The sequence below is a fragment of the Nocardioides bizhenqiangii genome, assembly GCF_034661235.1.
GTDB classification, from domain to species: domain Bacteria; phylum Actinomycetota; class Actinomycetes; order Propionibacteriales; family Nocardioidaceae; genus Nocardioides; species Nocardioides bizhenqiangii.
Genome location: NZ_CP141059.1, coordinates 4,399,792 through 4,454,510 on the forward strand (window position 1 = coordinate 4,399,792; position 54,719 = coordinate 4,454,510).

At 71.0% G+C, this 54,719-nt stretch carries 57 protein-coding genes (2 of these 57 only partly in view); 25 read left to right on the top strand and 32 right to left on the bottom strand.

Annotated elements, in window-relative coordinates:
• The 5 genes from SHK19_RS21315 to SHK19_RS21335 all read right to left on the bottom strand — a co-directional run.
• Positions 1 to 760, bottom strand: the 5' portion of a protein-coding gene (locus SHK19_RS21315; RefSeq protein ID WP_322937404.1) for a DUF2332 domain-containing protein. Its footprint begins 227 nt before the window's first position; only the first 760 of its 987 coding nucleotides appear in the window; its start codon is at positions 758 to 760; its stop codon lies off the left edge, out of view.
• A gap of 19 nt (positions 761 to 779) precedes the next feature.
• A complete protein-coding gene (locus SHK19_RS21320; protein ID WP_322454385.1) occupies positions 780 to 2,234 on the bottom strand; it encodes an NAD-dependent succinate-semialdehyde dehydrogenase in 1,455 nt (484 codons plus the stop codon).
• Between the two features lie 336 nt (positions 2,235 to 2,570).
• Positions 2,571 to 4,478, bottom strand: a complete 1,908-nt coding sequence (locus tag SHK19_RS21325; protein WP_322937405.1) for a penicillin-binding transpeptidase domain-containing protein — start codon at positions 4,476 to 4,478, stop codon at positions 2,571 to 2,573.
• 45 nt (positions 4,479 to 4,523) lie between these two features.
• The gene (locus SHK19_RS21330; protein WP_322454383.1) at positions 4,524 to 5,372 is read right to left on the bottom strand and encodes an SGNH/GDSL hydrolase family protein; all 849 of its coding nucleotides are present in this window, start codon (positions 5,370 to 5,372) and stop codon (positions 4,524 to 4,526) included.
• 62 nt (positions 5,373 to 5,434) lie between these two features.
• Positions 5,435 to 5,902, bottom strand: a complete 468-nt coding sequence (locus SHK19_RS21335; RefSeq protein ID WP_322454382.1) for a MerR family transcriptional regulator — start codon at positions 5,900 to 5,902, stop codon at positions 5,435 to 5,437.
• A 58-nt stretch (positions 5,903 to 5,960) separates the two neighbouring features.
• On the opposite strand from SHK19_RS21335, the gene SHK19_RS21340 reads away from it, so the two are divergent.
• From SHK19_RS21340 to SHK19_RS21350, 3 genes are all read left to right on the top strand, one after another.
• Positions 5,961 to 6,896 (top strand): NAD(P)/FAD-dependent oxidoreductase, encoded by a 936-nt coding sequence (locus tag SHK19_RS21340; protein WP_322937406.1) that lies wholly within the window; start codon positions 5,961 to 5,963, stop codon positions 6,894 to 6,896.
• Positions 6,897 to 6,976: 80 nt separating this feature from the next.
• Positions 6,977 to 7,384 (top strand): hypothetical protein, encoded by a 408-nt coding sequence (locus SHK19_RS21345; RefSeq protein ID WP_322937407.1) that lies wholly within the window; start codon positions 6,977 to 6,979, stop codon positions 7,382 to 7,384.
• 9 nt (positions 7,385 to 7,393) lie between these two features.
• Complete coding sequence (locus SHK19_RS21350; protein WP_322937408.1) at positions 7,394 to 8,116, top strand: TetR family transcriptional regulator; 723 nt, start codon at positions 7,394 to 7,396, stop codon at positions 8,114 to 8,116.
• Positions 8,117 to 8,308: 192 nt separating this feature from the next.
• Here the strand turns inward: SHK19_RS21350 and SHK19_RS21355 are convergent, their stop codons facing one another.
• Positions 8,309 to 8,902 carry an aggregation-promoting factor C-terminal-like domain-containing protein gene (locus tag SHK19_RS21355; RefSeq protein ID WP_322454378.1) on the bottom strand — a complete coding sequence of 198 codons (594 nt, stop codon included), beginning with the start codon at positions 8,900 to 8,902 and terminating at the stop codon, positions 8,309 to 8,311.
• A gap of 159 nt (positions 8,903 to 9,061) precedes the next feature.
• On the opposite strand from SHK19_RS21355, the gene SHK19_RS21360 reads away from it, so the two are divergent.
• Positions 9,062 to 9,661, top strand: a complete 600-nt coding sequence (locus tag SHK19_RS21360) for a hypothetical protein (RefSeq protein ID WP_322454377.1) — start codon at positions 9,062 to 9,064, stop codon at positions 9,659 to 9,661.
• A 156-nt stretch (positions 9,662 to 9,817) separates the two neighbouring features.
• Here SHK19_RS21360 and SHK19_RS21365 read toward each other — a convergent pair whose 3' ends face one another.
• Positions 9,818 to 11,530 carry a DEAD/DEAH box helicase gene (locus SHK19_RS21365; RefSeq protein WP_322454376.1) on the bottom strand — a complete coding sequence of 571 codons (1,713 nt, stop codon included), beginning with the start codon at positions 11,528 to 11,530 and terminating at the stop codon, positions 9,818 to 9,820.
• 170 nt (positions 11,531 to 11,700) lie between these two features.
• On the opposite strand from SHK19_RS21365, the gene SHK19_RS21370 reads away from it, so the two are divergent.
• Positions 11,701 to 12,504: an SDR family NAD(P)-dependent oxidoreductase gene (locus SHK19_RS21370; protein WP_322454375.1), complete on the top strand. Its 804-nt coding sequence runs from the start codon at positions 11,701 to 11,703 to the stop codon at positions 12,502 to 12,504.
• Between the two features lie 4 nt (positions 12,505 to 12,508).
• Here the strand turns inward: SHK19_RS21370 and glmS are convergent, their stop codons facing one another.
• The gene (gene glmS / locus SHK19_RS21375) at positions 12,509 to 14,347 is read right to left on the bottom strand and encodes a glutamine--fructose-6-phosphate transaminase (isomerizing) (RefSeq protein ID WP_322937409.1); all 1,839 of its coding nucleotides are present in this window, start codon (positions 14,345 to 14,347) and stop codon (positions 12,509 to 12,511) included.
• A 13-nt stretch (positions 14,348 to 14,360) separates the two neighbouring features.
• Entirely contained in the window at positions 14,361 to 14,624 is a 264-nt protein-coding gene (locus tag SHK19_RS21380) for a hypothetical protein (protein ID WP_322937410.1), read from the bottom strand.
• A 166-nt stretch (positions 14,625 to 14,790) separates the two neighbouring features.
• Between SHK19_RS21380 and SHK19_RS21385 the strand changes: the two genes are divergently transcribed.
• The 6 genes from SHK19_RS21385 to SHK19_RS21410 all read left to right on the top strand — a co-directional run bounded on the left by SHK19_RS21385 (position 14,791) and on the right by SHK19_RS21410 (position 20,719).
• Positions 14,791 to 15,960 (top strand): glycosyltransferase family 2 protein, encoded by a 1,170-nt coding sequence (locus SHK19_RS21385; protein ID WP_322454372.1) that lies wholly within the window; start codon positions 14,791 to 14,793, stop codon positions 15,958 to 15,960.
• A 111-nt stretch (positions 15,961 to 16,071) separates the two neighbouring features.
• On the top strand, positions 16,072 to 16,236 hold the full coding sequence (locus SHK19_RS21390; RefSeq protein ID WP_322454371.1) for a hypothetical protein: 165 nt from the start codon (positions 16,072 to 16,074) through the stop codon (positions 16,234 to 16,236).
• A 206-nt stretch (positions 16,237 to 16,442) separates the two neighbouring features.
• The gene (locus SHK19_RS21395) at positions 16,443 to 17,003 is read left to right on the top strand and encodes a YceI family protein (RefSeq protein ID WP_322454370.1); all 561 of its coding nucleotides are present in this window, start codon (positions 16,443 to 16,445) and stop codon (positions 17,001 to 17,003) included.
• A 57-nt stretch (positions 17,004 to 17,060) separates the two neighbouring features.
• Positions 17,061 to 17,975 carry a GNAT family N-acetyltransferase gene (locus tag SHK19_RS21400; RefSeq protein WP_322937411.1) on the top strand — a complete coding sequence of 305 codons (915 nt, stop codon included), beginning with the start codon at positions 17,061 to 17,063 and terminating at the stop codon, positions 17,973 to 17,975.
• A 102-nt stretch (positions 17,976 to 18,077) separates the two neighbouring features.
• Positions 18,078 to 19,607 (top strand): BspA family leucine-rich repeat surface protein, encoded by a 1,530-nt coding sequence (locus SHK19_RS21405; RefSeq protein WP_322454368.1) that lies wholly within the window; start codon positions 18,078 to 18,080, stop codon positions 19,605 to 19,607.
• A 32-nt stretch (positions 19,608 to 19,639) separates the two neighbouring features.
• Positions 19,640 to 20,719: a serine/threonine-protein kinase gene (locus tag SHK19_RS21410; RefSeq protein WP_322937412.1), complete on the top strand. Its 1,080-nt coding sequence runs from the start codon at positions 19,640 to 19,642 to the stop codon at positions 20,717 to 20,719.
• Here the strand turns inward: SHK19_RS21410 and SHK19_RS21415 are convergent.
• From SHK19_RS21415 to SHK19_RS21440, 6 genes are all read right to left on the bottom strand, one after another.
• On the bottom strand, positions 20,694 to 22,067 hold the full coding sequence (locus tag SHK19_RS21415; protein ID WP_322454366.1) for a hypothetical protein: 1,374 nt from the start codon (positions 22,065 to 22,067) through the stop codon (positions 20,694 to 20,696). The genes SHK19_RS21410 and SHK19_RS21415 overlap by 26 nt on opposite strands.
• Before the next feature lie 38 nt (positions 22,068 to 22,105).
• Positions 22,106 to 22,804 (bottom strand): PadR family transcriptional regulator, encoded by a 699-nt coding sequence (locus SHK19_RS21420; protein WP_322454365.1) that lies wholly within the window; start codon positions 22,802 to 22,804, stop codon positions 22,106 to 22,108.
• Between the two features lie 101 nt (positions 22,805 to 22,905).
• A complete protein-coding gene (locus SHK19_RS21425) occupies positions 22,906 to 23,319 on the bottom strand; it encodes a hypothetical protein (protein ID WP_322454364.1) in 414 nt (137 codons plus the stop codon).
• A 59-nt stretch (positions 23,320 to 23,378) separates the two neighbouring features.
• Positions 23,379 to 25,349: a M3 family metallopeptidase gene (locus tag SHK19_RS21430; RefSeq protein WP_322454363.1), complete on the bottom strand. Its 1,971-nt coding sequence runs from the start codon at positions 25,347 to 25,349 to the stop codon at positions 23,379 to 23,381.
• Positions 25,350 to 25,379: 30 nt separating this feature from the next.
• Positions 25,380 to 26,648 carry an RNA polymerase sigma factor gene (locus SHK19_RS21435; protein WP_405030441.1) on the bottom strand — a complete coding sequence of 423 codons (1,269 nt, stop codon included), beginning with the start codon at positions 26,646 to 26,648 and terminating at the stop codon, positions 25,380 to 25,382.
• A gap of 7 nt (positions 26,649 to 26,655) precedes the next feature.
• Positions 26,656 to 27,018 carry a YciI family protein gene (locus SHK19_RS21440; RefSeq protein ID WP_322454362.1) on the bottom strand — a complete coding sequence of 121 codons (363 nt, stop codon included), beginning with the start codon at positions 27,016 to 27,018 and terminating at the stop codon, positions 26,656 to 26,658.
• Positions 27,019 to 27,221: 203 nt separating this feature from the next.
• Here SHK19_RS21440 and SHK19_RS21445 point away from each other — a divergent pair, with 203 nt between their 5' ends.
• Together SHK19_RS21445 and SHK19_RS21450 are read left to right on the top strand one after the other, a co-directional pair.
• Positions 27,222 to 27,878 (top strand): SDR family oxidoreductase, encoded by a 657-nt coding sequence (locus SHK19_RS21445; protein WP_322454361.1) that lies wholly within the window; start codon positions 27,222 to 27,224, stop codon positions 27,876 to 27,878.
• Positions 27,875 to 29,185: an MFS transporter gene (locus SHK19_RS21450; RefSeq protein ID WP_322454360.1), complete on the top strand. Its 1,311-nt coding sequence runs from the start codon at positions 27,875 to 27,877 to the stop codon at positions 29,183 to 29,185. The genes SHK19_RS21445 and SHK19_RS21450 overlap by 4 nt, the downstream gene beginning before the upstream one ends.
• On the opposite strand, the gene SHK19_RS21455 is transcribed toward SHK19_RS21450, so the two are convergent.
• Together SHK19_RS21455 and SHK19_RS21460 are read right to left on the bottom strand one after the other, a co-directional pair.
• Positions 29,182 to 29,478 carry a DUF1905 domain-containing protein gene (locus SHK19_RS21455; protein WP_322937413.1) on the bottom strand — a complete coding sequence of 99 codons (297 nt, stop codon included), beginning with the start codon at positions 29,476 to 29,478 and terminating at the stop codon, positions 29,182 to 29,184. The two genes, SHK19_RS21450 and SHK19_RS21455, sit on opposite strands and share 4 nt — an antisense overlap.
• 43 nt (positions 29,479 to 29,521) lie before the next feature.
• Entirely contained in the window at positions 29,522 to 30,766 is a 1,245-nt protein-coding gene (locus tag SHK19_RS21460; RefSeq protein WP_322454358.1) for a cytochrome P450, read from the bottom strand.
• Between the two features lie 132 nt (positions 30,767 to 30,898).
• Here SHK19_RS21460 and SHK19_RS21465 point away from each other — a divergent pair, with 132 nt between their 5' ends.
• Positions 30,899 to 31,879: an ATP-binding cassette domain-containing protein gene (locus tag SHK19_RS21465; protein WP_322454509.1), complete on the top strand. Its 981-nt coding sequence runs from the start codon at positions 30,899 to 30,901 to the stop codon at positions 31,877 to 31,879.
• Complete coding sequence (locus SHK19_RS21470; protein ID WP_322454357.1) at positions 31,876 to 32,682, top strand: ABC transporter permease; 807 nt, start codon at positions 31,876 to 31,878, stop codon at positions 32,680 to 32,682. The genes SHK19_RS21465 and SHK19_RS21470 overlap by 4 nt, the downstream gene beginning before the upstream one ends.
• 9 nt (positions 32,683 to 32,691) lie before the next feature.
• On the opposite strand, the gene SHK19_RS21475 is transcribed toward SHK19_RS21470, so the two are convergent.
• Complete coding sequence (locus tag SHK19_RS21475) at positions 32,692 to 33,999, bottom strand: cytochrome P450 (RefSeq protein WP_322454356.1); 1,308 nt, start codon at positions 33,997 to 33,999, stop codon at positions 32,692 to 32,694.
• A 99-nt stretch (positions 34,000 to 34,098) separates the two neighbouring features.
• Here SHK19_RS21475 and SHK19_RS21480 point away from each other — a divergent pair, with 99 nt between their 5' ends.
• Complete coding sequence (locus SHK19_RS21480; RefSeq protein ID WP_322454508.1) at positions 34,099 to 34,854, top strand: HAD family hydrolase; 756 nt, start codon at positions 34,099 to 34,101, stop codon at positions 34,852 to 34,854.
• Positions 34,851 to 37,376, top strand: coding sequence for a glycoside hydrolase family 65 protein (locus tag SHK19_RS21485; protein WP_322454355.1), 2,526 nt, complete (start codon positions 34,851 to 34,853; stop codon positions 37,374 to 37,376). The genes SHK19_RS21480 and SHK19_RS21485 overlap by 4 nt, the downstream gene beginning before the upstream one ends.
• A gap of 9 nt (positions 37,377 to 37,385) precedes the next feature.
• On the opposite strand, the gene SHK19_RS21490 is transcribed toward SHK19_RS21485, so the two are convergent.
• From SHK19_RS21490 to SHK19_RS21505, 4 genes are read right to left on the bottom strand one after another with little or no spacing between them, the layout of a single operon-like run.
• Entirely contained in the window at positions 37,386 to 37,856 is a 471-nt protein-coding gene (locus tag SHK19_RS21490) for a carboxymuconolactone decarboxylase family protein (RefSeq protein WP_322454354.1), read from the bottom strand.
• Between the two features lie 9 nt (positions 37,857 to 37,865).
• On the bottom strand, positions 37,866 to 38,540 hold the full coding sequence (locus tag SHK19_RS21495) for a lysoplasmalogenase (RefSeq protein WP_322454353.1): 675 nt from the start codon (positions 38,538 to 38,540) through the stop codon (positions 37,866 to 37,868).
• Between the two features lie 34 nt (positions 38,541 to 38,574).
• Positions 38,575 to 39,531 (bottom strand): succinylglutamate desuccinylase/aspartoacylase family protein, encoded by a 957-nt coding sequence (locus tag SHK19_RS21500; protein ID WP_322937414.1) that lies wholly within the window; start codon positions 39,529 to 39,531, stop codon positions 38,575 to 38,577.
• A complete protein-coding gene (locus SHK19_RS21505) occupies positions 39,531 to 39,980 on the bottom strand; it encodes an ATP-dependent zinc protease family protein (RefSeq protein ID WP_405030442.1) in 450 nt (149 codons plus the stop codon). The genes SHK19_RS21500 and SHK19_RS21505 overlap by 1 nt, the downstream gene beginning before the upstream one ends.
• A gap of 95 nt (positions 39,981 to 40,075) precedes the next feature.
• On the opposite strand from SHK19_RS21505, the gene rimK reads away from it, so the two are divergent.
• The 7 genes from rimK (at position 40,076) to SHK19_RS21540 (ending at position 45,088) form a co-directional block, all read left to right on the top strand.
• The gene (gene rimK, locus SHK19_RS21510) at positions 40,076 to 41,302 is read left to right on the top strand and encodes a 30S ribosomal protein S6--L-glutamate ligase (RefSeq protein ID WP_322937416.1); all 1,227 of its coding nucleotides are present in this window, start codon (positions 40,076 to 40,078) and stop codon (positions 41,300 to 41,302) included.
• A gap of 70 nt (positions 41,303 to 41,372) precedes the next feature.
• Positions 41,373 to 42,605, top strand: coding sequence for an MFS transporter (locus SHK19_RS21515; protein ID WP_322937417.1), 1,233 nt, complete (start codon positions 41,373 to 41,375; stop codon positions 42,603 to 42,605).
• A gap of 70 nt (positions 42,606 to 42,675) precedes the next feature.
• On the top strand, positions 42,676 to 42,954 hold the full coding sequence (locus SHK19_RS21520) for an AbrB/MazE/SpoVT family DNA-binding domain-containing protein (protein ID WP_322937418.1): 279 nt from the start codon (positions 42,676 to 42,678) through the stop codon (positions 42,952 to 42,954).
• Positions 42,951 to 43,361, top strand: a complete 411-nt coding sequence (locus SHK19_RS21525; RefSeq protein ID WP_322937419.1) for a PIN domain-containing protein — start codon at positions 42,951 to 42,953, stop codon at positions 43,359 to 43,361. Before SHK19_RS21520 ends, SHK19_RS21525 begins: the two co-directional genes overlap by 4 nt.
• A gap of 37 nt (positions 43,362 to 43,398) precedes the next feature.
• Entirely contained in the window at positions 43,399 to 44,181 is a 783-nt protein-coding gene (locus SHK19_RS21530; RefSeq protein WP_322937420.1) for a glycoside hydrolase family 25 protein, read from the top strand.
• Positions 44,182 to 44,237: 56 nt separating this feature from the next.
• Complete coding sequence (gene trxA / locus SHK19_RS21535; RefSeq protein ID WP_322454345.1) at positions 44,238 to 44,579, top strand: thioredoxin; 342 nt, start codon at positions 44,238 to 44,240, stop codon at positions 44,577 to 44,579.
• Between the two features lie 242 nt (positions 44,580 to 44,821).
• Positions 44,822 to 45,088 (top strand): SHOCT domain-containing protein, encoded by a 267-nt coding sequence (locus SHK19_RS21540; RefSeq protein WP_322454344.1) that lies wholly within the window; start codon positions 44,822 to 44,824, stop codon positions 45,086 to 45,088.
• A 94-nt stretch (positions 45,089 to 45,182) separates the two neighbouring features.
• On the opposite strand, the gene SHK19_RS21545 is transcribed toward SHK19_RS21540, so the two are convergent.
• The 10 genes from SHK19_RS21545 to SHK19_RS21590 all read right to left on the bottom strand — a co-directional run bounded on the left by SHK19_RS21545 (position 45,183) and on the right by SHK19_RS21590 (position 53,587).
• A complete protein-coding gene (locus SHK19_RS21545) occupies positions 45,183 to 45,575 on the bottom strand; it encodes a hypothetical protein (RefSeq protein WP_322454343.1) in 393 nt (130 codons plus the stop codon).
• Between the two features lie 67 nt (positions 45,576 to 45,642).
• Positions 45,643 to 45,789, bottom strand: coding sequence for a hypothetical protein (locus tag SHK19_RS21550; protein WP_322454342.1), 147 nt, complete (start codon positions 45,787 to 45,789; stop codon positions 45,643 to 45,645).
• Positions 45,790 to 45,793: 4 nt separating this feature from the next.
• Positions 45,794 to 46,645, bottom strand: a complete 852-nt coding sequence (locus SHK19_RS21555; RefSeq protein ID WP_322454341.1) for a class I SAM-dependent methyltransferase — start codon at positions 46,643 to 46,645, stop codon at positions 45,794 to 45,796.
• A gap of 91 nt (positions 46,646 to 46,736) precedes the next feature.
• The gene (locus SHK19_RS21560) at positions 46,737 to 49,937 is read right to left on the bottom strand and encodes a BTAD domain-containing putative transcriptional regulator (protein ID WP_322454340.1); all 3,201 of its coding nucleotides are present in this window, start codon (positions 49,935 to 49,937) and stop codon (positions 46,737 to 46,739) included.
• A gap of 160 nt (positions 49,938 to 50,097) precedes the next feature.
• On the bottom strand, positions 50,098 to 50,592 hold the full coding sequence (locus tag SHK19_RS21565) for a hypothetical protein (RefSeq protein WP_322937421.1): 495 nt from the start codon (positions 50,590 to 50,592) through the stop codon (positions 50,098 to 50,100).
• Positions 50,592 to 51,155: a hypothetical protein gene (locus SHK19_RS21570; protein ID WP_322937422.1), complete on the bottom strand. Its 564-nt coding sequence runs from the start codon at positions 51,153 to 51,155 to the stop codon at positions 50,592 to 50,594. Before SHK19_RS21570 ends, SHK19_RS21565 begins: the two co-directional genes overlap by 1 nt.
• A 17-nt stretch (positions 51,156 to 51,172) precedes the next feature.
• On the bottom strand, positions 51,173 to 51,646 hold the full coding sequence (locus SHK19_RS21575; protein WP_322937423.1) for a hypothetical protein: 474 nt from the start codon (positions 51,644 to 51,646) through the stop codon (positions 51,173 to 51,175).
• Positions 51,647 to 51,810: 164 nt separating this feature from the next.
• Positions 51,811 to 52,359 (bottom strand): GNAT family N-acetyltransferase, encoded by a 549-nt coding sequence (locus SHK19_RS21580; protein WP_322937424.1) that lies wholly within the window; start codon positions 52,357 to 52,359, stop codon positions 51,811 to 51,813.
• 265 nt (positions 52,360 to 52,624) lie between these two features.
• The gene (locus SHK19_RS21585; RefSeq protein ID WP_322454335.1) at positions 52,625 to 53,026 is read right to left on the bottom strand and encodes a hypothetical protein; all 402 of its coding nucleotides are present in this window, start codon (positions 53,024 to 53,026) and stop codon (positions 52,625 to 52,627) included.
• Positions 53,027 to 53,041: 15 nt separating this feature from the next.
• Positions 53,042 to 53,587, bottom strand: coding sequence for a GNAT family N-acetyltransferase (locus SHK19_RS21590; RefSeq protein ID WP_322937425.1), 546 nt, complete (start codon positions 53,585 to 53,587; stop codon positions 53,042 to 53,044).
• Positions 53,588 to 54,017: 430 nt separating this feature from the next.
• On the opposite strand from SHK19_RS21590, the gene SHK19_RS21595 reads away from it, so the two are divergent.
• Positions 54,018 to 54,719 carry the 5' portion of an HNH endonuclease signature motif containing protein gene (locus SHK19_RS21595; protein WP_322937426.1) on the top strand. The gene runs 543 nt beyond the window's last position, so the window shows 702 of its 1,245 coding nt (coding positions 1-702); the start codon lies at positions 54,018 to 54,020; the stop codon falls past the right edge of the window.

Consider the following 54,719-nt stretch of genomic DNA (forward strand, 5'->3'; position numbering starts at 1 on the left):
CAGAGTGGAACACCACCACCACGCCGTCCGGGCCGACGGCCTGACCTGCCTCGTCGACCAGCGCCGGCAGCAGCTCGACCAGGTCGCCCCGCCGGAGGTCCGGCGGGTCGGTGCGCGCCACCTCGATGGCGGTCGCGAGCTGGGCGCGGCGGTCCTCGTGCTCGGGCCAGACCAGGGTGAGCAGCCACGACATGTGGTCCTCGGACGTGACGTCGAGCGGGTTGAGGTCGATGCCCCCGCGCCAGCCGACCGTCGGCACCGCGTCCGGCAGCGGCGCCGGGCCGGTCACCTCGCAGTGCAGGGTCGGCGCCGCCGGTCCCGCGGTGCGGATGCCGTCGGCGGTCGACCACCGGTAGCCCCACCGGTCCGGGTAGAGGCACAGCCCGGCGCTGGCCCCGGCCTCGAGCAGCGCCACCGGCCGCCCGCCGGCCGCGTGCGCGATCGCCGGGAGCAGCGTCGCCATCCGGCCGGCCTCGTTGGTCTGGGTGGCACGGGCGAGGATCGTCGCCCGGATCCTCCCGTCGTCCGTGAGCAGCGCCTCCCGGAGGGCCTCGTACGGCGCCGGCGCGTCGAGCCCGTGCCACCGCGCGGCCGCGAACACCAGGTTCGGCTGCTGCTTCGGCTCCGGCAGGGTCGACAGCCACTCCTGGATCTCGCTGTCCGCGGCGACGCCGTAGGCCCACGACTGCAGGCAGGGCGAGTCCTCGGCGTACGAAGCGAACTCCTCGTACTTCTCGTTGATCGGCCCGTAGAGGCGCATGGCCCGGCAGCTCAGGCGCTCAGCCGGCCGGCAGCGCGACGTACGTCGTGTCGAGGTACTCCTCGATGCCCTCGAAGCCGCCCTCCCTGCCGAAGCCGCTGGCCTTGACCCCGCCGAACGGTGCGGCGGGGTTGGAGACCAGTCCGGAGTTGACGCCGACCATTCCGAACTCCAGCGACTCCGCCATCCGGATGGTGCGGGACAGGTCGCGGGTGAAGACGTACGCCGTCAGGCCGTACTCGGTCGCGTTGGCCCGCTCGACCGCCTCCTCCTCGCTCGCGAAGGTCGTGATCGGAGCGACCGGACCGAAGATCTCCTGGGTGTTGACGTCGGCGTCGGCCGGCACGTCGGCCAGGACCGTCGGGCTGAAGAAGAAGCCCGGCCCGTCCGGAGCGCTGCCGCCGGTCACGACCCGGGCCCCGGCCCCGACCGCCTGGTCGACGAGCGCACCGACGTCGGCGACCGCCTTGTCGTCGATGAGCGGACCCACGTCGACCCCGTCGTCCTGTCCGCGGCCGAGCCGGAGCGCGCCCATCCGCTTCCCCAGCTTCTCGGCGAACTCCTCGGCCACCGACTCCTCGACGAGGAACCGGTTCGCGGCCGTGCACGCCTCGCCCATGTTGCGCATCTTCGCGACCATCGCGCCGTCGACCGCCGCGTCGATGTCGGCGTCGCCGAACACGAGGAACGGGGCGTTGCCGCCGAGCTCCATGCTGACCCGCTGCAGCTGGTCGGCGGACTGCCGCACCAACACCTTGCCGACCGGGGTGGAGCCGGTGAAGCTCACCTTGCGCAGCCGCGGATCGGCCATCAGCGCCTCGCTCACCTCGCCGGAGCTGTGCGAGGTGAGCACGTTGAGCACACCGTCCGGCAGGCCGGCCTCCGCGAACAGGTCGGCGAGCAGCAGCATCGTGAGCGGCGTCTGGCTGGCGGGCTTCACGACCATGGTGCAGCCGGCCGCCACCGCCGGCCCGATCTTGCGGGTGCCCATCGCGAGCGGGAAGTTCCAGGGCGTGATGAACAGGCACGGCCCGACCGGCTTCTTCACGGTCAGCAGCCGGCTGCCTCCGGCCGGCGCATGCATCCAGCGCCCGTGGATCCGCACTGCCTCCTCGGAGAACCAGCGGAGGAACTCGCCGCCGTACGTCACCTCGCCGCGGGCCTCGGCCACGGTCTTGCCCATCTCCAGGCTCATCAGCAGCGCCAGGTCGTCGGCCCGGGCGTTGACCAGGTCGAACGCCCGGCGCAGGATCTCGCCGCGGTCGCGCGGCGCGGTCGCCGCCCACGCCGGCTGCGCGGCCACGGCAGAGTCGAGCGCGGCCTTTGCGTCGTCCACCGTGCCGTCCGCGACATCGGTGAGGACCGACCCGTCCGCGGGGTCGATCACGTCGAAGCGACCGCCCCCCGAAGCCGGGCGCCACTCGCCCCCGATGAAGAGCTGACGACGGTCGAGGTGCAGCGGTTCGGAGCTCATGGAGCCACTCTGGCACCGCCATCGAAACTTCGCCCGCCGAGCCCCGCCCGGCGCTGAAAATCTTCACCCGAAACCTGTGTACAGGCCCCGTTGCCGAGCTATCGTTAGTGTGTCGTCTCGGAGGGAGCACTTTCGACGCGACCAGGCCCCGACGCTGACCCCATGCGGCGCGGGGCCTGCTTGTTTTTGATGGCCCGAGAGTGTCTCCGCTCCGCCGGTGGTCGAGTAGCCCGAGCCGCCAGGCGAGGGCGTATCGAGACCCCGCAACTGTGGCCACCCACCTTGGGGCTGACATCCGCCGCGGTCTCGATACTGCCTCGCGCCAGAGCGCTCGGCCTACTCGACCACCGAAGAAGCGCGCAGGAACTCCTCGAGGATCGGACCGGCGGTGCGGGAGCCGGACTCGCCGACCTCGACGAACGCCGCGACGGCGAGGTCGCCCTGGGCGGCGACCATCCAGGCATGGGTCTGCACGGTGCCGTCCGCGCCGACGAACTCCGCCGTGCCGGTCTTCGCGATCACCGGTGGGCCCGGGACGTCGGCGAGCTGGCTGCCGCTGCCCTCGGTGACCACCGCCCGCAGCATGTCCTGCAGCTCCGCGGCCTCCTCGCCGGTGAGCGGCGCGTGGTCGTGGTCGGAGACGTCGACCTGCTCGACCAGGCGGGGTACGACGAGCCGCCCCTCCCGCACGGTGGCGATCACGGCGGCCATCGTCATCGGGGACGCCAGGACCGTGCCCTGACCGATCAGGTCCGCAGCCGCCTCGGTCTCGCTCGCCGGCGGCTCGACGCTGCCGAAGTAGGCGGGGAAGCCGAGGTCGTGGTCGACGCCGAGGCCCAGGCTCGCGGCGGCGTCCGCCAGGTCGTCGGCGGAGAGCTCGTCGCGGGCGCCGATGAAGGCGGTGTTGCAGGACTGGGCGACCGCGGTGCGGAGCGGGATCTCCCCGTTGGCCGAGCTGGGGTAGTCGCTGTAGTTGCCGAACTCCTTGCCGTCGACCGTCAGTGTCGGGGGGCAGCTCACCGTGCTGTCGGGCGTGAGGCCGGCGCGGAGAAGGGCCAGGCTGCTGACGATCTTGAACGTCGAGCCCGGTGGGAACTGTCCGTAGGTGGCGAAGTTCAGTCCTCCGGTGCCCGGCCCGTTGGCGGCCGCGAGGATGGCGCCGTCGCTGGGCCGGATCGCGACCAGCGCGCTGGCGGACGTGACGTCGGCGAGCAGCGCCTCCGCCTCCGTCTGCAGGTCCGGATCGAGCGTGAGCTCGAGCGGGTCGCCGTCGGACTCCTGGACGCGGAACAGGTCGCGCGCCGGACCGGACTCGGTCTCCGAGACCGCCTCGACCAGCCGGCCCGGCGATCCACCGAGCTGCTCGTCGTACCGCGCCTGCAGGCCGCTGATCCCCGCGATGTCGCCGACCCGGTAGCGGTCGGGATCCTCCTTGATCATCTCCGCCGTCACCGGGCCGACCCGACCGAGGATCGGCGCCGCGAACTCCCGCGTCGGCGCCAACGAGATGTCGTCGGCGAGCGCGACGGCACCGGCGATGCCCTCGTAGCTCGCGAGCACCTCGGCCGGCACCTCCGCCCTGCGGAACGAGATCGCCTCGACGAACGCACGGTCGCCGGCGGCACGCACCGCGCGGACGTACGGCGCCACGTCGACGCCCACGAGCTCCGCGAGCGCCCGGGCGGAGCCGGCCGCCTCCGCGTCGCTCACCCGCACCCGGTCGATGCCGAACCGCACCACGGGGCGGTCGGTGACGATGACCTCGCCCCCGGCGCCGAGGATCTCGCCGCGGGTGGCCGGGATGGTGGTGGCGTCGAGTACCTCGTGGTCGGCGAGGCTCGGCTCGATGATCGTCGGCACCCAGGCGACCGCCCACTCGCCGCCCGCCTTCTCCAGCTCGACGGTCGTCTCGTAGGTCCAGGGCTCCTCGGACTCGACCACCTGCCAGGTCCAGGTGAGGGTTGCCGTGGCCGTGCTCCCGTCCACCTCGACGGCACCGGGCTCGATGGCCGGCTCGATGCCGTCCATGCCCTCGACGACGTCGGCGTACCGCTGCGCGATCGGCCGGTTCTTGCCGCCGACGAAGCCCACTTCCGCCAGTCCGGCCCCGCTCGGGTCGACGAGACCCACGGCGAGGCGGTCCACCGCCTCGTCCGCGCCCGCCTGGTCGACGTCGTCCCCGTCGTCACTGCAACCGGCGAGCACGAGCAGGCAGGTCAGCAGCGCCACCGAGATCCGTCGCATGCGACGGTTCTACCAGCCGCTGCCGACCCGCCTTGCCGTGGCTCGTCAGGCAGCGCCGACCAGCAACGGGCTGACCAGCGGCGTGTAGCCGGAGGACTGCCCGAGGCGGTTGGGGTGGTAGCTCTCGCTGATCGGGTTGGACAGGCCGTTGATCCACTCCACGTCGTCGCAGACGGCATGCCCGATGTACCGGCTGGTCGGGTTCGCGAACTTGAACCCCCTGGCCGCGGCGGCCGCGGACAGCTTGCCGTTGAGCAGGTCCGCGGTCTGGTTGAGCCGCGTCTGCTCGGACGGGGAGAACCAGGTGCCGGCGTTGCAGTCCTCGCCCATGAACACCCGCGGGTAGCCGGTCACCACGACGACGGCGCTCGGCGCCCGCGACCTGATCGAGGCGTAGAGCGTGTTGAGCCGGCCAGGGAGCGTGTTGTTGATGAACGACTGCGCGGTGTTGACCGCGCCGTCGCAGTTCGACATCCAGCCTGGCTGCGCGCACTCGGTGATCACGCTGGAGAAGCCGGCGTCGTTGCCGCCGACGGAGATGGTGACGTACTTCGTCGTCGACACGACCGCGCTCAGCTGGCTGTTGGTGACCGTCGAGGTGGTCGCACCGGAGCAGGCCTTGAAGTTGAGGGTGTACCCCTTCTGCTGGGCGAGTAGGTAGGGATAGGCGTACGTCGAACGCTGGCAGCTGGTGCCGTCGTCGATGTAGCTGCGGGTGCCGACGCCGGAGGCGTAGGAGTCGCCGAGGGCGACGTACGACGGCCCGGCCGCTTGCGCCGGCGCCTGGACGCCGAGCGGGACCAGCGCCGCCAGGACCGGGACGACGCCGGCGAGCAACAGCCGGAGTCTCTTGGGCAGACGGCCGCGGAGCCGGGAGGGAGCGAGTGCTGACATGGATGGACCTTCCCCATGAAGGCGGCCCTGGGTACGGGCCGTACCAATGTGACGCGGGTCACTCAAGCACGTGCAGGCAGGTGTTGGCCAGGGCCAGGGTGGCGGCCGGGGTGCAGCCCGCGGCGGGTGCCGGCCACCAGGTCCGCGACGTGCGCCCGGAAGTTCGGGCAGTTCGCGACGTCGTGGGCGCGGCACTCCAACGCGTGCTCGGTCAGGTGCCGCGACCGCTCCATCTCCGCCATCCGCGCGGCCAGGTCCGCCAGGTGGTCGGTCAGGATCTGCCGCCGGTCGTCGGCGCCGGCGTCGAGCAGCGAGCGGATCTGGTCGAGGCTCATCCCCGCTGCCTTGCTCGAGACGATCGCCGCCACCCGGTAGGCGTCGTCCTCGCGATAGCGCCGCCGCCCGGCGGCATCCCTCTCGGGCGCGAGCAGCCCCATCGTCTCCCAGTGCCTCAGCACGTGGGTCGGCAGCTCGAACCGGTGCGCCAGCTCCCCTACGGACCAGCGGATCTCATTGCGGCTTGACTTCATGTTGACATGAAGTCACAGGCTGCTGACCAGCACAAGTCTTCAGCCAAGGGAGAGTCCGATGAACAACACAACGTATGACGTCGCGGTGGTCGGCGCAGGAGCCGCCGGGCTGCAGGCGGCGCTCACGCTGGGGCGGATGAACCGCCCGGTCGCGGTGTTCGGCACCGACCGCTACCGCAACGACCCGGCCGCCGAGATGCACAACTTCCTCGGCCACGACGGGACCCCACCGGCCGAGCTCCGCGCCGCCGCCCGCGCGGACCTGGAGCGCTACCCGGCGGTCGAGCTCAAGGAGCAGGCGGTGACCGCCATCGAGGGCGCGCCCGGCGCCTTCACCCTCCACACCCTGGACGGAAGCGAGGTCGCGGCCCGCCGGGTGCTGCTCGCGACCGGCGCCGCAGACACGCTGCCCGACATTCCCGGTCTCGACGCGCTGTGGGGCGACGTCGTGGCGCACTGTCCCTACTGCCACGGTTACGAGTTCTCCGGCACGCCGGTCGGCATCCTCGGGTCGGAGGCCAGCGTGCCGCTGCGCGCGGCGATGCTCGAGCGGATCGCCAGCCGGCTCGTCGTCCTCACCAACGGAGCCGAGCTCGAGCAGGCCGTCGCCGGTGCGCTCAAGCGGATGGACGTCGACGTGCGGACCGATCCCGTGGTGGGCGTGTGCCGGGGCCCGCTCGGCATCAGCGTCGAGCTCGCCGGGGGCCCGGTGCTCGAGCTCGGCGGCCTCTTCGTCGGACCGGGCTGGGCACAGGCCGCGCCGTTCGCGGAGCAGCTCGACCTCGACCGGTCGCCGATGGGCGCGGTCCTCGTCGACGCGTTCGGCCGCACCAGTCGCCCCGGCGTCTACGCGGCCGGCGACATCGCCCAGGCGCCCGGGCTGCCGATGCCGATGTCGTCCGTCCTCGTCGCGGCGGCGAGCGGGCAGGTGGCCGCGGCCGCCTGCGACCGCGAGCTGGCCGCCGCCGACAACGGGCTCGCGCTGCCGGTCTGATCCTCGGAGTTGAACGCGTTCAAAACATGGGATACAGTCGCCTCATCACGATTTGAACACGTTCAACTTTAGGAGTAGCCGTGAACTGGACGCTCGCGAACCACTTGCTCTACGTCGTCGTCTGCCTGCCCGTCATCGTCTGGGTGGGTCGCACCCTGGCCCGCAACGGACAGGTGTTCCTGGCCGACGTCTTCGACGACGAGGCGGTGGCGACCGCGACCAACCGGCTGCTCGTCGTCGGGTTCTACCTGCTCAACGTCGGGTTCGTGCTGCTCTACCTCCGCGCCGGCGGCCAGGTGGGCACGGCAGAGGGCCTCATCGAGTCGCTGAGCCTCAAGGTCGGAGTCGTGCTGCTGGTCCTCGGCCTGATCCACGTCATCAACGTGAAGGTCTTCTCGGCCATGCGGCACCGGCACGTCGTCGACGACCAGCGGGTCCGCGCCTACGAGACCCAGCTGGACGCCTGGGCCGCCCAGCAGCGCCGCTAGGTTGGCGACGTGACCGACCCCGACGCCGCCGCAGCCGCAGCCGCAGCCGCAGCCGCAGCCGACGCAGGCTCGTCCTCCAAGTCGCAGCAGACCCGCGCGGCGATCGTCGCGGCAGCGACCAAGCTGTTCCGGACCGGGGGGTACGACGCCACCACGATGCGGGCAGTCGCGCGGGAGGCCGGGGTCTCGGTGGGCAACGCCTACTACTACTTCGGCTCGAAGGAGCACCTCGTCCTCGCGTTCTACGACGAGATCTTCGCCGCCCACGTCGCGGGCTGCGAGCGGGTGTTGGTGACGGAGACCGGGTTCGTCCAGCGGATGTCGGCGGTCCTCGACATCTGGCTCGACGTCGCCGAGTCGTCCCACGAGTTCGCCGGTAAGTTCTTCAAGCACGCGGCGGAGCCGACCAGTCCGCTGTCGGTCTTCAGCCCGGAGTCGGCTCCGACCCGCGAGGCGGCGATCGACCTGATGCGCCGGGTGGTGGAGGGCTCCGACCTGAAGGTCGCGCCGGCCCTGCGCCAGGAGCTTCCGCTCCTGTTGTGGCTGGTCCAGATGGGCATGGTCCTGTTCTGGGTGTACGACGGCTCCCCCGGCCGCACCCGCACCCGGCAGCTGGTGCGCCAGGCGGTCCCGATCCTCGACAAGCTGCTGCGGGCGACCCGGATCCCGGGCGTGCGCGGCATCGCCGACGACGTCGTCACCCTCGTCAGGTCTCTGGTTCCGCCTGCTTGATGATCCAAGCGGCTGTCGCGGAGACCGCGGGCGCCGTAGCGGAGAGAGCGAGGAACGAGCGACCGGAGCGGAGAAGCTCGCGCTTTCCGCGCGCCGCTCCGCAAGTCGCCCGTTCGCCCTGGCCCGAGACCACGTCACCTGCGGCGCGGCAGCGTGGCGCGACGAAGGAGCGACATGCTCGCGCAATTCAACTCAGTACCAGCCGACCCGCTCCGAGTGAGCCCAGGCGCGCTCGGGTGAGCCGTACCGGGCGGCGATGTAGGCCAGCCCCCACCGGATCTGGGTCTCGGGGTTGGTGCGCCAGTCCGGTCCCACGACGGCCATCTTGGTGCCGGGCAGCGACTGCGGGATGCCGTAGGCGCTGGACGTCGGGTTGTCGGCCAGGTGGTTCCATCCGGACTCGCGGTGCCAGAGCGCGTCGAGGTACTGCCACTGCTGCTCGGCGAACCCGAAGTCGAGCATGAGTCGGTAGCCGAGAGCGCGGTTGGTGCCGGGATCGATGTCGATCGGCGTCGCCGTCGGCGTGGGCGGCGCGGTGTAGTTCCGCGCGATCCGCTCGGCCGCCAACCGCAGCTGCTGGAGGATCACCTCGTCCGGCACCTCGAAGCGGGCGCCTCCCTCGGCGCGCGAGGTCGGCTGGGACCGCTCGGGTCGGTCCGGGCTCACGTCGGTCGAGGTCGGGGCTGCCTCCTCCGGCGCCCCCGACGTGTCCGGCTCGGTGGCGGCGCAGCCAGTGAGGGCCACCGCGAGCAGCGCGGCGGCCGCGGCCGACCTCGATCCCCCCATCGGAGCATTGTGGCCCACGGATGGGTCTCGATACGCGTGGGTCTCGATACGCGCTACCGCGGCTTCGCAAGCTCAGCCGTGGGCGCTATTCGACCTCCTCGCGCGACGTCGCCCGCTCGGTCCTCGCGGTCGACTTGCGCTCGGACCTAGGGTGACCGGGTGCCCTCGCTCGGTCGGCTGACCCTCCTGATCGGGGGCTGCGTCGTTCTCGGCGTCGGGGTCGCCCTGTTGCTCACGGCCGATCTCGGGTCCGACGGCTACTCGACGCTCGTCAACGGGATCGCGCTCTCGACCGGTCTGGCGTTCTGGCTCGCCAACCTGCTCGTCGGCGTGGCCTTCGTCGCCGCCGCTGCGGCGCGGAAGGTCTACCCGGGCATCGGCACCGTCGTGCAGGTCGGGCTCGTGGGCGTGACCGTCTCGGTGGCGATCGACCTGATGACGACCCCCGACGGCTGGCCGGCCCGGATCGCCTTGCTGGTGGCCGCGTTCCCGGTGCTCGCGCTCGGCATCGCGGCGTACCTCGGCAGCCGCACCGGTGCCGGCCCCGCCGAGGCTGCCGGCCTGGCGTGGGACCCGCCGGTGCCGTTCAAGTGGAGCTACAGCGCGGTCCAGGGCGGCGGCGCGCTGGTCGGCTGGCTGCTGGGCGCCACCATCGGCCCCGGCACCATCGCCGTCATCCTCCTGCTGGGACCACTGGTCGACCTCGCCGCGCGGATCCTGCGCGTCGACGTGCACCAGAACCAGCCGGTCGAGAGCTGACCCGGCTCGTTTGAACGCGACGGGTCGGCGTTCAGATGCGACGGGTCGGCGTTCAGATGCGACGGGTCGGCGTTCAGATGCGACGGGTCGGCGTTCAGATGCGACGGGTCGGCGTTCAGATGCGACGGGTCGGCGTTCAGATGCGACGGGTCGGCGTCAGTCGCGGGGCTTGCGAGAGCCCTTGTTGGGCGGGCCGTAGTCGCGCTGGAGCTCGATCAGCTTGCCGCTGATCCGCGTCGTCTTGAGCTTCTCCCACACCGGCCCGGGCAGCTTGGCCGGCAGCTCGACGATGGAGTAGTCGGGCCGGATGGTGATCCGGCCGAAGTCGTTGCGGCCGAGGCCGCCCTCGTTGGCCAGGGCACCGACGATCTGACGCGGCTCGACCCGGTGGCGCTTGCCGACCGCGATCTTGTACGACGCCATCGGCTTGTCGGACGGGCGACGGGGACCGCGGTCGGCGCGGCCCCGGTCAGCACCGTCGCGCGCGCCGCGGTCGTCGTACTCCCGCTTCGGGCGCTCGGGCGCCTCCTCCAGCACCAGCGGGCTGTCGCCGTGGAGCACGATCGCCAGTGCCGCGGCGACGTCGGCCTCGGGGACGTCGTTGTTCTTGACGTAGTGGCCGATCACGTCGCGGAAGAACCCGATCTGCGGCGACTCGAGCGCGGCCGTGATCCGGTCGTCGAACCGCGCCAGCCGGGTGGCGTTGACGTCGCCGACGCTCGGGAGCTGCATCTGGGTGAGCGGCTGCCGGGTGGCCTTCTCGATGTGCTTGAGGAGGTAGCGCTCGCGCGGGGTGACGAACGAGATCGCGTCGCCGCTCCGCCCGGCGCGGCCGGTGCGGCCGATCCGGTGCACGTAGGACTCGGTGTCAGTGGGGATGTCGTAGTTGACGACGTGGGTGATCCGCTCGACGTCGAGGCCGCGGGCGGCGACGTCGGTGGCGACGAGGATGTCGAGCTTGCCGGCCTTGAGCTGGTTGACGGTCCGCTCGCGGACCGCCTGCGGCACGTCGCCGTTGATGGCGGTCGCGCCGAAGCCACGGGCGCGCAGCTTCTCCGCGAGGGTCTCGGTCTCGTTCTTGGTCCGGACGAAGACGATCATCCCCTCGAAGTTCTCGACCTCGAGGATCCGGGTGAGGGCGTCGACCTTCTGCGGGTAGCTGCAGATGAGGTACCGCTGGGCGATGTTGTCGGCGGTGCGGGTCTTCCGCTCGATGGAGATCTCGACCGGGTCGTGGAGGTACTTCTGCGACAGCGTCCGGATCTGCTTCGGCATCGTCGCCGAGAACAGCGCGACCTGCTTGGAGTCCGGGGTGTCGGCCAGGATCGTCTCGACGTCCTCCGCGAAGCCCATGTTGAGCATCTCGTCGGCCTCGTCGAGCACCAGGAACCGCAGTTGAGTGAGGTCGAGGGTGCCCTTGTCGAGGTGGTCCATGATCCGGCCGGGAGTCCCGACCACGATGTGCACACCGCGCCGCAGCGCCGAGAGCTGGACGCCGTACCCCTGGCCGCCGTAGACCGGCAGCACGTGCACGCCCCTGGTGGTGGACGCGTACTTCTCGAACGCCTCGCAGACCTGCAGCGCCAGCTCACGGGTCGGCGCGAGCACCAGGGCCTGCGGTGACTTCTGAGAGAGGTCGAGCCGGTCGAGGATCGGTAGCGCGAACGCCGCCGTCTTGCCGGTGCCGGTCTGGGCGAGGCCGATGACGTCGCGGCCCTCGAGGAGGTGCGGGATGGTCTGCGTCTGGATCGCCGACGGCGACTCGTAGCCCACGTCGGAGAGCGCCTTCAGCACCTTGGTGCCGAGGCCGAGGTCGCCGAAACCCGGGGCGTCGTCGGTGGGGGCGGGGTCAGGTGCTACGTCATTCACCCGACAACGGTAGTCGCGGAGGCAACACCTGGCGCATTCGTCGTCGCGGTGCGCTGGGTCACCTGTGCACCACGGCCGGCGCTCGCCGCGGCTGCGATGTCCGTTTCCCGCGCGCAAGCGAGGGCCGATCCCCGCCAGCGCCGCACGTCTCGGGCCGCCACGCTGGACACATGGACCTGATGCTGAACGACAAGGTGGCAGTGGTGACCGGCGCGTCGCAGGGGATCGGGCTGGCGACGGCCCTGACCCTCCGCGCAGAGGGCGCGGCGGTGGTCGCGGTGTCCCGGAGCCGTTCGCCCCGGCTCGAGGCGGCGCTCGACGACTCGCTCGTCCACGTGCCGGCCGACCTCGCCAGCATCGACGGCCCGGGCCGGGCAGTGGCCGCCGCGGTCGAGCGGTTCGGTCGCCTCGACGTCCTGGTCAACAACGTCGGCGGGCCCCCGCCGGGCGTCACCATGCCGCGGTTCTCCTTCGACCTCCTCGACGACGCGGACTGGGCCGCGATGCTGGACTTCAACCTGCTGAGCGCGGTGCGGGCGGTGCGAGCCGCACTGCCGCACCTGCTCGAGCGGGGCGGCTCGATCGTGAACGTGTCCTCCACGCACGCCCACGTCCCGAGTGCCATCAACGTCGACTACGGCGCCGCCAAGGCCGGCCTCGGCAACCTGACCCAGGCGCTGTCGGAGGAGTACGGCCCGCGCGGAGTCCGCGTCAACACGGTGACCCCAGGACCGGTGCGCACGTGGTGGTGGACCAAGGACGGCGGCGCGGCCGACGTGCTCGCCGCGGCGACCGGCCATGACCGCGACACCGTGCTCGACCAGGCCGCGCCGGACCTGATGAGCCTGACCACCGGCCGGCTGATCGAGCCGCAGGAGGTCGCCGACGTCATCGCACTGCTGGCCTCCCCGCGGTCGGCGAGCACGACCGGCTCCGACTTCGTCGTGGACGCCGGGCTGCGCAAGGCGGTCTGAGCACCTACTCGACGGTGACCGACTTGGCGAGGTTGCGCGGCTTGTCGATGTCGTGTCCCAGTCGCTTCGCCGCGTGGTAGGCGAGCAGCTGCAGCGGGACGGTCAGCAGGATCGGGTCGAGCTCCCGCTCGCTCCGGGGTACGACGATCCGCTCGACTCCCTCGTCGGGGAGGCCCTCGAGCGAGACCTCTTCGTGGGTGACGACGACCAGCGGCCCGCCGCGGGCGGCGATCTCGTGGAGGGCCGCCACGTTGCGCTCGACCAGCTCGTCGTCGGGGACGATCGCGACCGTCGGGACGTCCGGGTTGATCAGCGCGAGCGGCCCGTGCTTGAGCTCGGAGGTCTGGTAGGCCTCGGCGTGGCGGTAGCTGATCTCCTTGAACTTCTGCGCACCCTCGCGGGCGACGGGGAAGCCGCGCACCCGGCCGACGAAGAACAGGCTCTCGGCCTCGGCCAGCCGTTCCGCCACTGCCTCGAGCTGCTCCTCGGTCGCGAGGATCTCCTCGATCTTGCGGGGCAGCGCCTCGAGTCCGGCGATCAGCCGCCGGCCGTCGGCGATCGACAGGTCACGGACCCGGCCGAGCTGGAGCGCGAGCATCGCGAAGCCCAGGAACATGTTGGTGAGCGCCTTGGTCGACGCGACCGCGACCTCTGGCCCCGCGTGCAGGTAGATGCCGCCGTCGACCTCGCGGGCGATCGCCGAGCCGACCACGTTGACCAGGCCGATGACGTAGCCGCCCTTGCGCCGGATCTCCTGCACCGCCAGGAGGGTGTCGATGGTCTCCCCCGACTGGCTGACCGCGACGTAGAGGGTGTCCGGCTCGATGATCGGGTTGCGGTAGCGGAACTCCGACGCAGCCTCGGCATCTGCCGGGACCCGCGCGAGGTCCTCGAGCAGCTCGGCGCCCATCTGGCCGACGTAGTAGGCAGATCCGCACCCGAGCACCTTGACCCGGCGGATCGCCCGCAGTTCGCGGGCGTCGAGGTTGAGCCCGCCGAGGTGACCGGTGGCGAACCGGTCGTCGAGCCGGCCGCGCAGCACCCGCTCGGCGGCAGCCGGCTGCTCGAGGATCTCCTTGTGCATGAACGACTCGTGCTCGCCGGCGTCGTAGGCCGCCGGGTCGACGTCGACGATCGCGGGCCGCCGGTCGGTGGCGGAGAGACCGCTGGCCTCGAGGCGGTACGTCGTGAAGCCGCCCGCGGTGATGGTCGCCATCTCTCCGTCGTCGAGGTGGGCGACCGTTGTCGTGTAGCGCACCAGCGCCGCCAGGTCGGACGCGACGTGCATCTCCTTGTCGCCGACCCCGATGATCAGCGGGCTGCCGTTGCGCGCGACCACGATCCGGTCGGGGAAGTCGACATGGACCACCGCGACGCCGTACGTCCCGTGGATCCGGCCCAGCGCCTCGGCCACCTTGTCCTCGAGGGTGTCGGCGTCCGAGCGCGCGACCAGGTGGGCGATCACCTCGGTGTCGGTGTCGGAGACCAGGTCGACCCCGGCCGCGGCGAGCTCGTCGCGCAGCGCCGCCGCGTTGTCGATGATCCCGTTGTGCACGACGGCGACCAGCTCCTTGCTGTCGGCGTGCGGATGCGCGTTGGTGTCGTTGGCGGGGCCGTGGGTCGCCCAGCGGGTGTGGCCGATGCCGACCTTGCCGCTGAACCGCTTCGGCAGCTGCTCGCCCAGGTCACGCACCCGCCCGGCCCGCTTGGCGAGCCGGATGCCAGAAGGGCCGAGCACGGCCACGCCCGCCGAGTCGTAGCCACGGTGCTCGAGGCGGCCGAGCCCCTCCAAGAGCAGCGGGGCCGCCTGGTGGGTGCCGAGGTATCCGACGATGCCGCACATGGTTCAAGGTTTCCTATCCATAGATGATCCGGCGCAGTTGACGCTCGGACAGGTCGGGCGCCGCGACCAGGCGGTCGGCCAGCTCGTCGCGCAGGAGGGTGAAGATGTCGGCGTTCTTGGCACCGCGGAGCTTGAGCTCGGCGTGCCGACGCCGCACGTAGGCCTCCACCGGCTCGTGGTGGAACGCCAGCACGTCCTCGATCACCCGGGTGGCGTCGGCCGGCACGAGTCCGGTCGTCGCCACGACGTGGCGCACGAGACGGGGATCGACGGGCACGCGTCGATGATCGACCCTTGGGCCACCCAATGCCAAGTTCCTGCCCGAATTCGGGCACAAAGCGCTTGATCGGTACTTCCCGCCGTGGCGGAGCCCCTTGCCGAAACGCGCGCACGTAGGGTGTCCGCATGAAGCGCACCCTCGGTCCGGGCACGCCGTTCCTGTCATGACCGAAGGTGATGCCGGGAAGCCGTCCGCCGCCGGCCGGGTCTGCACGGTGACGACCCTCTGGGACTCCCTCGACAACGTCCGGCAGTTCGTGGCCCGTAACCTCGCGGCCGGGGCGGACCACATGTTCATCTTCCTGGACGCGCCGGCTCCGGACGTCGGGGAGTACCTCGAGGGCCTCGACGCGGTCACGGTCGTCCGCACCGGCAAGCGCTACTGGCGCGGCCACCGGCCGGACGACCTGAACGTCCGCCAGATCGTCAACGCCAACACGGCGAGCTACCTGCTGAGCCCGTTCGACTCCGTGCGGTGGCTCTTCCACATCGACGGGGACGAGGTGCTCGACATCGACCGCGACGAGCTCCTGTCGAGCGACGCACCGGTGGCCCGCCTGTCCGTGCTGGAGTCCGTCAGCCGGGCCCACTGGGACGGCCCCGTCGACAGGTTCAAGCGCACGCCGACCCCCGAGGAGCTGGTCCGGTTGACTCGGCTCGGCGTGATCCCGCGTCCCCACCTCCACGAGTACTTCCACGGCCACATCCGGGGCAAGGTCGGGATGCGGCCGACCCTGGACCTCCGGCTGAGCATCCACAACGTCTTTACCCGAGCCGGCGAGCGGGTCGTGGCACAGCCGTCCCCCGAGTGGCACGTCCTCCACTACGACTGCTGGTCGAGCGAGGAGTTCCTGCGTAAGTGGGCCTCGCCGATGGCGAGCCGGAAGGCGAAGTTCGCCGGCAGACGCGGGCGGCTGCGGGATGCCGTGAACGCCGTCCTCGACACTCCGTCGCTCGCCGACGAGGAACGTGACCGGCGGTTGATGGACATCTACAACACGTACATCGCCGACGACGTCACCGCCCTCGAGGAGGCCGGGCTCCTGGTCGCGCCCCGCTCCGACCTCCACACACCCCGGGGCCTGGGTCCCGACCGGGAGGCCGTGCACCGGCTGCTCGACCACCTCGTGTCGGTCGAACGGCGCTACTTCATGTCCCCGCGCAGGAAGGCACACCCGCGCGAGCTGTTCGAGGAGCTGCTGCGGAGCGGTTCCCTCGACGCCGATCTGCAGTCGCGGCTGGCCGCCACGCTGGCACGACCGCCGGCGACGGTGGCGACGGTGGCGGATTCGGACGGCGCCGAGCGGCGAAATGGAGGGACCGACCGCTCCTGAGGCACCGGTCGGTCGCCAGGTGGGGCGGGCGGCGCTCATCTGCCCGTTAACTGTCGGTCCAAGTGGGGGCTGTGGTATCTTGGTGAACAGACGGTGAACAGGAGGTTGCCCATGTACGACGTGACGATGACTGAACGGGTGTCGAGCGTCCCCCAGCCCGCGCATCTCGAGATGCGCTGGCTCCCGGTGACCGATGCACAAGGCACCACCCGCATGCAGGCTGTCTGGATCGAGGCCGGCGCAGCGATGCCCGTCGCGCCGCACCACGCGGCGTGACGCACGACCGCTAGCAGCAAGCCGGCCTGCCGGTCCCACCCGAGGGATCGCGTCCATCGAGGACGCGGTCCCTCGGCGTTTTTGCGTCGCCCTTGCGTCGACGTGACCCAGGTCACATCATCTTCGACGGAATAGGACCATGGTCCGCTTTGGTTCAGTTGATTGAGAGTTCAACCAACCACGATCACCCGATCCCAGGAGGAACCATGACCGAGACCCTCATCCCCGCACTGACCGACATCGCCGGCGACTACACCATCGACACCTCGCACAGCCGGCTCGGCTTCGTCGCCCGGCACGCGATGGTGACCAAGGTCCGCGGCTCGTTCGAAGAGTGGCAGGGCACCGCCCACATCGACACCGCCAACCCGGCCAACTCGTGGGTCAAGCTGACGATCAACGCCCCCAGCGTCGCCACCGGCAGCGCCGACCGCGACGGCCACCTCAAGTCGGCCGACTTCTTCGACGTCGAGAACTTCCCCGAGCTGACGTTCGCCTCGACCGCCGTCAGCCGCGACGGCGACGAGTGGACCATCGCCGGCGACCTCACCATCAAGGACGTCACCCACCCCGTCACGATCGAGTTCGAGGAGGGCGGCTCCGCCAAGGACCCGTTCGGCAACCTCCGGGTCGGCTTCGAGGGCGAGACCACCGTCAACCGCAAGGACTGGGGCCTCACCTGGAACGCCGCGCTCGAGACCGGCGGCATCCTGGTCTCCGAGAAGATCAAGCTCGAGTTCGACATCTCGGCGATCCGCAACGCCTGATCGACCTGCACGAAAACCGATCGCGGCAGCGCACCCGGGTGGAGCAGACTCCCCCGGGTGTCTGCTATTTCCCTGCCACCGAGCCTCACGACCCGCCCGTTGGTCCCCTCCGACTCGACCGAGGTCCACGCGCTGATCGCAGCCCAGGAGCTCCACGACATCGGCACCGTCGAGATCGAGGAGGAGGACCTGATCGCGGAGTGGCAGCGCCCGTCGTACGACCTCGGCGCCAGCTCGATCGCCGTCCTCGAGGACGACCGGATCGTGGCGTACGCCGAGCTCATGGGCGCCGACCGGTACGACGCCGCGGTCCATCCCGACGTGCGCGGCCGCGGGATCGGCACCTGGCTCGCCTCGTGGGTGCGAGAGCTCGCACGGTCCCGCGGGGCGACCGTGGTGGGCATGCCGGTGCCGGAAGGATCGCCGGGGGACCGGCTGCTGGCCGCCCTGGGCTACCGGATCCGGTGGACCAGCTGGGTGCTGCGGCTGCCTCCCGGCCGCACGATCGAGGAGCGCCCGCTGCCGGACGGTTACGTCCTCCGGGTCGCCACCGCGGCCGACCGCGAACAGGTCTGGCACGTCACCGAGGACGCCTTCCTCGAGTGGTCGGTGCGCGACAAGCAGACGTTCGAGGACTTCGCGGCCGAGGTGTGGCTGCGACCCGGCTTCGAACCGTGGCACCTGCAGGTCGTCGCGGCGCCCGACGGCTCCGTCGTCGGCTCGGTCTTCATCACCGTGAGCGAGATCGACGGCAATCGGGAGACCTACGTGTCCCGGCTCGCCGTCCACAAGGAGCACCGCCACCGCGGGCTGGCACAGGCGCTGCTCGTCGCCGCGTTCGCCGCCGGCCGGGAGCACGGCGCCGCCAGCTCATGCCTCTCCACGGACTCGCGCACCGGGGCGCTGTCGCTGTACGAGAAGGTCGGGATGGTCACCGACTCGGTGTGGGTGAATCGCGCGATCGACCTCTGACCCTTTGCTTGTTATCAGTTCCGAGGAGGAAGGGATGGTCGACCGGCGGACGCGCGCCTAGCGTGGTGGGGCGCCGGATCGCGCCGACAGAGGGGACCAGCCATGGGGGACCGAATCTCGGGCACAGCGGTGCGCGCCGCCGTGCTCGCACTGCTCGCAGGCCTGCTGCTCGCAGCACCACCGACCGGGGTGGCGCGCGCTGCCGATCCGGACCCGCGCTTCGTCACCACCTGGCAAGGGACCGAAGCCGTCCTGCACCTGTACGGCGACGTCGACGTCTCGATCGACTGGGGTGACGGCACGACCAGGACGGTCTCCGGTGTCCGCGACGCCGTTGACGACGGGCCGATCACGCACACCTTCACCGACAGCGCGTCGACTCACCAGGTGGAGGTCACCGGCACCTTCCGGCGGCTCGGCGCGCTGGACTACCGGGACTTCCGGGACCCGCCGGTCGGTCTGCTGTCGGTCGACGAGTGGGGGCCCACCGACACCCGCACCGCCGCTCAGGCTTTCCGGGGCGCGAAGAACCTCGGCGCCGTCGCCGAACCTCCGCCGACGGTCCGCAACATGTTCGGCATGTTCCAGGAATCGGGTTTCAACCAGCCGATCGGCGACTGGGACGTCTCCCAGGTCACCGACATGTCCTACATGTTCAGTGAAACCCCGTTCAACCAGCCGATCGGCGACTGGGACGTCTCCCAGGTCACCGACCTGTCGTGGATGTTCTTCCGTTCCGACTTCAACCAGCCCATCGGCGGATGGGACGTCTCGAACGTCACCAGCCTCTACGCCACCTTCTGGAATTCCCCCTTCAACCAGCCGATCGGGCGCTGGGACGTCTCCAACGTCACCGACATGACGTTCACCTTCGCCGACACTCCGTTCAACCGGGCCCTCCGCGCCTGGGACGTCTCCTCGGTCGAGTCCATGAACAGGACCTTCTACGGAGCGGCCTTCAACCGGCCGATCGGGAGCTGGGACGTCTCCAACGTCACTGACATCGCCGTGATGTTCGCGAACTCCCGCTTCAACCAACCGATCGGCAGCTGGGACGTGTCCTCGGTCGAGTTCATGGTCTTCACCTTCTCCGGCGCACGCAGGTTCAACCAGCCCCTCGGGGACTGGGACGTCTCCAACGTCACCGACATGGACTTCATGTTCAGCGGTGCCCGCTCCTTCAACCAGGACCTGTCCGATTGGTGCGTCACCGACGTTCCTCGCCCCGAGGACTTCGACGAGGGCGCGACCGCCTGGACCGAACCGCGCCCCATCTGGACGACCTGCGCCGGGGTCGACAGCACCCCACCGGTCGTCCGCTTCGCCGACCTCACCGGGACCGGAAAGCTGCGGATGAGGGCGTTCGCGAGGGACAACATCGGCGTGGACGCGGTGCTCGTCTCCGTCCAGGACCAGGCGACCGACCGTTGGCTCCAGGGGAACGGCACCTGGGGCTCCTCCTTCGCCCGGTTGCCCGCGAACGTCGTGAGCCCGGGCGAGGTGCGCACCGGTGCCTGGTTCAGGCGTCTGGTCCCCGCGGGCCGCTACCTGGTCGGCCTCGTCGCGGTCGACACGTCCGGCAACAGGTCGACGGTCCCTCGGCCTTGGCAGGTTGTCGAGGTCACCCCCTGAGCGTCGCCGGCCCGCGCCACTAGGCTCGGGCCATGGGTGAGGTGTTCGCCGGTCGCTACGAGCTGATCGATCCGATCGCCTCCGGCGGCATGGGCACCGTCTGGCGGGTGCGGGACCGGGTCGACGGCCAGGTGAAGGCCGCCAAGATGCTCAACCAGAGCGACGCTGCCATGCTGCTGCGGTTCGTGCGGGAGCAGTCGCTGCGGATCGACCACACCCACATCGTCACGCCGCAGTCGTGGGCCGCGGTCGACGACCGGGTGCTGTTCACGATGCCGCTGGTGGCCGGCGGCTCGGTGTCGCAGCTGCTCCGGAAGTACGGCGCGCTGCCGCCGCGCTGGATCGGCCGCCTCGTCGACCAGACCCTCCAAGCGCTCGAGGCCGTGCACGCCGCGGGGATCGTGCACCGCGACGTGAAGCCCGGCAACCTGCTGGTCGAGCCGACCGGACGTGGCGTGCCGCACCTGCGGCTCACCGACTTCGGGATCGCGGTGCCCACCGACGAGGCGCGGCTGACCCACATCGCGATGGTCATCGGCACTCCCGGCTACATGCCGCCGGAGCAGCAACTCGGGGCCGACCCCGACGCCAGCGCGGACATCTACGCCCTCGGCAGAGTGATCCTCGAGATGCTCACCGCGACCAAGCCGCCGCGAGACCCGGCGGCCGTCGACATCGCCGGCCTGCGAACCGGCGACCCCGCGCGGGACGCCGTGGTGGACCTGATCGAGGCGACTTCGTCCGACGACCCGGCAGCCCGGCCGAGCGCGACCGAGCTCCGCGCGCACCCCTCGCTGCGGCGGCTGCTGGAGCTCCCGCCGGACCCGGCCGACCCCATCGTGATCACCGAGGTCTTCCCGCCGTTGCCGAGCGGCACGGGCGGATCGGGCGACACCCTGCCGCGCGCGACGGCGCCCCACCCGCCCCCCACGACCGGACCGGCCTCGGCGCCGACGATGCCCCCACCGCCGCCACCTCCGCGACGCACGCAGGAGGAGACGGTGCTGCCGTCGCCCGCGGCACCCATCCCCGCCGGCGTGCTCGCTCCCGTGCTGCTCCTGGTCGTCGGCCTGCTCGGGCTCGCCGTCAGCGGCTGGTTGCTGCTCGGCTAGACAGACGACGGGTCAGCCAGACCCCGCCGGCCGCACAGCAGGCGAGGCTGACCACGCCGAGGCCGAGACCGACGCCGCGTCGGAGCCCCCACCAACCCTCGCCGTCCTCGCCCTCGGGCGTGAACGGGTTGCCCGACGCCACTGCCGAGAACTCACCGTCGCCGACGAGGAAGGGCGTCTCCGGCGAGTACCCCTCGGGACCGTCGCCGCCGCCCTGGGCCAGGACGGCGCCCTTGTAGGTCGGAGGAGTGGCGTCGCTCCCGGTGACCTGGAAGGTGAGCTGAATCGGGACGTCGAGCGCCGCCCGCTCCTCAGGCGCCGCCGCGGCGGTCACCGAGACCCAGTGGTCGCCGGGCAGCACGGGATCGACGTCGGAGGAGTAGCGGTTCGTGTAGCGGAGCGGGTAGGTCCCTGCGACAAGGCCGCTGCCCTCGGGGGTGCCGTAGTAGCCGTAGGAGCTGTCGTCGTCGCGAGTCAGGACGAAGGCATCGCGACTCGGCTGGATGATCGCCAGCTTCAGGTAGACGCTCGGGGAGCCGAGCTCTTCGGCCTCGCCCTCGGGGAGACCGGGCAGGTCGGCGCGCGCTACGAGACGGTCACCCCATTCCAGGGGGACCCGCCAGAGCAGCTCGGTGCCCTCCGCGATCGTGGTGTCGAGCGTCACCGGACCGTCATGCGCGTCGACCACGGGCGCCTCGTCGAAGGAAGGGGCTCCTGCGGGGGTCGATGCCGGATCGGTCGGATCGGGCACCTGGTAGTCGAGCTCCTCGCTCTCGGGCGGCTCTTCGGCACTGGACACCGGCGCTTCCTCGACGATCTTGATGGCGACCGGGAGGTCGACACTGTTGTAGCCGGAGTAGCGGGCGAGCCTGAGCTCCACCGTGTCGGCCGAACGGCAGGGAGTGTTGGTGGTGTGGTCCTCCTCGTCGCCCGCGATCACCTGCGCCCCGACCAGCCCGTAAGGGGCAGAAGAGTCGGTGGAAGACTGATCGGTGCCGCAGTCGACGGGTTCGGTGCCCTCGGTCGCCGCGACGGTCGCGGTGAGCTCGAGTCCCTCGCCGTCGGGTCCGGCCGGCGCACCGATCGCGCCGATGTGGACGGTGCTGTCCTCGATCTGCCGCTCGTACGTGAAGAACTGCGCCTGCGACTCCGGACCGAGCGAGACGGTCCACAGACCGGGCTCGAGAGGAGTCGGCTCTCGTGGATCGGTGCTGCTGACCACCGGCTGCCCGCCGAGGTCGACGGGTTCGGCGGCCGGCACCGGCACAGCGGCCGCGAAGGGCGCCCACGTCCCCAAGCCGAGCGCGAGGGCCACGGCAGCGGCGGCTCTCCGGACGACAGACCTCACCCGCGGCAGCCTAGTGGCCGCCGCGGGTGGGTCGACTGCTACTCGTCGTCGGTGGTCTCGTCGGGAGCCGGCCCGTCGGCGAGGATTCCGTAGAGCTTGCGCCGGGCGTCGACGAGGACCTCGACCGCCGCGCGTCGCTGGACGTCGTCCCCCGAGGTGACGATCTGCCAGACGGCGCTCATCACCTGCGGGATCTCGGCCTTGATGTCGGCGTGCTCACCCGGCCACGCGGACTCGGCGGCCTCGAACGGCGCCCATACCGCGGCGAGCTCGTCGCCGTGCTCGGCGCAGTAGGTCGCACCCTCCGGCGTGAGCCGCAGCGAACGTCGACCGCGCTCGTCGTCGGTCTCGACCAGGCCCTCGTCCTCGAGCTGCTGGATGGTCGGGTACACCGAGCCCGGGCTCGGGCGCCAGGCGCCGCCGCTCTTGTCGGTGATCTGCTGGATCACCTGGTAGCCGTTGATCGACTCCTCCCGCTGCTGGGCGGCATGGAGCACGTCGAGGATCGCCGAGCGGACGTCGCCGCGTCGTACCCGAGCGCCGCGCGTCCCCTCCGGTCGACCCATGCCGAGCAGGCCGGCGAGCCACGGCGGCGGGCCGCCCGGCCCTCCGCCGCGGTGATGGGAGCCGCGCTCCCACGGGTTGCCCCACGGACTCGGGCGATGCTGCTGGTAGGGACCGCAGTCCCCCATGGCGGCGGCCCAGAACGGGCCGAAGCTCTTGTTGAAGCGATGCATGATTTCCTCCCTTGTCGCGACCTTCGGAATCATGTCGCGATATATCGCTACTGTATCGGGCGTTGAACGCCCACACAAGCCACGGGCAGACACCAAGAGGACTACGCGGGCTGCCAGGGAACGACCGACGTCCGGTACTCCTTGCAGAGGTGCAGGTGGCTCCCCGCCGCGAGGTCCTTCGCGCCCACGACGGCGTAGTAGCTCCGGCCAGGACGGAGGTTCGTCGGTACCACCCAGTAGCCGTCCCCGTTGCCGGACGGGACGCCCGTACGACGGTCCACGCCGACCTGGAGGTCGCGACCGGGACGGACCAGGTAGAGCTTCACCTTCCGGTTGTTCACGCAGGCCGCGTTCGGCGATGAGACCCTGCCGAGCGCGGCCTCACCCCCCGATGCCGTCAGGCCGAACGACGAGACCGTGCCGTACCGCACGGTGTGCGCCGCTGCCGGGTCCGCCGGCAGCAGCGCCAGGACGGTCGTGCCGAGCGCGATGAGCATCGCCAGTCGCTTCTTCATACGGTTTCCTCTCAGGGTTCGCCCGAGGGTGTCACGCCGAGGCCGCGCTGTCCTCCGGATCAGCGCGCGAGCCAGGCGGAGTACGAGTCGAACGAGTACGGGCGCCCGAGGAAGTCGGCGACCAGGTCGGCGGCGTCCTTGGTGCCGCCGGGGGCGAGCACCGCGTCGCGGTAGCGGGTGGCGACCGCGAGCCGCTCGTCGGAGAACAGGTCGCCGGGGCCATCGGCGTCGAACGCGCTGAACATGTCCTTCGCGATCACGAGCGACCACATGTAGGTGTAGTACGCCGAGCTGTAGCCGCCGAGGTGCCCGAACGACGCGAACATGTGGGTGCCCTCGAGGTAGGGCAGCGCGGCGTACTTGCGCTGGAGGTCGACCATCCGGTCGCTCAGCGGCGCGACCTCCTCGCCGGCGGCCCGGCGGGCCTCGTCAGCGTGGAACCAGTAGGACATCGCGGCGTAGAACATCTGGGTCCGCGCGTAGATGCCCTTGCCGTAGTCGTCGGAGCGCCGCATCGCCTCGACCAGCTCGACCGGGATCGGTTCGCCCGCGTCGTTGGTCGCGAAGCTTCGCAGCACGGCGGGGTCCCATGCCCACTCCTCGAGCATCTGGCTCGGCGCCTCGACGAAGTCCCACTCGGTGGCGACACCGGCGAAGCGGAACCACTCCCCGTGGCCGGCCAGCACGTGGTGCAGCAGGTGCCCGAACTCGTGGAACAGCGTCACGACGTGGTCGTGCTCCATCAGGCCGCGGGAGAAGTTGCAGACCAGCACCCCTTCGGGCAGCTGATCGCCCGCGACGCCGTCGGTCAGCGTGAACTGCGCGGCGTGCTTGTACTTGCCCTCCCGCGGGTGCAGGTCGAGGTAGATCCGCCCGAGCGGCTCGACGTCGTCGCCCCGGAAAACGTCGTACGCCGCGACGTCCTCGTGCCACACCGGGACGTCGGCCCGCTCGTAGCGCAGCCCGAACAGCCGGCCGGTGACGTCGAGCAGACCCTGCCGCACCTTCGGGAAGGCGAAGTAGGCGCGCACCTGCTGGGCGTCGACGTCGAACTGCTCCTGGCGCACTCGCTCCTGGTAGTAGAACGAGTCGTACAGCGGGATCTCGGTGGCGTCGGGGTGGTCGCGACGGTAGCGCTCGAGGAGGGTGTCGAGGTCGGCCCGCATCGGCTCCGCCGCCGCCGCCGCGATCTTCTCGATGAACTCGGGGATGGCCGAGCCGGAGCCGATCATCTTCACGTCCGCGTCGTACGACGGCCAGTCGTCGTAGCCCACCAGTGACGCGAGCTCCTGGCGGAGCGCGAACATCTCCTCGAGCAGCGGCTCCGCGTCCGGCCAGCCGCGCTGCAGGAACGCGATGACGATGTCGCGCCGCACGTCTTGGTCGTGGGCGAACATCCGCACGGGGATCGCGTCGGGATAGTCGGTCGTGACGGTGACCAGCCCGTCGTCGCCGGCGGGGTGGGCGGCCAGCCAGTCGTCCGGCAGGCCGGCGAGCCGGTCGGGCGCGACCTTGATGGAGCGCACGTCGTCACGGGTGAGCTTGCTGAACTCCTGGTCGAGCTCGGTGAGCCGGTCCCGGATCGCGGAGATCCGCGACCGGGTCTCGTCATCGCGGTCGACGCCCGAGCGCCGGAAGTCCTTGCGCACCTTCTCGAGCAACCGGGCCGACGTGGCGTCGAGGCCCTCCTCGGCGAGGCCGGCGAACACCTCGTAGAGGGTGCGGTCGAGGCTCCACTCCGTCGACAGCTTGTCCGCATCCTGCTCCGCGGCGTCGGCGACGTCGCGCACCGCCTGGTCGGGGTGCACGTTGCCGAAGAGCGAGCCGGACGCGGCGACCCCGCCGAGGTGCCCGGCGGCGTGGTCCCAGAGCCGCAGCACCTCAAGCGCCTCGGCCGGCGGATCCGTGCGCAGCCGGTCGACCAGGGTCCGGGCCCGATCGAGCTCCTCGGACGACCGCGAGCGGACCCACTCACCCCAGGTCGCGGCGTCGTCGGTTTCGGGGAGGTTCAGCGGCTCGAGATGCGACATGGATGCAGCGTAAGGAGTCGCCAAGAAAGCTCAAACCAGCTGGTCGCGCCGCCGGGTCAGGTAGGCGCGCTCCGCGGTGTTGTCGCAGACGGCGAGCGCGGCGTCGTACGCCTCCCTCGCATCGGCGCTACGCCCGAGGCGCCGCAACAGATCGGCCCGCGTCACGTGGAACGCGTGGTACGACGCCAGCACGGGTGCGGCCTCGGCCAGCTTGTCGACCTGTGCCAGCGCCACCTCCGGCCCGTCGAGCTCCGCGATCGCGACCGCCCGGTTGAGGGCCACGATCGGCGACGGGTCGACCTGGACCAGCTGGTCGTAGAGCGCGGCGATCTGGGTCCAGTCGGTCGCGTCGGCGGTCGGTGCGTCGGTGTGGACCGCGTTGATGGCAGCAAGGATCTGGTAGCGGCCCGGCCGGTTGATCGCGAGGCACTCGCGCACCAGGCCGTGGCCCTCGGCGATCAGCGACCGGTCCCACCCGCCGCGGTCCTGGTCGTCGAGCCGTACCAGCTCGCCACCCCGGACCCTCGCCTCGCGCCGGGCCTCAGTGAGCAGCAGCAGCGCCAGCAGCCCGGTCACCTCCGGCTCGTCGGGCATCAGGCCGTGCAGGATCCGGGCCAGCCGGATCGCCTCGGCGGTGAGGTCGGTGCGCACCGGGTCGCCGTCACCGGACGCGAGGTAGCCCTCGTTGAAGACCAGGAACAGGACGGCGAGCACGGTCGCCACCCGAGCGGGCAGGTCCTCGGCCTCGGGCACCCGGTAGGGGATCTTGGCCGCGGCGATCTTCTTCTTCGCCCGGGTGATCCGCTGCCCCATCGTGGTCTCGGGGACGAGGAACGCCTGCGCGATCTCCTCGACCGTCAGGCCGCCCAGCAGTCGCAGCGTCAGCGCGATCCGCGCCTCGGGCGCGAGCGCAGGGTGGCAGCAGGTGAACATGAGCCGCAGCCGGTCGTCCTCGTTGTCCTCGAACAGCCCGAGGGACTCATGGGGTGTGTCGTCGTACATCTCAGCAGCCTGTCGGTGCTTGGTGTCCCGCAGCTTCTCGCGGCGGAGCCGGTCGATGGCCCGGTTGCCGGCGGTGGTCGTCAACCAGCCGCCGGGGTTGGGCGGTACGCCGGACTCCGGCCACTTCTCGAGCGCGGCGACCAGCGCCTCGCCGGCCGCCTCCTCGGCGATGTCGATGTCGCCGAAGCGGCGGACCAGCGAGGCGATCAGCCGGCCGTACTCCTCCCGGAAGACCCGCTCGATCTCCCCGTTGGTCGAGGAGGTCAGTCCGCGACCGTCTCGAGACCCGAGGGACACGGGCCGCTCAGGCCTCGGACGGCTCGGCCTGGAACGGCCGGACCTCGACCTTGCCCTGACAGGCCTTCGACCCCTCCGCGGCCCACCGGAGCGCCTCGTCGAGGTCAGGGACGTCGATGATCCAGAACCCGCCGATGTGTTCCTTGGTCTCGAGGTAGGGGCCGTCGGTCATCACCGGGGCGTCTCCCGTGCCGTCGACGACGGTCGCGGTCCCCGGGGACTCGAGACCACCGGCGAACACCCAGATGCCGGCCTCGCGGACCTTGTCGTTGAACCTGTCGGTCTCCTCGAACATCTGCTGCATCGTCTCGGGGTCGATCGCGGCGTAATCCTCGTCGCTGCCATGCACGGCCAGCAGGTACTGCGTCATGTCGATCTCCTCATGTCCGGGCGGCCTCCTGTGGCCGCCTTCCACCCTCTCTACGAACCCCCCGGTGCCGATACGACAACCTGCCACATATTTTCTCGAACGGAGGGCGTCCGGCCGCCATCAGGTCGACACGACGGATGGCGTTCGAGAAGGGCGCCGTGCGGCTCGGGCTGCTCGACGACCGGCCGCCCTAGAGTTTCCTCATGAGCGCGCCCGTGTACGTCGTCCTCGGCGCAGGTCCCGGCCTGGGGCTCGCGGTCGCCCGCCGGTTCGCGCAGGAGGGGTACGTCGCCGTCCTGGCCACGCGCACGAAGGCCGACGCCGAGCCGCTCGCCGCTGCCCTCCAGGAGGAGGGCCACGCGGCGCAGGGCGTCGGGGTCGACCTGACCGACGCGGCCGACGTCTCCGCGGTCGTGACCGCAGTCGGGGAGCGGAACGGGCGGATCGACGTGCTCCACTTCAACCCGAGCGCGTGGCGCGAGAAGGACCCGCTGCACCTCACCGTCCCCGAGCTGCTCGAGGACGTCGCGCTCGGCGCCGGCGCACTCCTGCCCGCGGTCCAGGCGGCGCGGCCCTATCTCGCGTCCGGCGCGCGGGTGCTGGTGACCGGTAGCGCGGCGGCGGACAAGCCGTCGCCAGCTGCGGCCTCGCTGGGCGTCCAGAAGGCCGCGGTCCGCAACCTGGTCAGCAGCCTGGACGCGACCCTGGCCCCCGACGGCATCCGCGCTGTCGCCGTCCAGATCAACGGCGTGCTGGGCAGGGACGGCGCGTTCTCGCCGCCGCCGATCGCCGACGCGATGTGGGCGGCCGTCTCGCGTCCTGACGACGCGTGGACGCCGCACGTCCCGTACGACGGATGAGGGGCCTCCTCGCCGACACCCGGCCACTCGCCGTTCCGCACTTCCGCCGCCTCTGGACGGCGAACATCGTCACTGTCGTCGGAGCCCAGCTCACGGTGGTCGCGGTGCCGGCGCAGATCTACGTCGAGACCGGCTCCTCGGCGTACGTCGGCCTCACCGGCGTGTTCGGCCTGGTGCCGCTGGTGGTCTTCGGGCTCTGGGGCGGTGCGCTCGCGGACCACTTCGACCGGCGCACCCTGCTGCAGGTCACCACGGTCGGCCTGATCGGGACCAGCGCGTGCTTCTGGCTCCAAGCCGCGATGGGCAGTGGAAACGTATGGCTCCTGCTGGGCCTCTTCTCCGTGCAGCAGGCGTTCTTCGCGATCAACCAGCCGACCCGGAGCGCGATCCTCCCGAAGCTGATCTCCGACGAGCTGCTGCCGGCGGCCAACTCGCTGAACATGACGGTCTTCCAGGCCGGGGCGATCGCGGGGCCGCTGGTGGCGGGGGCGCTGATCCCGGTGCTCGGCTTCTCCTGGATCTACCTGATCGACACGCTCTGCCTGTTCGCGACGCTGTGGGCGGTGGTGAAGCTGCCGTCCCTGCGGGTCGAGGGAGCCAGCGGCCGACCACCCGGCCTGCGGTCGGTGATCGAGGGCATCGCCTACCTGCGCGGTCATCCCGTGCTGATGATGTCCTTCGTCGTCGACATCATCGCGATGGTGTTCGGGATGCCCCGGGCGCTGTTCCCCGAGATCGCCCACGAGAGCTTCTCCGGTCCCGACGAGGGCGGGCTTGCGTTCGCGCTGCTGTTCGCGGGCATCCCCGCGGGCGCCGTCCTCGGCGGCATCTTCTCCGGCTGGGTCTCGCGGATCAGCGCGCAGGGCAAGGCCGTGGTCTGGTGCATCGTCGTGTGGGGCCTGGCGATGGTGGGCTTCGGCGTCGCTGTCGCTGTCGCCGACCACTCGGCGGACGCGGCGGCGTGGATGCTGAGTGCGGCGGTCGTCATGCTCATCGTCGGCGGCGCGGCCGACATGGCCTCGGCGGCGTTCCGGCAGAGCATCCTGCAGTCGTCGGCGGCCGACGAGGTGCGCGGCCGGCTGCAGGGGATCTTCATCGTCGTGGTGGCGGGTGGGCCGCGGATCGCGGACGTCGCGCACGGCGCCACCGCCGCCATGGTCGGTACGGCGGTCGCGGCCGCCGGTGGCGGGGCTCTGGTCGTCGTGCTGACTGCTGCCTCCGTGGTCGCGGTCCCCGTGCTCTGGCGCTACCGGCTGGCGCGGCCCGCCCAGACGCAGACCGGTCCGTTACCGCCCTCCGACGGCTAGGAGAGCCGTTCGGTCAGGTGGACGACGACCTGGTCGCCGGCCTGCTTGCCGCTCTCGACCCGAAGGGCGGTGGCGACCGGCAGCTTGTGGTTGCCGTCGCCGAGCGCCATGAACGACGTCTCGAACGGCTCGCCGTCGACTGTGCCGCGCACCTTCACCCGGCCGCGGGTGCCGAAGTAGGCCGGTGACTCGGGCCAGACGATGTAGGTCCAGCCGCCCTTGGCGGGGCTCAGCCGGAGCGTCTCCGTGAACGTGACGTCGAGCGGCCCGACGCCGTGGGTCTCATTGGTCATGACGAGACAGACCTAGCTGCCCGTCACGACTCATCGTTCGGCGTCAGCGGATGGCGAGCGGCACACTGGCCGGCCGCCTCACGTAGGCGCCGGGCGCCCACTCGATCCGGTCCGGGTCGACGGTGAACCGCGGGATCCGGGTGACCAGCTCCTCGAGCGCGACCCGGGCCTGCAGCCGGGCGGCGGCCGCCCCGAGGCAGTGGTGGTGGCCCTGGCTGAAGGTCAGGATCTGGGTCGGCCGGCGCCGGATGTCGAGGTGCTCGGCGTCGGCGCCGTACCTGCGCCAGTCGCGGTTGGCGGCGCCGTACAGCAGCAGGACCCGCCGGCCGGCCGGGATCCGGGTGCCGTGCAGCTCGATGTCGCGGGTGGTGGTGCGGGCCAGGCCCTGGACGGGGGACGTCAGCCGCAACAGCTCCTCGACGGCGTCGGCCACCAGGCGCGGAGACTCGGCGAGGTCCTCGCACTGGTCGGGGTGGGTCGCGAGCAGCTCCATGGTGCCGCCGAGCAGTCCGGTGGTCGTGTCGTTGCCGCCGGTCACCATGGTGAACACGAAGGCGAGGATGCCCATGATGTCGGTCTGGGCTTCCTCGTCGTGGCCCCCGGCCGCCGCGACCAGGTGCGAGACGGTGTCCTCCGCCCTCACGCCGGCGGCCTGCTCCGCGCGGCGTCGCTCGATCAGCGCCGAGAAGTACGCCATCAGCTCGACGGTCGCTCCGGCCGCGCCGGTGGCAGCGCCCCCTGCACCGTCCGTGGCGTTGGCCGCGACGATCGCGTTGGTCCACTCGTCGAAGCGCGGCCGGTCCTGCTCGGGCACGCCGAGGTAGTGGGCGACCACCATGCTCGGCAGCGGCTTGAACAGCTCGGTGACGATGTCGCCACCGCCCGCGGCGCACAGGCGATCCAACCGCTCGACGACGAATGACCGGACCGCGGGCTCGAGCTCGGCCACCTGACGAGGGGTGAAGCCGCGGGCGACCAGTCGCCGGAAGGCGGTGTGGACCGGAGGGTCGGTCATCACGAACGGCGGGTTGTCGGCGAGGCCGATCCGCTCCAGCTCGTCGTACTCCACGGTGAGGCCGCGGGCGCTGCTGAACGTCTCGGTGTCGACGGCGGCTGCGAGCACGTCGCCGTGCCGGGAGAGCACGTAGTAGTCGTCCTCGGGACGACCTGCAGGCACGACGTGGTGCACCGGGTCGTGCTCGCGGAGGGCGGCGTACGCCGGCCACGGGTCGCGCCACGCCGCCCCGCCTCCCGGCACGTAGCGGGCGACAGTCGACTCGATCCCCATCGACAAAGGATGGAGCAGGTTCTTGTTGACGTCGAGTGCTTCGACGTAAACGGCGATGAATTCGGTTGTCGGCGGCCGTCTGTAGGTTGAAAACTCGGTCGGGGGACACGCGAAGGGAGCAACGTGACAGACATGATCCGCGCCAGCGGACTGGTGAAGCGCTACAAGGAGGTCACCGCCCTCGGGGGGCTCGACCTGAACGTTCCCGAGGGCGAGGTGCTGGCACTGCTCGGGCCCAACGGCGCCGGGAAGACTACGGCGGTGCGGTGCCTGACCACCCTCTTGGTGCCGGATGCCGGCAGCGCCGAGATCGCCGGCGTCGACGTGCTCGCCGAGCCGGGCGAGGCCCGGGCCTTGATGGGACTGTCGGGGCAGTACGCCGCCGTCGACGAGCACCTGACCGGCTACGAGAACCTGGTCATGGTCGGTCGGCTCTACCACCTCGGCAAGGCGCGGTCCCGGCAGCGGGCGCGGGAGCTGCTCGAGCGGTTCGACCTCACCGACGCCGCCGACCGGCCGTCGAAGACCTACTCGGGCGGCATGCGACGTCGGCTCGACCTCGCAGGCGCGCTCGTCGCCGAGCCGCCGGTCCTGGTGCTCGACGAGCCGACCACCGGCCTCGACGTGCGCAGCCGCCAGCAGATGTGGGAGGTCATCCGCGAGCTGGTCGCCGGCGGCTCGACGCTGCTGCTCACGACGCAGTACCTCGAGGAGGCCGACCGTCTGGCCGACAACATCGTGGTCATCGACCACGGCCTCGCGATCGCGGAGGGCACCGCCGACGAGCTCAAGGCCCGCACCGGCGGCGAGCGGATCGAGGTCGTCCTCGCCGACGTGGAAGACCGCGAGGCGGCTGAGCGGGTGCTCGCCGAGGTGGCCGTCGACGGCGTCCGGGTCAGTGAAAACAGCCGAGAGCTGACAGCCGCGGTGCGCGGGAGCGCGACGGGCGACCTGCTCCGGGTGCTGCAGGGGTTCGAGCGCGAGACCGTCACGGTGCTCGACGTCGGCCTGCGCCGACCGACCCTCGACGACGTGTTCATGACACTGACCGGACATGTCGCCGAGGCGGACGACGGCCAGAGCGACGACAGCAGCAAGGAGATGGCGAAATGAGCACCGCTGTGCGGGCACTGTCCGACGGCTGGGTCGTCGCCCAGCGCAACCTCATCAAGGTCAAGCGGGTGCCCGACATCCTCGTGTTCGTCCTGATCAGCCCGATCATGTTCGTGCTGCTCTTCGCCTACGTCTTCGGCGGAGCCATCGACGTGCCGGGCGAGGTGGACTACAAGGAGTTCCTGGTCCCCGGAATCTTCGCCCAGACCGTGGTGTTTGGTGCGACGTTCACCGGCTACGGCCTGGCCGACGACATGCAGAAGGGCATCATCGACCGGTTCAAGTCGCTGCCGATGGCGCGCTCAGCGGTCCTGGTGGGCCGGACCACCTCGGACGTCGCTTACAACGTGATCTCGCTCGCCATCATGGCGCTGACCGGTCTGGTGGTCGGGTGGCGGATCCGCGAGGGCGTTGTCGACGCAGCCCTGGCGTTCCTCCTGCTGCTGGTGTTCGCCTACGCGATCAGCTGGATCATGGCGTACGTCGGGCTCATCGTGCCCAGCGTCGAGGTCGTCAACAACGCCTCGTTCATCGTGATCATGCCGCTGACCTTCGTGTCCAACGCGTTCGTGCCGGCGGAGTCGTTCTCCGGCGTGCTGCAGACGTTCGTCGAGTGGAACCCGGTGTCGACCGTCACCCAGGCCTGCCGCGAGCTGTTCGGCAACACCGATCCGAGCATTGCGGTGCCCGACTCCTGGGCGTTGCAGAACCCGGTCGTCTACACCCTGTTGTGGGCCGTGGCCATCGTGGCGGTCTTCGCGCCGCTCTCGTCCCGCCAGTACCGCCTGTCCACGTCGAAGTGATCCTCGCGGCTAGGCGGTCTCCTCCAGCTCGCCGTAGAGGGACACGGGGAGCGCCTCGACGCCGTAGACGGCGGAGAGCTTGCGGAAGTCGAGGTCGCCGATGTCGGCCGCCATGGTGAGGTCGGGATAGCGCTCGGCGAGCATCCGGAGGGCGGTGCGCAGTTCCATCCGCGCCAGCTCGGCGCCGACGCAACGGTGCATGCCCCAGCCGAAGGAGAGGTGGCGCACCGGCTCGCGGGTCGGGTCGAACCGGTCGAGGTCGGGGCCGAGTCGTGGGTCGCGGTTGGCGGCGAGCAGCGAGACGCCGACGGCGTCGCCCTCGTTGATGGTGACGCCTCCGACGACGACGTCCTGCTTCGCGAACCGGAGGAAGGCGAGCTGGACGACGCACAGGTGCCGGAGCAGCTCCTCGACGACCTTGTTGACCGACTCCGGGTCGGAGCGGAGCATCCGGCCGGCATCGGGAGTGGTCGCGATCAGGTAGGTGCCGAGTGCCAGCATGCTGGCGCTGGTCTCGTAGCCGCCGAGGAAGACGCCGTCGGCGATACCGCCCAGCGTGACGTCGTCCAGCTCGTCGCCGTACTCCTCGAGGAGTGCGCCGATCAGCCCGTCGCCCGGCTGCTCCCGCTGCTGACGGACTGCGTTGATGAGGAAGTCGCGGGTGTGCGCGGCGGCGCCGAAGGCACCCGCGCCGCCCTCGCTGAGGTCGAAGCGCGCGACGCCGAGATCGAAGAAGCGGGACCGGTCCTCCACCGGGAGGCCGAGCAGGTCGCAGATCACGTCGAACGGCACGGCGAACGCGAACTCCGCGACCAGGTCGACCTCGGGTCCGGCCGCCTCCATCGCGTCGAGCCGCGTCTGCACGATCGCCTCGATGCCCGGCTGCAGCCGCGCGAGACGGCGCATCGTGAACTCGGGGGTGAGGTACTTGCGCAGCTGGGTGTGGAGCGGCGGGTCGGTCATGCCGAGGCCGCCGATCTGCTCCTCGGCCGACCGGCCCTCCTGCGAGACGAACTGGCCGAGGTCGTTGGACCAGACCGCCGGGTCACCGGCCAGGACGTCGCGGGCCTCGTCGTACCCGCTGACCAGCCAGATCCCTCGTCCGAACATGTTCGCCAGCAGCTTCACCGGCTCGTCCACCTGGGCCTGCATGAGCGCCGGCAGCGGGTCCAGGCCGTCCCGCTTGATCGGAAGCGTGAACGAGTCGGGCAGGAACCGCAGCTTGCGGAGGTCGATGCCGTCGCGCATCGTCCGTTCGAGGAGGATCTTGCCGACCCGGCGCTTGACCGGTCCCAGCAGGTCCAGGGGGAGAGCCATGCCGGGTATTCCATCAGACCTGTCCGGCGCCCGCCTGAGTATTCGTACCCAGACCTCCCTGGGTCGACCCTGACCCGCCCCTGACCCTTCCTCGTTAGGCTGTTGCCCGTGGCCGAGGTTGATTGGGACCAGTACGACGCCGCGCTGTTCGACCTCGACGGCGTGGTGACGCCCACCGCCGAGGTGCACATGCGCGCATGGGCGGCGATGTTCAACGACTTCCTGGCCGGCGTGCAGGGCCAGCCGCCGTACACGGACCAGGACTACTACGACTACGTCGACGGCAAACCGCGGTACGACGGCGTCCGGACCTTCCTGCTGGCGCGCGGGATCACGCTCCCCGAGGGCGACCCGTCCGACCCGCCCGAGGCGGAGACCGTCGCCGGGCTCGGCAACCGCAAGAACGAGTACTTCAACCGGGTGCTGACCGAGCAAGGGGTCCAGGCCTACCCGGGGTCGGTGCGGCTCCTCGACGTCCTCCGCGAACGGGGACTCCCGATGGCGATCGTCTCGTCATCCCGCAACGCACCGGCGGTCCTGGACGCCGCCGGGGTGACGGACTACTTCGGCACCGTCATGCATGGTGGGGTGGCCGCCGAGCGGCGCCTGGCCGGCAAGCCGGCGCCCGACACGTTCCTCGCCGCGGCTGCCGACCTGGGTGCGACCGCGGAGCGTGCGGTCGTGCTGGAGGACGCCATCAGCGGCGTCCAGGCCGGCGCCGCCGGCGACTTCGCCCTCGTGGTCGGCGTCGACCGCGGCGCCGGCCCCGCCGCCCTCACCGAGGCGGGGGCCGATGTCGTCGTCGCCGACCTCGCCGAGTTGCTCCCCGACGACCAGGAGGAGGTGGTGGAATGAGTGCGCACCACCGGTCCGACGGCCCGTCCCACGTCGCGCCCCCCGTCGCCGACCCGCTCGACCGCAGCCGGTTCCCCACCGACGCGTGGCGCCTCGTCGAGACGCGGTTCGAGGGCGACGACGTGGGCACCACCGAGTCGCTGTTCGCGGTCGGCAACGGCTATCTCGGCATGCGGGGCAACTACTCCGAGAGCCGCGACGCCCACGTCGACGGCACCTACATCAACGGCTTCCACGAGACCTGGCCGATCCTCCACGCGGAGGAGGCCTACGGCTTCGCCAGGATCGGGCAGACCATCGTCAACGCCCCCGACGCCAAGGTCATCCGGCTGTACGTCGACGACGAGCCGCTGCACATGTCGATGGCGGACCTCCTGGAGTACGAGCGGGCGCTCGACTTCCGCAGCGGCCAGCTCACGCGGGAGCTGATCTGGCGCACTCCGGGCGGCAAGGAGGTCCGGGTCCGCAGCACCCGGATGGTGCCCCTGGCGCAACGGCACCTCGCGGTGCTCACCTTCGAGGTCACCTTGCTCGACCAGAAGGCGTCGGTGGCGATCTCGTCCCAGCTGATCAACCGGCAGGACGTCGCGGCCGAGATGATCCTCGCCACCGAGACGGGCGCGCCCGACCCACGCAAGGCCGATCGGTTCGAACGCCGGGTGCTCGAGCCGGTCCTGCACTCCGCCGACGAGGAGACCGGTCGCCTCTCCCTGGGCTACCGCGCGGCCGAGAGCGGGATGACGATCGGGGTCGTCGCCGACCACGAGCTGCAGACGGCATCGCCGTGCTCGATGCGGGTGCAGGCCGAGGAGGACATGGCCAAGGTGATCTACCAGATCGCGGCCGAGCCCGGCGTACCGATCAAGCTCACCAAGCTCGTGAGCTACCACACCGCGGCTTCCGTCCCCCCGCGTGAGCTGATCGACCGCTGCGAGCGCACCCTGTCCCGCACCCACGAGCAGGGCGTGGAGCACCAGTTCGCCGAGCAGCGGCAGTGGCTCGACGACTTCTGGGCCCGCTGCGACGTGGAGATCCCCGGCCACCCGAAGCTGCAGCAAGCGGTGCGCTGGAACTTGTTCGCGCTCTGCCAGGCCGCCGCGCGCGCCGAGGGTCAGGGCATCGCGGCGAAGGGCGTCACCGGGTCCGGCTACGGCGGTCACTATTTCTGGGACACCGAGATCTATGTGATGCCGTTCCTGACCTACACGATGCCCTGGGCCGCGCGGAACGCGCTCCGGTTCCGATACTCGTTGCTCAAGTCCGCACGGTCCCGGGCGCACGAGCTCTCCCAGCGCGGGGCCCTCTTCCCGTGGCGCACCATCAACGGCCACGAGGCCTCGGCCTATTACGCCGCCGGCACGGCGCAGTACCACATCGACGCCGACATCGCCTACGCGCTGAGCAAGTACGTCGGCGCTACCGGTGACGACGACTTCCTCACCCGCGGGGCGATCGACATCTTCGTCGAGACGGCCCGGTTGTGGGCGGACCTCGGGTTCTGGCGCGACGAGAACCGGCGTACCTTCCACATCCACGGCGTCACCGGTCCGGACGAGTACACGACCGTCGTCAACGACAACCTCTACACGAACGTGCTCGCGCGCTTCAACCTGCGCCGGGCGGCGAAGGCGGTCTGGCGGCTCGAGCGCGACGACCCCGACGCGTTCGCCGAGCTGGTCCGCCGTACCGGGCTGGACCGGGACGAGCCGATCGAGTGGTCCGAGTGCTCGGACGCGATGTTCATCCCCTACGACGAGTTCCTCGGCATCCACCCGCAGGACGCGCACTTCCTCGAGCGGGAGATGTGGGACCTGGAGCACACACCGCTGGAGAAGCGGCCGCTCCTCCTCTACTACCACCCGTTGGTGATCTACCGGTTCCAGGTGCTCAAGCAAGCCGACGTGGTGCTCGCGCTGTTCCTCCAGGGCGAGGAGTTCTCCGCGGAGCAGAAGCGGGCGGACTTCGACTACTACGACCCGATCACGACTGGCGACTCGACGCTGTCGGCGGTGGTGCAGTCGATCATCGCGGCCGAGGTCGGGTACGCCGACCTCGCCCTCCGCTACTTCCTCGCGGCTCTCTTCGTCGACCTCGACGACCGCCACAACAACACTTCCGACGGGGTGCACGTCGCCTCGACCGGCGGCGTGTGGAGCGCCCTCGTCAGCGGCTTCGGCGGTTTCCGTGACTGCGGCGCCGACAACGGCGACGAGCAGTGGCAGATCGACCCGCGGCTGCCGTCCTCGTGGGAGGCACTGGTCTACCGGATCACCTTGCACGGCACCCGGGTCCGGGTCACCGTCCGTACCGACGAGCTGGAGCTGTACGTCGAGGACGGCGCCGGACCGCTCACGTTCGACGTGCGCGGCGAGCAGGTCGTGGTGAAGGAGGGGCCGGCGGTCGTCGTACCCCTGGAGCACCAGGGCCCGATGCTCGTGGGCGAACCGCCGAACCCGGCCGGTATCCAGCGCGCCGACGGCACCGTGATCTCCGCGATCGTGCCGAGCGGCGACGGTGCCTAGATGTAGCCGTCAGCGCACCGGGTGGTGGCTGGTGATGGAGATGCGGTTGAAGGCGTTCATGTTGACCGCGGCCCAGGCGACCACGGCGTAGGCCGCGTCGCCGAGCACCCGGCGCGCGACGTCCTCCACCTCCCCGCGCACGGCGGGCGCGGGGATCCGGGTGATGCACTCGGCCAGCTCGAGCGCCGCGCTCTCGGTGTCGTCGAAGAGGTCGGTCTCCTGCCAGTCCTGGAGCACGGCGAGCCGCCGCGGATCCTCGCCCAGCCGGATCGCCTTGCTGTGGTGGATGTCGAGGCAGTAGGCGCAACCGTTGATCTGCGAGATCCGGAGGTTGACCAGCTCCAGTAGCCGCTCGCTGATGCCCGCCTCGCCCGCCGCCGCCACGATCTTCTTGGAGACGCCGGACATCGCGGCGAAGATGTCGGGCTCGGCCTTGTCGAGGTAGAGCGGTCCGTCGGGCACGCCGGTCGTCTGACTCATGGGGGGAGCCTAGGCGAGGCGGGCAGCGCCCTCGCTGATCAAGAACTGGGCGGCCGTGTACGTCGCCATCACGCCCCCCTCGACCAGTGGACTCGGGTCGTCGAGCACGAACTTCCGCATGCCGAGCGTCGCGTCGGACGCGAGGAAGGTGAGCGCGCCGGCCGCGACCAGCCGGCGGCCCGCCGGCGATTGCGCGCGGTCGAGCCGGGTCGCCGCGACCGCCATCGACGTCAGCAGCACGGAGTACGCCGCCACCACCTTCGCGACCCCGTCCTTGCGCGCGTCCCACGCCATCGCCGGCGCGGTCGCGGCCCACAGTGCGGCGAGCGCACGAGCGCGGGGGTCCTCGGTCAGGCGCGGCTGGTCACGGCGCCGCGGCGCGAACGCCGCGACGTAGGCGAGGTGGCCGACGCCGAACCCCGCTGTCCCTATGACGAACGGCTTCCTCTGCTCGCTGAGCAGTGCGACGTCACCGAACCAGCCGCCGGCCTGCGCCGCGAGCACGGGGAGGCGGGCGGTCGACGAGCCGGGGGTCGCGGCGAGGGACGCCGACAGCAACGGCATCAGCAGCGGCTTGGTCAGGAACCGCGTCCGGTGCGCCATCGGCCGGGTCGAGGCCGACAGCGCGGTGTCAATCGCGGCGACAGCGCCGTACGCCATCTTGAGCCGGGTGGCGAGGTTCATGTCCGGACGCTAGCGCCTGCGGCCGGTCGGCCCGTCACCGCTCCACCGCCGCGATGTGCACGAGCGCGTCGCCGGCATTGACGATCGGCGCCCGGGTCAGGCCGATGACGATGCCGGACCGGTCCGCCCTGACCAGGCGCACCCGCTTGCCGAAGGTGTCGGAGAGACCGCCCAGCCGTTCGCCGGTCTCGACGAAGGCACCCAGCCTGGTCTCGAGGTTGAGGATGCCGGTGCCCCGCGCGCGGACCCAGCCGCTGCTCCGCGACTCCAGGCTCGGGGGGAGCTCGTTGGGGGGATCGGGTTCGATCATGTCGAGGAAGGCGAGCACCCTGCGGATGCCGGCGACCCCGGTGGCGATCGACTCGTCGTCGAACCGCAGTGCCTCGCCTGCCTCGTAGAGCAGCACCTTGGCGCCGACCTCGACCGCAGCCTGTCGCAGGGAGCCGTCGCGGACCCGGGCGTGGACCATGACCGGGGCGCCGAACGCCTCGGCCAGCTCGCGAGTGCGCCGGTCGTCGAGGTCGCCGCGGACCTGCGGGAGGTTGGCCCGCTTGTCCGCCGCCGTGTGCACGTCGACGCCGACCTCGCACTTCGCGACCACCTCGGTCATGAAGAGGTGCGCGATCCGGCTGGCCAGGGAGCCGCGCGGGGAACCGGGGAACATCCGGTTGAGGTCGCGCCGGTCCGGGAGGTAGCGGTCGCCCGCCATGAAGCCGAGCACGTTGACGACCGGTACGGCGACCAGCGTCCCGCGGAACTCCTTCGGCTTCAGGGTCGCGATCAGCTCGCGGATCACCTCGACCCCGATCACCTCGTCGCCGTGGATCGCGCCGCTCACCCACACGACCGGACCGGGCTCGCGTCCGTGGACGACCCGCACGGGGAGGCTGACGTCGCCACCGGTGACGAGCCGGGTGATCGGCAGCTCGACGTCGCGGGCGGCACCAGCGCGCACCCGGACGTTGCCGATGGCGAAGGACTCGCGCGCCATCAGGCCGACGTCCCTTCGTCGGCCTTCCCGCGGTTGCGGCGCCGGACGATCTTCTCGGGCCGCCCGCCCATGTAGGACCGACCGGGGTCGACGACGAACCCCTGCCGCAACGCCTCGCGCCCGATCAGCAGCCGGAAGCCCATCTCGTCGCGCCGGGTCAGCGTGACCTCCGTGGTGACGCGGCGCAGGCCGATCCGGACGGCGACGAGGACGACGTACCGCTCCTGGACGTGGCCGGACGAGCTGCGCACGTGCCGTACGTCGTGCACCGGCAGCGCAGCGGTCACCGCGTCCTCGGCGTTGCCTTGCCAGGGGTGGATGGAGAACCGGACCCATGCCTGGCCGTCCCGATCGATCTCCTCGATGTCGAACGCGTGGAGGGCGGAGGTCCGGGCACCGGTGTCGAGCTTGGCCTTGATCCAGTCGACGCCGAGGTCCGGCAGACTCACCCACTCGCGCCAACCCGCGACGCTGGTTAGATGGGATCTCGGCACGACCCCCATCCAAGCAGGCCGGTCCTCTGAAGCTCGACGAGGCGGCGTGCATGTCCGTTCCTCCGACCGATCAGGCACCCGACGTGAAGCTGGCGATCCTCTCGCGCGCCCCCCGGAGCTACAGCACGCAGCGGCTGCGCACCGCTGCCCTCGACCGCGGACACGCGGTGAAGGTGCTCAACACGCTGCGCTTCGGCATCGACCTGTCCGGCGACGAGCCGGACCTGCAGTTCCGCGGCCGGCAGCTCTCGACGTACGACGCGGTGCTGCCGCGGATCGGCAACTCGATCACCTACTACGGCACCGCCGTGGTGCGGCAGTTCGAGCAGATGAGCGTCTACACGCCCAACACCGCGGGCGGGATCACCAACTCGCGCGACAAGCTGCGCGCGACCCAGATCCTGTCGCGTCACGGTGTCGCGATGCCGCCGACCACGTTCGTGCAGGACCGCGCCGACGTGATCCCCGCGATCGAGCGGGTCGGCGGTGCGCCGGTGGTGATCAAGCTGCTCGAGGGCACGCAGGGGATCGGCGTCATCCTGGCGCCGACGATCAAGGTCGCCGAGGCGATCATCGAGACCCTCCAGAGCACCCGGCAGAACGTGCTGATCCAGTCGTTCGTCAAGGAGAGCAAGGGCCGCGACATCCGGGCCCTGGTGGTGGGCGACCGGGTGGTCGCCGCGATGCGTCGTACCGCCAAGGGCGACGAGTTCCGCTCCAACGTCCACCGCGGCGGCAGCGTCGAGAAGGTCGACATCACCCCGGAGTTCGAGCACGTCGCCGTCCGAGCGGCGCAGATCATGGGGCTCAAGGTCGCCGGTGTGGACATGCTGGAGGGCAAGAAGGGCCCGCTGGTGATGGAGGTCAACTCCTCCCCCGGCCTGGAGGGCATCGAGGAGGCCACCAAGCTCGACGTGGCCGGCGCGATCATCGACTACATCGACAACCAGGTCGCCTTCCCGCACATCGACGTGCGCGAGCGGCTCAGCGTCTCGACCGGGTACGGCGTCGCCGAGCTCCTCGTCAACGGCGATCCCGAGCTGATCGGCAAGCGCCTCGGTGACTCCGGGCTCGACGAGCGCGACATCACCGTCCTCACCCTGCACCGCGGGGTGCAGGTGATCCCGAACCCGCGACCGCGGCACGTCCTCGAGGACGGCGACCGGCTGCTGTGCTGGGGCAAGCTCGAGGAGATGCGGTCGATGATCCCCGAGCGGCCGAAGCGCCGCTCGCGGGTCAAGAAGCTGCCGAAGCAACCGATCCACGACGTCGGCTGAGACTGATCTCACTCGTCAATCGGCGAGATCGTTTCGGTCCCGCGGGCTCGGCAGGCGTTGACTGTGCCGGGTGCCCCCTCAGCTGATCGGCGCCGACGAGCCGTCGGCACCGCCGTCCGACGTCTCGGTACGGCGGCGCTGGGCCATGCTCGCCGTCGGTACGGCGGCGCAGGCATCCTCCGCCACGATGGTGCACGGTCCGGCGTTCCTGATCCCGGTGCTGCACACCCGCGCGGGGATGACGCTCGCAGAGGCGGGACTGGTCGCCGCGGCGCCGATGGCCGGCCTGATGTGCACCCTGGTGGCGTGGGGCCTGGTCGTCGACCGGCGAGGTGAGCGGTTCGCCCTGCTGGCCGGGATCAGCGGGGTCGTCGCCGCCGGCCTCGCCGCGGTGCTCGTCGACGGCGTGTGGCTGGTCGCCGCCGCGCTCTTCCTGGCCGGCGCCTCGTCGTCGGCGACGAACGCCGCCTCCGGCCGGATCGTGGTCGGCTGGTTCCCGCCGGAGCGGCGCGGGCTTGCGATGGGCATCCGCCAGTGCGCGCAGCCGCTCGGCGTCGGACTCGGCGCCCTCACCATGGCGTTCCTCGCCGACGCCCACGGCATCGCCGCCGCGCTGTGGGTCCCGCTGGTCGCCGCGGCGGTCGCGCTGGTGCTCGTCGCGCTCCTCGTGATCGACCCGCCGCGACCGCCGGCCGCCGAGCGGACCGGGGCGCCGAACCCCTATCGTGCCGACCGCTACCTGGCCAGGATCCACTCCACGTCGATGCTGCTCGTCGTGCCGCAGTTCGTCGTGTGGACGTTCGGCCTGACCTGGCTGGTCGACGAGCTCGGGTGGGCCGCGGGCTTCGCGGGCATCGTGATCGCCGGCACCCAGCTGATCGGCGCGGTGGGGCGGATCGGTGCCGGTCACCTGTCCGACCTGGTCCGCAGCCGGACCCGGCCGATGCAGTGGATCGCCTGGGGCGCCGCCGGGACCATGCTGGCGCTCGGCGCCGCGGCATCGGGCTCGGGACCGGCGGTCGTCGCGCTCGCCGTACTCCTCCTCGTGGTGGCCTCCGCCGTCACCGTCGCCGACAACGGCCTCGCCTATGCCGCCGTCGCCGAGCGGGCCGGCGCGTTCTGGTCCGGCCGCGCGCTCGGCATCCAGAACACCGGCCAGTACGTCGTCGCCGCGGCCGTCCCTCCCGTCGCCGGCCTGGTGATCACGGCGTGGGGGTACGGCGCCGCCTTCGCGTTGGCCGCGGGGTTCGGGCTCGTCGCGGCCGCTGCGGTGCCCGTCGCGCAGGAGTGGGCGCCGAGCTGAGGGCATTCCCTCCATTACCTTTCGGAGTATCCTTGGGTAAGGAGAGACTTGGAATGTAAGGAGACTCCACGTGCCGTCGTCGACCATGACCAGCAAGGGGCAGATCACCATCCCGAAGGAGGTCCGCGACGACCTGGGGCTTGAGGCCGGCTCGACGGTGCTGTTCGTAAAGGTGGGAGAAGGCAGCTACCGGATGGTGGCTCGGACCGGGCGCATCCAGGACCTCGCCGGGATCCTCCAGCGGAGCGACCAGCGGCCACTCACGATCGAGGAGATCAACGAGGGCATCGCCGACGCCGCCGCCGAGAGCGGTCGGCGAGGTCTGGACGCCGACGCCGAGAGCCGATGATCGGCATCGACACCAACGTGCTCGTGAGGTACGTCGTCCGCGACGACGAGCCGCAGTACGCCGTGGCAGCGGAAGCGCTCGAGTCCCTGACCGAGACGAGTCCCGGGTTCATTGCACAGGTCGTCCTCGCGGAGCTCTACTGGGTACTGGCCCGCAGCTACCGCTACCCGGCTGCGACCTGCCTGGCGGTGATCCGCTCACTCGTCGCCACGGCGTCCCTCGAGTTCGACGACGCCGAGGGGGTCGTGCGCGCCCTCGAGCTGGCCGAGGCCGGTGCCGACTTCGGCGACGCGCTCATCCAAGGGGCGATGGAGCTCTTCGGTGTCGTTGAGACGGTCACGTTCGATCGTGGGGCTGCTCGTGGTCTCGGATGGAGGGTGCTCGGAGGTCCCGACGAATCGCCCTAGTCGAGACACGTCTTGGCATCGCCCATACGGTGGCGACGTGCGTCGCGTCCTGGGAGTCATGCTGACCGGAGCCGTGGTGCTCGTGGTCGGCTGCTCGTCCGATGACAGGGCGCCGAAGACTCCCCTCCAGAGCCCGCCGTCGACCCACTCGCCGAGAGCGCCCGCCCCGACGACTACTTCCCCGCAGGACACCGAGCGGCCGCGTCCCATCCCGCAGCGGAAGGAGGTGCGGGTGAAGCACCGCGGCGTCGACGCCTCGCACCACCAGGGCGCCATCGACTGGAACGCGGTCGCGAACGACGGCGTCTCCTTCGCCTACCTCAAGGCGACCGAGGGCACGACGTACACAGACCCCACCTTCGCCGGCCATCGCGCCGCGGCGCAGGACGCCGGCCTCGAGGTGGGCGGGTACCACTACTTCCAGCTCTGCTCCCCCGGCGTCGACCAGGCGAGGCACTTCAACTCCGTGCTCGGCGACCTCGACGGCGACGACCTGCCGCCGGCGGTCGACCTCGAGCTGGCCGGGAGCTGCCCGACGCCACCACCGCGCGCCATACTGCTCGCCGAGGTGCGGGCCTTCCTCGAGCAGGTCGAGGCGACGACCGAGCGGGAGCCGGTCGTCTACCTCTACCCCGAGTTCGAGGAGGAGTACGGCGTCGCCGGCGCGCTCGGGGAATACCGGCAGTGGGTGCGCAGCCTCGACGGGCGCCCCGACCGGGAGTGGTGGATCTGGCAGCAGACCGACAGCGGGTCGGTCGACGGCATCGCCGGACCGGTCGACGTCAACCTGATCTGGACACGCGAAACAGTGGCCCGGTGATCCTCCTCGAGGATGACTTCCGGAATACCGGCCGCACGTGCGACCGTTGACCTGCCATGTCCACGATCGACCTGACCTCCGCGACCTTCGAGCAGACCGTGCTCGACAACGACATCGTCCTCGTGGACTTCTGGGCGTCGTGGTGCGGTCCGTGCCGGATGTTCGCGCCGATCTACGAGAAGGCCGCGGCCACCCACACCGACATGGTCTTCGCCTCGATCAACACCGAGGAGGAGCAGGCGCTGTCACAGGCTGCGCAGGTCACCTCGATCCCGACCCTGATGGCGTTCAAGAAGGGCCAGCTGGTCTTCCGGCAGGCCGGTGCGCTGCCCGCGCCCGCGCTCGAAGAGCTGATCACCGCCGTCCGCGCGCTGGACGTCGAGGCCGCCTCGGACTGAGTGGGGGTCTTCGCGCTCGGCGAGACCCTGTTCCAGCCGACGATCCCAACGGTGTCGCCGCGCCGCGGCCCGCGGCATCCACGCAGGCCGACGAACGGCTGCTGGAGGGCTAGCGCGACTCGGGGTCGCTTCGGGGTGGCGTACGCGCCTCGTCGTACGTCGATGACGCTTGCCGTCCGATGTGCGCGGCAACCGTTCGGACGAGGGTGGAGCCATCCGAGAACGAACGTGAGGAGGACCCCGTGTCCGTCACCGACAGCATCAGCACCCTTGCCATCACCGCCGACCGCTGGGACGGCGATAGGACGGACTTCTGGCCGATCTTCCCGATCCTCTGGTTCCTGTTCATCGCCGGGATCATCGTCGCCGCGGTGCTCTACCACCGCCGGAACCGCGACATCGGCCCCCGCCGCGCGGGTGAGGCCCGGCTGGCCGAGCGGTACGCCGCTGGCGAGATCGGCGAGGAGGAGTACCGCACCCGCCGGGACGTGCTCAGGGAGAGCCAGTGACGCACTGACCGACGACCGAGCCACTCGGTGAGCCGCAGCCATCAGGCCTGCGGCTCACCGAGTGGCCGTGCGGATCAACAGTTGTCCCGGGCGCTCAGTCCTCCGGGACCGTGATGGTGGGGCTGAAGTCCGCGTTGCACAGCGCGGTCTTGGTGACCTTGGCGTAGAACTTGCCGGCCAGACCGGTGTTGCCGGTGCTCCAGACGCCGACGCCACTCTGGACCTCGGAGGTGTCCGAGGCGACGCGGACGTCGTCCCCGCCACCGCGGGTACCGCGCTGCTTGAACAGCACGACCTTGCGGTTGCCCTCGCACGAGGGGCGCGAGCTGGAGACGGTCCCGAAGAGGTCGGACCCGGCCCGGTCGATGGTCACCCTGGTGGCCGCCGGAGCGGCGGCCGAGGCGATGCCGCTGTCGATTCCCAGCGGCAGTGCGATCAGCGCGGCGACAGGAAAGGCAGCACGTGCGATGTTGCGGATGTTCGTCATTTCAATGGTTCCTTCGTGTTGATCTTCATGGATGGGCTTCTTCTTGATCCCGAGACGGTCAGCCGGATCAGCCGGACAGCAGCCCGAGGGCGGGGACGACGGTTGCCGCCGCGACCCAGCGGGCGGTCGGGGTCGCCGCGGCGCGGTCCGAAGGCCGCACGTGGCGTGGCGTGCCGCGGCCGCGGTAGCGGTCAGGTGCGGGGTGGGTGCGCATCTGCTCACGCCCGCTTCGCGGTGAGCACCAGGTACTCCCAGTGCATGGTCGGGCGGCCGTCGACCTCGGCCAGGTGGTCGCTCATCACCTCGCGCAGGGCAGCATCGAGCTTCGCGGTCCCGCCCGGAATCTGCTCCACGTGGCGGTAGGTCACGATCGTCGGGCCATAGCAGCGCTTGAAGTACTCGAGCACGGCGTCGGCGGTCGCGAAGTGCGTGACCGGCAGGAACCGGCGCTCCCACGAGATGGACTCGACCCGGTCGCCGAGGAGACCCTCGACGTACGAGGGGTCGCCCCACATCGGCGGAGGCAGCGCACCGGCGGGCGCCGGCGGGGCGAACGGCTTCATCGCCCGGAACATCTGGCCGATGAAGCCCTCCGGGGTCCAGTTGAGGACGCCGAGGGTGCCGCCCGGGCGGGTGACGCGGACCATCTCGTCGGCGGCCTGCTGGTGCCGCGGTGCGAACATCACGCCCAGGGCGGAAAGGACGACGTCGAAGTCACCGTCGTCGTAGGGCAGGTCCTCGGCGTCGGCGTCGTGCCAGAAGATGTCCAGCCCTCGGCGCTTCGCCTCGCGGCGTCCCTCGGTGCACAGCTCCGGGGTCAGGTCGCAGGCGACCACCTGGGCGCCGCGCAGCGCGGCAGGGATCGCGGCGTTGCCGGTGCCGGCGGCGACGTCGAGCACGGACTGGCCGGCCTCGACGCCGCACTGCGCGACGAGGGCCTCGCCGATCGGCGTGATCAGGTCGCGGACCACGGCGGGGTAGTCGCCGGCGGCCCACATCGCGCGGTGCCGCTGCTTGACCTGTCCCCAGTCGGTGGTGTTGACGAGCGTGCTGCTCGGTCGGTCGGTCATCGGTTCTCCTCAGAAGGTTCGTGGTGAGTTCTGAGGAAGAGACTCGACGGCGCTCGTTGAGTTCGCGTTGAGGGCCTGTGGAGACCTCCGGTTACCGCCGTTCCGCGGGTGCTGGGTCCCGGACCCGGGCGGCGGTCGCGTGCGCACCAAGCTCCTCGAGGAGCCGTACGGCGCGCTCGCGGTGGCGTGGCTCCGTGGAGTCGGCCAGCACCATGGCTTCGGTGAAGGGCTCGCGGTTCTCCGCCCACCAGCCGGCGGCCTCGTCGATCCGACCTTCCGCGGCCGTGGCGTAAGGCGAGGCCAAAGCCCCGTGCTCTGCCGGGATCCCGAGACGGCGTAGCCAGGCAGCCAGCTCGCCAGTCGCCCACTCCGTGCCGGGCGTGCCGGCGACCGCAGCAAGCTCTGCGGGTGCGTCGCGGACGACCCGCTGGTCGACGGTTCCCGTGGTCCACATGATCTCGGCCAGGCCCGAGTAGAACGACAGCCGCCGGATGGGCTCGTCGATCGACCGCATCAACAGCCAGGCTGCATCCAGCGCGGACGGGTCCGGGGTGCCGTGACGTCTGAGGGACGTCAGCGCGAGCAGCAGGTTCGGCCACAGCTTCGCCACGGCCATGCCCTCGCGACCGAGCGCCTCCCGGACGTCGGCCAGCGCCGCCTCCCAGTCTCCGCGGGCGTGTCTGACCCGCGCGCGCACGCTCGTCTGCCAGTGGTTGCAGATCGGGATGTCGCGCTCCTCCGCGAACGGCATCGACACCTCGAGCACGGCCGCGGCCTTGTCGAACCGCCGGTTCTCGACGTCGATGCTGACGATCTGGGAGTACCCCGTCGACGCCAGCTCGTCCCAGTGCTCTGTCCGTGCGTCCCGGATCAGCTGCTCGAGGTCACCGCGCGCGGTTTCGTCACCCGTCGCGAGCGACGCCAGCAGCTCGACCATGCGGGCCCGGGTGCGGAGGAACTCCCCGCCCGTCCGGTCGGCGATCTCCGCCGCCTCCGACGCGCAGGCCGTCGCCAGGTCCAGCTCGCTGCGCAGGTATGCCAGGAACCCACGGGTGGCGCGCGCGGAGCTCTCGACAACAACCGCTCCGGTGCCCTCGGCGAGCCCGGCCGCCCGGTCGACGAGCTCCTCCGCCTCCGTGCGGTGGGCGGCGTAGTACTCGTACATGCCCGTCCGCTCGTGGGCCGCCGCCACGCCGGCGTCGTCGCCGACCTCGCGCCACAGCGGGATGGTGGCGCGCACGGTGTCGATGGCGTCGCCGAGCCGGTCGGTGAGGTACTGCTCGAAGCTCAGCCGCTGCAGAAGCGCGGCCCGCTCCGCCACGTCGTCGTCGGCAACGTGGTCCAGCGCGACCTGGAAGAACGCCACGGCTTCACCGTGAGCGCCCTTGCGGCACGCCTCCTCTGCGGCGGCGCACGCGTAGCGTCGGGCCCGTTCGGAGTCCCGTGCCGCCACCGCATGGTGGGTCAGCACCGCCGGCTCCTGGACCCCGGCCCGCTCCAGCCCTTCGACCACGCGCAGGTGCAAGCCCGGTCCCGCGCCGGCAGGGATGGTGCTCTCGATCGCCTGCCGCGCGAGCTCGTGACGGTAGGCGAGACCACCCCGCGCGTGCGTCAACAGTCCGGTGTCCTCCAACCGGGTGAGCGCGGACAGGTCGAGTTCGAGGGCCGGCAGCACCCGGTCGTCGAGGCGGTCGGGCGAGGTCGCCAGCAGCTGCAGCACCTCGAAGTCCTCCGCGGTCACGTCGGCCGTGCGCGCCAGCACCGCATCGCGGACCGTGCGCGGCAGCGGCCGGTCGGGGTCCTTGGCGATCTCCGTGACGAAGAACTGGTTTCCACCTGTCAGCGCGTGCACCTGTTGCGCGTCGAGCGACGTACCGTCCACCAGACGGCGGACGCCGTCCACCGAGAGCGGTGCGAGTCCGATGCTGCTCAACCGCTCGTGGCTCGCCATGTCGCCGAGGAGCTGGCGGGCCGGGTGCCGGGGGCCGATCTCGTGTTCGCGGTAGGTCACCAGCAGAGCAAGGGGCAGGGATCGGATCCGGCGGGCGACGAACCGGAGCACCTGGGCGGTCGCCGCGTCGACCCAGTGCAGGTCCTCGACCACGAGCACGGTCGGCTCGGTCGAGAGGGCGGCGAGCACGTCCTCGCACACCTGGGGCAGCAACACGTCATCCTCGCTGACGACCGCTGAGAATCCGGCGTCCACGGCGAGGTCGCGCAGCGGACCTAGCGGGCGCGGGGTGCTCAACGGGTCACATCCGCTGCGCAGCAGGCGGAGCCGCGGACCGTCCGCACACGCCACCTGGACCAGGGTCGACTTGCCGGTGCCGGCGTCGCCGGCCACCGCAATACCCGAGCCCTCGCCGCGTGCCGCGGCCGCGATCGCCTCGGTCAACAGTGCCCGTTCGTGCTCACGCTCCATCAGCTCCATGTGACCTTGGGCCAACGACCTCGCGGCGTGGGCCTCCGCACTCGTGCTCGCCCCGGAGACGCTCGCCCCGGTCCAGCGCTCGGCCGGTCTCGGCTCGGTGGCGTCGAGCTCGGGGCTCTGGCGCAGCATCGAGGTCTCGAGGTCGCGCAGCTCCGGACCTGGGTCCAGCCCCAGCTCCTCGGCCAGGCGGAGCCTCGTCGCAGCCGAGACGGCCAGCGCGTCGGCCTGGCGTCCCGACCGGTAGAGCGCCAGCATCAGTTGCGCGGAGAACCGCTCCCGGAACGGGTGCTCGTCCACCAGCGCCTGCAATCGGGTCACCACCGCCCGGTGGCGGCCCAGCGCGAGCTGGGCATCCAGCCAGCCCTCCCATGCCACCAGGCGCAGCTCGTTGAGGTGGGCGACGGCCGAGGACGCGAAGTCCGGTGGTCCGAGGTCGACCAGGACCTCACCCCGCCACAGGTCGAGCGCCATACCGAGGACCTCGTCGGCCACGGCCGGGCCGTCCGCAGCGGCGCGCTGCTGGCCCTCGCGCAGCAGCCGCTCGAAGGAGCCCGCGTCGATCGCCGCCGGGTCGGTGTCGAAGCAATAGCCACCGCTGCGGCTGTCCAACGTCGCCGGCGCGGCGGCCCGGTCGAGGATCTTGCGCACCTGTCCGACGTACGTCCGCAGCGTGGTCGCCGCGCCCGCGGTAGCCGCCTCGCCCCACAGGTGGTCGACCAGCCGGTCGACGGTGACGATCTGCCCCCGGTGGAGCAGCAGCGCAGCCAGCAGCTCTCGCGGCTTCTGGCCCCCGAGCGACACCGGGGTGCCGTCAGCGTCCCGCACCTCCAGCGGGCCGAGAACACCGAAGGCCGGCTCCATGCCGCTCAGCGTAGGACGTCATACGGGGCGTTCGCGCTCGATTTCTCGATCGCCGGTGCCAGGCCGACGCGGCCAGCAGAGGCGGGAGTGGCGGCCGAGGAGGCTCGCGGCAAGCGGACCCAGGACGAAACGGTCACCGTCTCGTCCTGGTCCACTCGCGCTAGGCCTGCACGCACATCGCCCACCCGAACACCAGCGCCTCGGCGCCGCCTTCGTTGACGACGCTCACCAGCCAGTGCGCGCCGTCGACGGTCGACCGCTCGATGGAGACGAGGTCGGGCCGGGTGGACGACACGCCACCGCTGACCGCGGTCTCGTGCAGGTCGCAGGAGATCGTCCAGCTGAGCCGATCCCCGGCGCCCAGCGTCCGTGGCTCCGATCGCTGGACCAGGCCGGGCACGCCGTTCGCCCCGGGGAGTCCCGGTGGCCCGGCCTCGCCCTTCGGACCGACCGGCAGGTTCTCGACGTCGGGCAGGCTCAGCGAGCCGTCGCGGACGTCGCCCCCCGTGAGGCTGCCGTTGCGGACGTCGGCACCGCGCACCGAGCCGTCCTTGATCTGTGCGCCGGTCACGAGCGCGCCGGCCGTGGCGCTGCCGGCGGTGACGCCGACCAGCACGATGGCAGCGGCCGCGACAGTGCGGATCCGTGTCCTCATCACCGCACCTCCGCACAGACCGCGTAGGCCACCATGGTGGCGTTGGGTCGCCCCGGGGGGTTGTAGGCCCGCACGACCCATCCGGGCCGGGACTCGGGCGCTGACCCCAGCGGGGAGGAGTCGAGCAGCTGCAGCTGGCCGGCGGCCGAGGCGTGCAGCCCGCCGCCGATCGCGACCCTGCCGTCGCCGCACGTCAAGAAGGCGTTGCTGATCGTGCCCGGGGACAGGAGCTGCGGCTCGGTGCTGACGGACCCGACGACCTCGAGCCCCGTCTGGCCGGTCCGGCCCTGCTCGCCGCGCGGACCCGCGGGTCCGGTCTGGTCACCGACGATGTCCGCCATGGTGATGGCGCTGTCGGCGACGTCGCGTCCGGTGACGGTCGCGTTGCGCACGTCCCGGTTCGTGACGGTGCCGTCCTTGATCTGCTGCCCGGTGATCAGTGCCGCCGCCTGCGCGCCGCCGGTGACCCCGAGCGCCGTACCGAGTGCGCCGACGACCAGCAGTGACGCCAGCCCTCTCCTCGCACCGGTCGTCCTCAGGTGGTTCCTCATGTCCTTGCTCATTTCCTTGGTCCTCGTGCTCATGACGCGGTCACGCACAGTGCCCAGGCGTAGCCCGTCACGGTGCTGTTGGTCTTGTTGCGCATCCCGACCCACCAGCCGGTCCCGGCGTCGTCGACGGGGCCGGACTCGGTGAGCTGCACCACGCCGGGCGTGTCGGCGGAACCACCGCCCGACAGCACCCGGGTGCCATTGGGGCAGGGCGCGCCCCACGTGCGCGTGGTGTCCTTCGGGATGGCGAAGGGCTCGATGCTGTAAGTCAGCCCCGCCGTGCCCGGTGCTCCGGGCTGGCCGATGTCACCTGACGGTCCGGACATGCCGATGATGCGCGCGTCGAAGTCGCGCCGGGTGAGCGAGTCGTCCTTGACGTCCGCGCTCCGGAGGTCCGCGTCCCTGAGGTCGCGGCTCGTGATCGTCCCGTCCTTGATCTGCTTGCCGGTGACGACGACGCCCGCGGTCGCGCTGCCGGCGAACCCGAGCAGCAGCGTCGTCATCGCCACGAGCATGAGCGCCCGGCTGCTCGACGGGTGGCTACCGCGAGGGCCATCCTTCGCTTCTGGTACTGCCATGGTGGTTCTCCTTGGTCTCTGACTGGTTTGTCGAGACCACGGTTTCCACCGGGCGTTGAGTTCGCGTTGAGACCGTGTGGACGCTCGCGTCAGCTGCCGCCGTCGGCCTCCCCCTGGACGAACTGCTCCTGGGGTCGGGTCCATCGCCATTCCCAGACGACGCCAACCTCGGGGTCTTCCTGATCGGCGACATGCTCGAAGTCCAGCGCCACGAGTACACCGGTCGATGCGTTCGGTCCCGGCAGCGTGTGCGCGACGACATGGTCGACCTCGCCACTAGCGACAGCGGCCGCGACCAGCGCCCGAGTAGAGGCAGCGCCGAAGCCCCTGCCTCGGAACTCAGGGGCGACCTCGTAGCCGATCTCGACAGTGCGGTCGACTGGCGGGGCGGCGAAGCCGCCCGAGCCGAGCAGACGCCCGGTCGCGTGATCGATGAAGAACTGCATCGACCACGAGCGGTCAGCCTCCGGCGCGTTCGAGAGATGCTCCAAGGTAAAGGCGATGGCCTCTGGGAACTCGGGCCAACCGTCCGGAACGGGCGAGCCGATCAACTCACCGAATACGGCCCGGTCCTCGTTCAGCGCGCGCAACAACGGCACGGTGGCAGCGACAAGGCGGATCTGTGGGTCAGTCGACATACGGATCTCCAATCGCGGAGGCGGCCCCCAACCCGGAGATGAGAGCAACCGACGAGCAGGAGCGGAGCGAGACGAGGGCACGCCCGCCAGACACCATAGCGATCACCAGAAGTGTGTCGGGCTCCTGAAACTGCGCGCGGTCGCCCGGACGCAGATCGGGGAGGGCGTCGAGTGCGTCTTCGTCCTGCAGCTCGGGTCGGAACTGCTTGAGGTCCTCCCAGTCCTGGTAAAGGGACCGCACGCCGATTAGGGCGTCCGGAGACGCTCATCCGCCGACGTAGGTCGGATCTTCCTCCCACTCGTAGTCGGGGAAGCGGATCGCGCAGAAGTCCTCCGGCTCGAGCAGGCTGCCTCCGCGCGCCCGGATCTCCGCCTCCTCCTCGGCGACGCACTCGGCCCAGCCGGCCGGCGGTCCGCTCGGCCCAGCGTCGTCGCCCGATCGGGAGATGCCGACGCCGATGCCGGCGACCACCAGGACCCCGACGATCCCGACCATCCCGCTCGTCACGCTTGCAGGACGCGACCCGGGCGCAGAGCCGCTGCCGCGCCTCGGCTGCCAGCTGGCCGGGCGGCTGCGGCGGCGGGGCCGGTCCGGCTCGAACTTCTCCCACCGCGGTGCCGGGTCGTCGGGCTCCGGCTCGGTCGGCGGTCGGTAGGGGTCGTACACGGAGTGGACCGTCCCCTACACCTCCGCGGTGAAACGCGCATCGTCGTCGAGGTCCAGGTCGTACCGGACCTCGACCAGGTCCTGGCCGAAGCGGTGGCCCGGCACCTCCTCGGTGCGGCGGAAGCCGAGGCTGGTGTAGAGGCGCGACGCCGCCTCGAGACCGTCGACCGTCCAGAGCTTGATGTGGGTCAGGCCGATCACGCGGGCCTGGTCGAGCAGGGCGGCCATCAGCCTGCGGCCGAGCCCGCCCCGGGCGTGCGGCGCGACGAGGAACCACCGCACCTGGCCGACCCCGTCGCCCTCGACGGTCAGCCCGACCATGCCGACCACCTCCGGGTTCGGATCGGTGCCGTCCTCGGCGATCCACAACCAACCCGGCTCGGGCAGGGAAGGGTCCTCGCGCCACCGGCCGAGGGCGGCAGCGAACCCGGCGAGTCCCTTGGCGACGTGGGCCTCGAAGTCCTCGTCGTACCCGAACTCCTCGGCGTAGAGGCGGCCGTGCATCTCGAGCACCCGACCCAGGTCACCCGGGCGGGGTCCGAGGCGGATGGTGGCAGGCATGCCGGAATTATCGCGCGGGTGCCAGCAGCTGCAGGCCGCGAGCGGTTGCGACCGAAAGGCTCGGGAGGGGCGGAGGGGTGCTGCGTTGCGCCGTCGTTGGTCGAGGAGGTCGCTCTGCGACCGTCTCGAGACCCTCGGGGCCATTGAGCGCTCGCTGCGGGCCCTGCGCGGCTGCGGCCGATAAGGCTTTGGACGGGGACAAGGCGGCGCGGGGTTGCGGCTCGCTGCCGGGTTCCAGGCCGTACGACGTCGACGGTGGTTGAGGTGCGACGAGTGCAGCGAGGTGCCTCGAAACCACTCGACGAGCCACTTGTCGTCCACAGCCCTAGTGTTGCGTTTCCCCTGTCCACAGGCGGGTTCTGAGTATTTCGTTGTGTCGGATGTCGGGGGTTGACTTAGGCGCACGACAGGTACTCGGGAGGTCTCCATCGTGGTCGCGCAGTTGATGCCCCAGCCGCACCCGATCCTGGCCTGCGCCGCCCAGCTCCAGGCCACGATCGGCGACGTGCGTGACCTGCAGCCGGTGTACCTGTCCCCGGCGGAGAAGAAGACCGCGGTGGTCGAACTCGACAAGGCCGCCGCGATGCTCGCCGAGCTCAAGCTCCGGGTTGTCGCGACGGCGGAGGACGCCGCGTGCCTGGCCCTGGCCCGCGACACCGGTGCCTGGCTGGCGTCGGTGACCAAGGCCGACTTCCCCGTCAGCCGCGCCCAGGCCCGGTTGGCCGACGCCCTGGACCGGCGCTGGCAGCGGGTCGCGGCCGCGATGGCCGACGGAACGGTGTCATTGCCGCAGGCGCAGGTGGTGGTTGATGCACTCGATGCTTTGCCCGACCACCTCGACCCGGCTCTGGTGGCGGATGCCGAGGCGCGGATGGTGGGCTACTGCGAGGAGTTCCGGCCCAGCGAGCTGCGCCGCCTCGGTCGGCACCTGCTCGAGGTCGTTGCCCCCGAGATCGCCGAGGCCGAGCTGGCCAAACGGCTCGAGGACGAGGAACAACACGCAAGGGAGAGGACCAGCCTGCGGTCCCGGCTGATCGGCGAGGGCCTGGCCCGGACCACCATCGTCCACCCGGTCTTGGACCGGGACCGGCTGCTGACCTACCTCGAAGCGTTCACCTCACCCCGCAAGGCC

Excerpts from the sequence above, each read along its gene's own strand:
- SHK19_RS21420 (WP_322454365.1), bottom strand. The coding sequence starts at position 22,804 with ATGCATCGCTTCAACAAGAGCTTCGGCCCGTTCTGGGCCGCCGCCATG.
- SHK19_RS21320 (WP_322454385.1), bottom strand. The coding sequence starts at position 2,234 with ATGAGCTCCGAACCGCTGCACCTCGACCGTCGTCAGCTCTTCATCGGG.
- SHK19_RS21370 (WP_322454375.1), top strand. The coding sequence starts at position 11,701 with ATGGACCTGATGCTGAACGACAAGGTGGCAGTGGTGACCGGCGCGTCG.
- rimK (WP_322937416.1), top strand. The coding sequence starts at position 40,076 with ATGTCCGTTCCTCCGACCGATCAGGCACCCGACGTGAAGCTGGCGATC.
- SHK19_RS21590 (WP_322937425.1), bottom strand. The coding sequence starts at position 53,587 with ATGCCTGCCACCATCCGCCTCGGACCCCGCCCGGGTGACCTGGGTCGG.
- SHK19_RS21550 (WP_322454342.1), bottom strand. The coding sequence starts at position 45,789 with ATGCGCACCCACCCCGCACCTGACCGCTACCGCGGCCGCGGCACGCCA.
- SHK19_RS21330 (WP_322454383.1), bottom strand. The coding sequence starts at position 5,372 with ATGTCAGCACTCGCTCCCTCCCGGCTCCGCGGCCGTCTGCCCAAGAGA.
- SHK19_RS21395 (WP_322454370.1), top strand. The coding sequence starts at position 16,443 with ATGACCGAGACCCTCATCCCCGCACTGACCGACATCGCCGGCGACTAC.
- SHK19_RS21410 (WP_322937412.1), top strand. The coding sequence starts at position 19,640 with ATGGGTGAGGTGTTCGCCGGTCGCTACGAGCTGATCGATCCGATCGCC.
- SHK19_RS21570 (WP_322937422.1), bottom strand. The coding sequence starts at position 51,155 with ATGAGCAAGGACATGAGGAACCACCTGAGGACGACCGGTGCGAGGAGA.
- SHK19_RS21450 (WP_322454360.1), top strand. The coding sequence starts at position 27,875 with ATGAGGGGCCTCCTCGCCGACACCCGGCCACTCGCCGTTCCGCACTTC.
- SHK19_RS21430 (WP_322454363.1), bottom strand. The coding sequence starts at position 25,349 with ATGTCGCATCTCGAGCCGCTGAACCTCCCCGAAACCGACGACGCCGCG.
- trxA (WP_322454345.1), top strand. The coding sequence starts at position 44,238 with ATGTCCACGATCGACCTGACCTCCGCGACCTTCGAGCAGACCGTGCTC.
- SHK19_RS21425 (WP_322454364.1), bottom strand. The coding sequence starts at position 23,319 with ATGAAGAAGCGACTGGCGATGCTCATCGCGCTCGGCACGACCGTCCTG.
- SHK19_RS21475 (WP_322454356.1), bottom strand. The coding sequence starts at position 33,999 with ATGGCTCTCCCCCTGGACCTGCTGGGACCGGTCAAGCGCCGGGTCGGC.
- SHK19_RS21500 (WP_322937414.1), bottom strand. The coding sequence starts at position 39,531 with ATGGCGCGCGAGTCCTTCGCCATCGGCAACGTCCGGGTGCGCGCTGGT.
- SHK19_RS21490 (WP_322454354.1), bottom strand. The coding sequence starts at position 37,856 with ATGAGTCAGACGACCGGCGTGCCCGACGGACCGCTCTACCTCGACAAG.
- SHK19_RS21325 (WP_322937405.1), bottom strand. The coding sequence starts at position 4,478 with ATGCGACGGATCTCGGTGGCGCTGCTGACCTGCCTGCTCGTGCTCGCC.
- SHK19_RS21465 (WP_322454509.1), top strand. The coding sequence starts at position 30,899 with ATGATCCGCGCCAGCGGACTGGTGAAGCGCTACAAGGAGGTCACCGCC.
- SHK19_RS21565 (WP_322937421.1), bottom strand. The coding sequence starts at position 50,592 with ATGAGGACACGGATCCGCACTGTCGCGGCCGCTGCCATCGTGCTGGTC.
- SHK19_RS21545 (WP_322454343.1), bottom strand. The coding sequence starts at position 45,575 with ATGACGAACATCCGCAACATCGCACGTGCTGCCTTTCCTGTCGCCGCG.
- SHK19_RS21485 (WP_322454355.1), top strand. The coding sequence starts at position 34,851 with ATGAGTGCGCACCACCGGTCCGACGGCCCGTCCCACGTCGCGCCCCCC.
- SHK19_RS21445 (WP_322454361.1), top strand. The coding sequence starts at position 27,222 with ATGAGCGCGCCCGTGTACGTCGTCCTCGGCGCAGGTCCCGGCCTGGGG.
- SHK19_RS21495 (WP_322454353.1), bottom strand. The coding sequence starts at position 38,540 with ATGAACCTCGCCACCCGGCTCAAGATGGCGTACGGCGCTGTCGCCGCG.
- SHK19_RS21555 (WP_322454341.1), bottom strand. The coding sequence starts at position 46,645 with ATGACCGACCGACCGAGCAGCACGCTCGTCAACACCACCGACTGGGGA.
- SHK19_RS21385 (WP_322454372.1), top strand. The coding sequence starts at position 14,791 with ATGACCGAAGGTGATGCCGGGAAGCCGTCCGCCGCCGGCCGGGTCTGC.
- SHK19_RS21560 (WP_322454340.1), bottom strand. The coding sequence starts at position 49,937 with ATGGAGCCGGCCTTCGGTGTTCTCGGCCCGCTGGAGGTGCGGGACGCT.
- SHK19_RS21390 (WP_322454371.1), top strand. The coding sequence starts at position 16,072 with ATGTACGACGTGACGATGACTGAACGGGTGTCGAGCGTCCCCCAGCCC.
- SHK19_RS21355 (WP_322454378.1), bottom strand. The coding sequence starts at position 8,902 with ATGGGGGGATCGAGGTCGGCCGCGGCCGCCGCGCTGCTCGCGGTGGCC.
- SHK19_RS21405 (WP_322454368.1), top strand. The coding sequence starts at position 18,078 with ATGGGGGACCGAATCTCGGGCACAGCGGTGCGCGCCGCCGTGCTCGCA.
- glmS (WP_322937409.1), bottom strand. The coding sequence starts at position 14,347 with ATGTGCGGCATCGTCGGATACCTCGGCACCCACCAGGCGGCCCCGCTG.
- SHK19_RS21580 (WP_322937424.1), bottom strand. The coding sequence starts at position 52,359 with ATGTCGACTGACCCACAGATCCGCCTTGTCGCTGCCACCGTGCCGTTG.
- SHK19_RS21340 (WP_322937406.1), top strand. The coding sequence starts at position 5,961 with ATGAACAACACAACGTATGACGTCGCGGTGGTCGGCGCAGGAGCCGCC.
- SHK19_RS21525 (WP_322937419.1), top strand. The coding sequence starts at position 42,951 with ATGATCGGCATCGACACCAACGTGCTCGTGAGGTACGTCGTCCGCGAC.
- SHK19_RS21470 (WP_322454357.1), top strand. The coding sequence starts at position 31,876 with ATGAGCACCGCTGTGCGGGCACTGTCCGACGGCTGGGTCGTCGCCCAG.
- SHK19_RS21575 (WP_322937423.1), bottom strand. The coding sequence starts at position 51,646 with ATGACGACGCTGCTGCTCGGGTTCGCCGGCAGCGCGACCGCGGGCGTC.
- SHK19_RS21440 (WP_322454362.1), bottom strand. The coding sequence starts at position 27,018 with ATGACGCAGTACCTGCTGGCCGTGCATGGCAGCGACGAGGATTACGCC.
- SHK19_RS21335 (WP_322454382.1), bottom strand. The coding sequence starts at position 5,902 with ATGAAGTCAAGCCGCAATGAGATCCGCTGGTCCGTAGGGGAGCTGGCG.
- SHK19_RS21455 (WP_322937413.1), bottom strand. The coding sequence starts at position 29,478 with ATGACCAATGAGACCCACGGCGTCGGGCCGCTCGACGTCACGTTCACG.
- SHK19_RS21460 (WP_322454358.1), bottom strand. The coding sequence starts at position 30,766 with ATGGGGATCGAGTCGACTGTCGCCCGCTACGTGCCGGGAGGCGGGGCG.